The organism is Acidobacteriota bacterium (assembly GCA_030949985.1).
In the GTDB taxonomy this organism is placed as follows: domain Bacteria; phylum Acidobacteriota; class Polarisedimenticolia; order J045; family J045; genus JALTMS01.
Genome location: JAUZRX010000004.1, coordinates 1 through 57,671 on the forward strand (window position 1 = coordinate 1; position 57,671 = coordinate 57,671).

Annotated in this window: 45 protein-coding genes and 2 tRNA genes (1 of these 47 running past the window's edge); 32 read left to right on the top strand and 15 right to left on the bottom strand. The window is 68.3% G+C overall.

Going from position 1 to position 57,671, the window contains the following annotated elements; all coding sequences use genetic code 11:
* The first annotated feature begins 227 nt into the window (after nt 1-227).
* From Q9Q40_00400 to Q9Q40_00425, 6 genes are all read left to right on the top strand, one after another.
* Nucleotides 228-821, top strand: coding sequence for a helix-turn-helix domain-containing protein (locus tag Q9Q40_00400; protein ID MDQ7005671.1), 594 nt, complete (start codon nt 228-230; stop codon nt 819-821).
* A gap of 1 nt (nt 822) precedes the next feature.
* The gene (locus Q9Q40_00405; GenBank protein ID MDQ7005672.1) at nt 823-2,169 is read left to right on the top strand and encodes a TolC family protein; all 1,347 of its coding nucleotides are present in this window, start codon (nt 823-825) and stop codon (nt 2,167-2,169) included.
* Entirely contained in the window at nt 2,166-3,311 is a 1,146-nt protein-coding gene (locus Q9Q40_00410) for an HlyD family secretion protein (GenBank protein ID MDQ7005673.1), read from the top strand. Before Q9Q40_00405 ends, Q9Q40_00410 begins: the two co-directional genes overlap by 4 nt.
* Nucleotides 3,308-4,906 (top strand): DHA2 family efflux MFS transporter permease subunit, encoded by a 1,599-nt coding sequence (locus tag Q9Q40_00415; GenBank protein MDQ7005674.1) that lies wholly within the window; start codon nt 3,308-3,310, stop codon nt 4,904-4,906. The genes Q9Q40_00410 and Q9Q40_00415 overlap by 4 nt, the downstream gene beginning before the upstream one ends.
* 272 nt (nt 4,907-5,178) lie before the next feature.
* Complete coding sequence (locus Q9Q40_00420; GenBank protein MDQ7005675.1) at nt 5,179-5,991, top strand: hypothetical protein; 813 nt, start codon at nt 5,179-5,181, stop codon at nt 5,989-5,991.
* A gap of 402 nt (nt 5,992-6,393) precedes the next feature.
* Nucleotides 6,394-7,449 (top strand): hypothetical protein, encoded by a 1,056-nt coding sequence (locus tag Q9Q40_00425; protein ID MDQ7005676.1) that lies wholly within the window; start codon nt 6,394-6,396, stop codon nt 7,447-7,449.
* Nucleotides 7,450-7,590: 141 nt separating this feature from the next.
* Here the strand turns inward: Q9Q40_00425 and Q9Q40_00430 are convergent, their stop codons facing one another.
* Nucleotides 7,591-8,895, bottom strand: a complete 1,305-nt coding sequence (locus Q9Q40_00430; GenBank protein MDQ7005677.1) for a replication-associated recombination protein A — start codon at nt 8,893-8,895, stop codon at nt 7,591-7,593.
* Between the two features lie 84 nt (nt 8,896-8,979).
* Between Q9Q40_00430 and Q9Q40_00435 the strand changes: the two genes are divergently transcribed.
* The 3 genes from Q9Q40_00435 to Q9Q40_00445 all read left to right on the top strand — a co-directional run bounded on the left by Q9Q40_00435 (nt 8,980) and on the right by Q9Q40_00445 (nt 13,500).
* Complete coding sequence (locus tag Q9Q40_00435) at nt 8,980-9,672, top strand: SDR family oxidoreductase (protein ID MDQ7005678.1); 693 nt, start codon at nt 8,980-8,982, stop codon at nt 9,670-9,672.
* Between the two features lie 92 nt (nt 9,673-9,764).
* On the top strand, nt 9,765-11,573 hold the full coding sequence (locus Q9Q40_00440; protein MDQ7005679.1) for a DNA topoisomerase IV subunit B: 1,809 nt from the start codon (nt 9,765-9,767) through the stop codon (nt 11,571-11,573).
* Nucleotides 11,574-11,595: 22 nt separating this feature from the next.
* Nucleotides 11,596-13,500, top strand: coding sequence for a DNA topoisomerase IV subunit A (locus tag Q9Q40_00445; protein MDQ7005680.1), 1,905 nt, complete (start codon nt 11,596-11,598; stop codon nt 13,498-13,500).
* 17 nt (nt 13,501-13,517) lie between these two features.
* Here Q9Q40_00445 and Q9Q40_00450 read toward each other — a convergent pair whose 3' ends face one another.
* Genes Q9Q40_00450 through Q9Q40_00465 form a run of 4 tightly spaced genes read right to left on the bottom strand, consistent with a single transcriptional unit; the run spans nt 13,518 to nt 17,928 of the window.
* Nucleotides 13,518-15,449 (bottom strand): response regulator, encoded by a 1,932-nt coding sequence (locus Q9Q40_00450; GenBank protein ID MDQ7005681.1) that lies wholly within the window; start codon nt 15,447-15,449, stop codon nt 13,518-13,520.
* 43 nt (nt 15,450-15,492) lie between these two features.
* The gene (locus Q9Q40_00455; GenBank protein MDQ7005682.1) at nt 15,493-16,314 is read right to left on the bottom strand and encodes a methyltransferase domain-containing protein; all 822 of its coding nucleotides are present in this window, start codon (nt 16,312-16,314) and stop codon (nt 15,493-15,495) included.
* A complete protein-coding gene (locus Q9Q40_00460; GenBank protein ID MDQ7005683.1) occupies nt 16,304-17,461 on the bottom strand; it encodes a M28 family peptidase in 1,158 nt (385 codons plus the stop codon). Before Q9Q40_00460 ends, Q9Q40_00455 begins: the two co-directional genes overlap by 11 nt.
* The gene (locus Q9Q40_00465) at nt 17,458-17,928 is read right to left on the bottom strand and encodes a hypothetical protein (protein ID MDQ7005684.1); all 471 of its coding nucleotides are present in this window, start codon (nt 17,926-17,928) and stop codon (nt 17,458-17,460) included. Before Q9Q40_00465 ends, Q9Q40_00460 begins: the two co-directional genes overlap by 4 nt.
* 180 nt (nt 17,929-18,108) lie before the next feature.
* Between Q9Q40_00465 and Q9Q40_00470 the strand changes: the two genes are divergently transcribed.
* The 5 genes from Q9Q40_00470 to Q9Q40_00490 all read left to right on the top strand — a co-directional run bounded on the left by Q9Q40_00470 (nt 18,109) and on the right by Q9Q40_00490 (nt 20,518).
* The gene (locus Q9Q40_00470; protein MDQ7005685.1) at nt 18,109-18,969 is read left to right on the top strand and encodes an HDOD domain-containing protein; all 861 of its coding nucleotides are present in this window, start codon (nt 18,109-18,111) and stop codon (nt 18,967-18,969) included.
* Between the two features lie 165 nt (nt 18,970-19,134).
* Nucleotides 19,135-19,686 carry a prepilin-type N-terminal cleavage/methylation domain-containing protein gene (locus tag Q9Q40_00475; protein ID MDQ7005686.1) on the top strand — a complete coding sequence of 184 codons (552 nt, stop codon included), beginning with the start codon at nt 19,135-19,137 and terminating at the stop codon, nt 19,684-19,686.
* Nucleotides 19,687-19,801: 115 nt separating this feature from the next.
* The gene (locus Q9Q40_00480; protein MDQ7005687.1) at nt 19,802-20,308 is read left to right on the top strand and encodes a Mut7-C RNAse domain-containing protein; all 507 of its coding nucleotides are present in this window, start codon (nt 19,802-19,804) and stop codon (nt 20,306-20,308) included.
* A 36-nt stretch (nt 20,309-20,344) separates the two neighbouring features.
* A tRNA-Val gene (locus Q9Q40_00485) sits at nt 20,345-20,420 on the top strand.
* A 21-nt stretch (nt 20,421-20,441) separates the two neighbouring features.
* Nucleotides 20,442-20,518: transfer RNA gene (locus Q9Q40_00490), tRNA-Asp, on the top strand.
* Between the two features lie 60 nt (nt 20,519-20,578).
* Here Q9Q40_00490 and Q9Q40_00495 read toward each other — a convergent pair.
* Nucleotides 20,579-21,364, bottom strand: a complete 786-nt coding sequence (locus Q9Q40_00495; protein ID MDQ7005688.1) for an SDR family NAD(P)-dependent oxidoreductase — start codon at nt 21,362-21,364, stop codon at nt 20,579-20,581.
* A gap of 79 nt (nt 21,365-21,443) precedes the next feature.
* Here Q9Q40_00495 and Q9Q40_00500 point away from each other — a divergent pair, with 79 nt between their 5' ends.
* On the top strand, nt 21,444-22,508 hold the full coding sequence (locus tag Q9Q40_00500) for an HDOD domain-containing protein (GenBank protein MDQ7005689.1): 1,065 nt from the start codon (nt 21,444-21,446) through the stop codon (nt 22,506-22,508).
* Here the strand turns inward: Q9Q40_00500 and Q9Q40_00505 are convergent.
* Nucleotides 22,505-23,641, bottom strand: a complete 1,137-nt coding sequence (locus tag Q9Q40_00505; protein MDQ7005690.1) for an MFS transporter — start codon at nt 23,639-23,641, stop codon at nt 22,505-22,507. The genes Q9Q40_00500 and Q9Q40_00505 overlap by 4 nt on opposite strands.
* A 166-nt stretch (nt 23,642-23,807) precedes the next feature.
* On the opposite strand from Q9Q40_00505, the gene Q9Q40_00510 reads away from it, so the two are divergent.
* The 7 genes from Q9Q40_00510 to Q9Q40_00540 all read left to right on the top strand — a co-directional run bounded on the left by Q9Q40_00510 (nt 23,808) and on the right by Q9Q40_00540 (nt 30,953).
* Nucleotides 23,808-24,632, top strand: a complete 825-nt coding sequence (locus Q9Q40_00510; protein MDQ7005691.1) for a tetratricopeptide repeat protein — start codon at nt 23,808-23,810, stop codon at nt 24,630-24,632.
* The gene (locus Q9Q40_00515; GenBank protein MDQ7005692.1) at nt 24,629-25,255 is read left to right on the top strand and encodes a flavin reductase family protein; all 627 of its coding nucleotides are present in this window, start codon (nt 24,629-24,631) and stop codon (nt 25,253-25,255) included. Before Q9Q40_00510 ends, Q9Q40_00515 begins: the two co-directional genes overlap by 4 nt.
* Nucleotides 25,256-25,394: 139 nt before the next feature.
* Entirely contained in the window at nt 25,395-26,189 is a 795-nt protein-coding gene (locus Q9Q40_00520; GenBank protein ID MDQ7005693.1) for an electron transfer flavoprotein subunit beta/FixA family protein, read from the top strand.
* 13 nt (nt 26,190-26,202) lie between these two features.
* Nucleotides 26,203-27,195 (top strand): electron transfer flavoprotein subunit alpha/FixB family protein, encoded by a 993-nt coding sequence (locus Q9Q40_00525; GenBank protein MDQ7005694.1) that lies wholly within the window; start codon nt 26,203-26,205, stop codon nt 27,193-27,195.
* Nucleotides 27,192-27,671, top strand: a complete 480-nt coding sequence (locus Q9Q40_00530; GenBank protein MDQ7005695.1) for a rhodanese-like domain-containing protein — start codon at nt 27,192-27,194, stop codon at nt 27,669-27,671. The genes Q9Q40_00525 and Q9Q40_00530 overlap by 4 nt, the downstream gene beginning before the upstream one ends.
* Nucleotides 27,672-27,708: 37 nt before the next feature.
* Nucleotides 27,709-29,940 (top strand): M1 family metallopeptidase, encoded by a 2,232-nt coding sequence (locus Q9Q40_00535; GenBank protein MDQ7005696.1) that lies wholly within the window; start codon nt 27,709-27,711, stop codon nt 29,938-29,940.
* A complete protein-coding gene (locus Q9Q40_00540) occupies nt 29,931-30,953 on the top strand; it encodes a hypothetical protein (GenBank protein ID MDQ7005697.1) in 1,023 nt (340 codons plus the stop codon). The genes Q9Q40_00535 and Q9Q40_00540 overlap by 10 nt, the downstream gene beginning before the upstream one ends.
* Before the next feature lie 33 nt (nt 30,954-30,986).
* On the opposite strand, the gene Q9Q40_00545 is transcribed toward Q9Q40_00540, so the two are convergent.
* The 5 genes from Q9Q40_00545 to Q9Q40_00565 all read right to left on the bottom strand — a co-directional run bounded on the left by Q9Q40_00545 (nt 30,987) and on the right by Q9Q40_00565 (nt 35,191).
* Nucleotides 30,987-31,850 carry a TIGR02452 family protein gene (locus tag Q9Q40_00545; protein MDQ7005698.1) on the bottom strand — a complete coding sequence of 288 codons (864 nt, stop codon included), beginning with the start codon at nt 31,848-31,850 and terminating at the stop codon, nt 30,987-30,989.
* 100 nt (nt 31,851-31,950) lie between these two features.
* Nucleotides 31,951-32,193: a hypothetical protein gene (locus Q9Q40_00550; GenBank protein MDQ7005699.1), complete on the bottom strand. Its 243-nt coding sequence runs from the start codon at nt 32,191-32,193 to the stop codon at nt 31,951-31,953.
* Nucleotides 32,194-32,299: 106 nt separating this feature from the next.
* Entirely contained in the window at nt 32,300-33,307 is a 1,008-nt protein-coding gene (locus Q9Q40_00555) for an ATP-binding cassette domain-containing protein (protein MDQ7005700.1), read from the bottom strand.
* 4 nt (nt 33,308-33,311) lie between these two features.
* Entirely contained in the window at nt 33,312-34,007 is a 696-nt protein-coding gene (locus Q9Q40_00560; protein MDQ7005701.1) for a GTP-binding protein, read from the bottom strand.
* Nucleotides 34,004-35,191 carry an ABC transporter substrate-binding protein gene (locus Q9Q40_00565; protein MDQ7005702.1) on the bottom strand — a complete coding sequence of 396 codons (1,188 nt, stop codon included), beginning with the start codon at nt 35,189-35,191 and terminating at the stop codon, nt 34,004-34,006. Before Q9Q40_00565 ends, Q9Q40_00560 begins: the two co-directional genes overlap by 4 nt.
* Nucleotides 35,192-35,451: 260 nt before the next feature.
* Here Q9Q40_00565 and amrB point away from each other — a divergent pair, with 260 nt between their 5' ends.
* The gene (amrB, locus tag Q9Q40_00570) at nt 35,452-37,020 is read left to right on the top strand and encodes an AmmeMemoRadiSam system protein B (GenBank protein MDQ7005703.1); all 1,569 of its coding nucleotides are present in this window, start codon (nt 35,452-35,454) and stop codon (nt 37,018-37,020) included.
* An 85-nt stretch (nt 37,021-37,105) separates the two neighbouring features.
* Here amrB and Q9Q40_00575 read toward each other — a convergent pair whose 3' ends face one another.
* Nucleotides 37,106-37,546, bottom strand: a complete 441-nt coding sequence (locus Q9Q40_00575; GenBank protein MDQ7005704.1) for a hypothetical protein — start codon at nt 37,544-37,546, stop codon at nt 37,106-37,108.
* Nucleotides 37,547-37,742: 196 nt separating this feature from the next.
* On the opposite strand from Q9Q40_00575, the gene Q9Q40_00580 reads away from it, so the two are divergent.
* Genes Q9Q40_00580 through Q9Q40_00595 form a run of 4 tightly spaced genes read left to right on the top strand, consistent with a single transcriptional unit; the run spans nt 37,743 to nt 42,697 of the window.
* The gene (locus Q9Q40_00580) at nt 37,743-39,329 is read left to right on the top strand and encodes an FAD-dependent thymidylate synthase (GenBank protein MDQ7005705.1); all 1,587 of its coding nucleotides are present in this window, start codon (nt 37,743-37,745) and stop codon (nt 39,327-39,329) included.
* Nucleotides 39,329-40,270: an ABC transporter ATP-binding protein gene (locus tag Q9Q40_00585; GenBank protein ID MDQ7005706.1), complete on the top strand. Its 942-nt coding sequence runs from the start codon at nt 39,329-39,331 to the stop codon at nt 40,268-40,270. Before Q9Q40_00580 ends, Q9Q40_00585 begins: the two co-directional genes overlap by 1 nt.
* Nucleotides 40,271-40,292: 22 nt before the next feature.
* Nucleotides 40,293-41,555, top strand: coding sequence for an ABC transporter permease (locus tag Q9Q40_00590; GenBank protein ID MDQ7005707.1), 1,263 nt, complete (start codon nt 40,293-40,295; stop codon nt 41,553-41,555).
* Nucleotides 41,556-41,557: 2 nt separating this feature from the next.
* Nucleotides 41,558-42,697 (top strand): ABC transporter permease, encoded by a 1,140-nt coding sequence (locus Q9Q40_00595; GenBank protein ID MDQ7005708.1) that lies wholly within the window; start codon nt 41,558-41,560, stop codon nt 42,695-42,697.
* Nucleotides 42,698-42,715: 18 nt separating this feature from the next.
* On the opposite strand, the gene Q9Q40_00600 is transcribed toward Q9Q40_00595, so the two are convergent.
* Both Q9Q40_00600 and Q9Q40_00605 read right to left on the bottom strand, forming a co-directional pair.
* A complete protein-coding gene (locus tag Q9Q40_00600; GenBank protein ID MDQ7005709.1) occupies nt 42,716-43,831 on the bottom strand; it encodes a hypothetical protein in 1,116 nt (371 codons plus the stop codon).
* A 129-nt stretch (nt 43,832-43,960) separates the two neighbouring features.
* Nucleotides 43,961-44,638, bottom strand: coding sequence for a DsbA family protein (locus Q9Q40_00605; GenBank protein ID MDQ7005710.1), 678 nt, complete (start codon nt 44,636-44,638; stop codon nt 43,961-43,963).
* 144 nt (nt 44,639-44,782) lie between these two features.
* On the opposite strand from Q9Q40_00605, the gene Q9Q40_00610 reads away from it, so the two are divergent.
* The 5 genes from Q9Q40_00610 to Q9Q40_00630 all read left to right on the top strand — a co-directional run.
* The gene (locus Q9Q40_00610; protein MDQ7005711.1) at nt 44,783-45,460 is read left to right on the top strand and encodes a lysophospholipid acyltransferase family protein; all 678 of its coding nucleotides are present in this window, start codon (nt 44,783-44,785) and stop codon (nt 45,458-45,460) included.
* A 299-nt stretch (nt 45,461-45,759) separates the two neighbouring features.
* The gene (locus Q9Q40_00615) at nt 45,760-53,925 is read left to right on the top strand and encodes a MopE-related protein (protein ID MDQ7005712.1); all 8,166 of its coding nucleotides are present in this window, start codon (nt 45,760-45,762) and stop codon (nt 53,923-53,925) included.
* Between the two features lie 197 nt (nt 53,926-54,122).
* On the top strand, nt 54,123-54,737 hold the full coding sequence (locus Q9Q40_00620; GenBank protein ID MDQ7005713.1) for a hypothetical protein: 615 nt from the start codon (nt 54,123-54,125) through the stop codon (nt 54,735-54,737).
* Nucleotides 54,738-54,820: 83 nt separating this feature from the next.
* The gene (locus tag Q9Q40_00625) at nt 54,821-56,041 is read left to right on the top strand and encodes a tetratricopeptide repeat protein (GenBank protein ID MDQ7005714.1); all 1,221 of its coding nucleotides are present in this window, start codon (nt 54,821-54,823) and stop codon (nt 56,039-56,041) included.
* 150 nt (nt 56,042-56,191) lie between these two features.
* Nucleotides 56,192-57,671, top strand: the 5' portion of a protein-coding gene (locus tag Q9Q40_00630; GenBank protein ID MDQ7005715.1) for a VWA domain-containing protein. 641 nt of this gene lie beyond the right edge of the window; the window shows 1,480 of its 2,121 coding nt (coding positions 1-1,480); it begins with the start codon at nt 56,192-56,194; the stop codon falls past the right edge of the window.

A 57,671-nucleotide genomic window follows, 5' to 3' on the forward strand; every position in this document is an offset into this window, starting at 1 on the left:
CCCCGTGGGAGAGCAAGAGCGGGGCCAGTTTGAACCCGCGCTCGGGCGCGGAGTTTGGGGACGAGGCGTCCGCATGCGGACAGGTGCCGCGGACAGGGTCCGGACACCCCCGGCGGCTTGCGCCCCCCCCCGGCCCCCGGGGCCACGGGGTACATTCTTCGCTCCACGGTGGGGGGGATGCCTTCGGGCTTGACCGGCTGGAGTTTCGATTTTAAACTTTGACCATCATGGTCAAAGAGTCAAAGCAGAGACTATCCCGCCAGCGCATCCTCCGCGTCGCCCGCCGGCACTTCGGCCGCTACGGCTACCGGCGCACCAGCCTCGCCGGCATCGCCCGGGAGCTGGGAGTGGTCAAGGGGGCCCTCTACTACTACGTCCCGGGAGGCAAGGAAGAACTTTTCGACGCGGTGCTGGCCGCCGAGGAGCAACGGCTGCTCACCGCGATGACCCGCGCGGTCGAAACCCAGGAAGATCCCCGGGCCGCCCTGCGGGCCGCCGTGGAGGCCAAGCTCGCCGCCTTGTCCCAACTGCGTGAAACCCTGGACATCCCCCGGGAGGTGGGCGAGGAGATCTCGGCTCTCGTCCAATCCCGACAAAGGGCCTTCGCCCAGGCCGAGCGGCGGCTTTTCGAGAGTCTGCTGCGGCGGGGGGAAGATGCCGGAATCTTCCGGCGGATCCGTCCCCGCCGCCGGGCTGCCGAGGCCCTGCAGGCCATGGTCCGCGCCCTGGAACTACCCATGGTGTTCGGCACCGAAGACGGCCCGGTCTCGGCGATCCACATCCTCTTTGAAATCATCTTTCGCGGTCTCGAGGAACGATGAAATGCGCACTCTCCCGCTGACTCGAACCCTGTTCCTGCTCGTCACCGTCACCTTCTCCGCCGCGGCCGGCAGCCCGGCGCAGACCCTTCCGCTCGACGAGCTGATCGCGCAGGCCATGGAGGGGCCCGCCCTGCGGGCCGCCCGGGCGAGGATCGAGCGGGCCCGGGCCGGCGAGGCCCTCGCCGTCGCACCCCGCCGGCTGCAGGCAGGCCTCGAGGCGCGGGCGTGGCAATACGCCTCGACCGTCGGCTTCGTCCTCCCGGCGACGCTGGCGGGCCCTCTCGGCGGAGCTTCGATGGGGGTGCCCATCGCCGATCGGCGTGCGGAAAGCATCGCCCTGGTCGCCGACCAGTTGCTGTGGGACGCCGGCCGCAGCGCCGCCGCCCTGCGGGCCGCACGCCGGGAGAGCCGGGCCGCCAGGCTCGAACAAGCCGCCGTGCGGCGCGCGGTGCGCTGGCAGGTGCTCGCCGCCGCCACGGCCTGGCAGCAGGCCCTCGCAACCCGCCAGGCCGCCGAGGCCACGGTCCGCAGCCGCCAGGCCCTGGTCGAACAAGTCGAGGCCTTCGTCCGTCATCAACAGGTGCCACGGGCGGATCGGCTCCAGGCCCAGGCCGCCGCCGCCGAGGCCCGGCACCGCCTGGCCGGCGCCCGGGCCCAGGTGGCGGCGGCCCGCGCGCGGCTCGCCGCCCTGGTCGGCCGGCCGATCCCCGAGGGGGCCCGCCCCGGCTGGCCCGAGCTGCCGGCCCTGCCCGAGGGCGACGCCACGGCCCTGGCCGCCGAGGCCCTCGAGCGACGCCCGGTGGCCCGTGCTTTTCAGGCCCGGGCGCGCGCCGCCGCCGATTCGGCCCAGGTGGCGCGGCGCAGCCGCCGCCCCGAACTTCATGCCCAGTTCACGGCCTCCCGCAACGACGACGCCCTGCTGCTCCATCAGGCCAACGCCCAAGTGACCGTTGCTCTGCGCTGGCCGCTGCTGACCGGAGGCCGTGCCGCGGCGGCGGCGCGCCAAGCCGAGGCCGTGCGCACCGAGATGGAAGCGCTCGCCGAGCAGGCCCGACGCCGCATCGTGCAGGAGGTACAGCAGACCCTGGCCGAAGATGCGGCCGCCGCCGCGCGTCTCGAAGCGGCCCGGGCGGCGCTCCGGGCCGCCGAGCAGGCCCTCGAAGTGGCGCGCAGCCGCTACCGGGAAGGTCTGATCAGCGGCCGGGAGTTGCTCGACGCCGAAGCCGACGCCACCCGGGCCCGAGAGATGGATGCCGTGGCCGGCAGCACGCGCATCGCCGCGCGCATCGCCGCACGCCTGGCCCTGGGCCTGCCCACCACCGACAGCGAAGGGAGGATCACCCCATGAATGATCGTCCGCAGAAATCGTCTCCCGCTCCCGCTCTTCCCCGCCCCCCCCGCCGCTGGTGGCGCTGGCTGCTGGTCATCGTGTCCGTAGTCGCGGTCATCGCCCTCGGAGGACCCTGGCTGGCCTGGCGACTGACCCACGTGGTCACCAACGCCGGTTTCGTCAAGGCCGAGATGACTCTCGTCGCGCCCGAGTTGCCGGGAAGGATCGAGCAGATCCACGTCGAGGAAGGCCAGTGGGTCCACCAGGGGGACGTGCTGCTGGAGATCGACCCGAGCAGCCTCGACGATCGCGTCAAGATGGCCGAGGCCGAGGTGGCGCACCTGCAAGGCAAGGCGGCCCGCTATCGGGCCAAGCTCGAGCTGGCCCGCCGGGAAGTGCCCGCCCACATCGAAGCCGCCGAGCAGGCCCTGGCCGCCGCCCGGCAGGCGGCGGTCCGAGCTCGGGCCCGGGAGAGCTTCCTCGCCCGCCAGAAAGAGCGCTTTGCCGGGCTGCTGGCCGACCAGGCCATCGGCCGGGCACGCTACGAGGAAATCGAAGCCCAGTGGATCGCCGCTCAGGCGGAGGTACGCGCGGCGGAGGCCGGCGTAGGGGCCGCCGAAGCCCGGCTCGACAGCGCCCGGGCCTCCCGATCGCGCATCGACGAGGCCTACGCCGGCTGGCAGGAGGCTCTCGGTGGCCTGGAAGCCGCACGCCGCGGACTCGACCTCGCCCGCCTGACCCGCGACAAGAGCGTGATCCGCGCACCCGGCGATGGCATCGTGGCAAGGGTCTTCCCCGAGCCGGGCGACATGGCCACGCCGGGACGCAGCGTGGTGGCCCTCTTCGACCCCGACAGCATTTACGTCGAAGCGCGTTTCGAAGAGACCAAGTTGCGCCACCTCCGGCCCGGCCAGCGGGTCACCCTCCAGCTCGACGCGCTCGGGGGCCGCACTCTCCACGGCCGGATACGCGTAATCCACCGGGCCGCAGCAGGGGAGTTCGCGCTGATCCCCCGGGACGTCACCGCCGGAGAATTCACCAAGCTGACCCAGCGCGTGCCGGTGGAAATCGACGTGGAAGACGATGCCCGGGAACTGGAGCTGATTCCCGGTACCTCCGTCAGGGTCGCCGCCCGCAAGGGGGGCGAGGACGACCGGTGAACACCTCGGCCTACAAGTGGGTCGCCGGCGCCCTGGTCTCGGTCGGTATCTTCGTCGCGCTGCTCGACACCACCATCGTCGACATCGTGCTGCCGAAGATGATGGCCAGTCTCGACGCCGACCTGCGTGGCATCCAGTGGGTGGTGATCGTCTATTTCATCGGTTCCGCCATCGCCATGACCGCCGCCTCGTGGCTCGCCGACCGCGTCGGCCCGCGCCGACTGTACCTGGCGGGCCTGTTGCTCTTCCTCGTCGCCTCGGTCTTCTGCGGGCTGGCCTGGAACCTGCCCGCCATGCTGGTCGGCAGGCTGATCCAGGGCCTGGGTGAAGGGATCCTGGTACCCGTGGGCCTGATCATCCTCTACACCGTGTTTCCCGAACGGGAGCACGGCACGGCCATGGGTCTCTACGGGCTCTCCGCGTCCTTCGCGCCGGCCCTGGGGCCGACCCTCGGCGGGCTCATCACCGAGCACCTGGAATGGCGCTGGGTGTTCTACATCAACCTGCCGGTGGGCCTGGTCACCGCCGTGCTGATCCTCGCGCTGATGCGGCCCCTGGGACGGCGGCGCCGGCGCAGCTTCGACTTCATCGGCTTCGCCCTGCTGAGCGTGGCCCTGTCGGCGCTGATCGTGCTGTTGGGCAAGGGGCAGGAGTTGGGCTGGAGCACATCGGACACCATCGTGATCCTCGGCGTGGTGACGCTCGTGTCGACCGTGGCCACCGTGGCGTGGCTGGCCTGGTCCCGCGTGCCCCTCTTCCCCCGCGCAATCTTCGGTCGTCGCGCCTTTCGAGTGGGCATGGCGGCGATGGTCCTGCTGTCGATCAACGCCTACGGTTTCTTCCTGCTGCTGCCGGTCTTCCTTCAGCGTCTGCGGGGCCTGACCACCTTGCAGGCGGGGCTGGTGCTGCTGCCCGGAGCCCTGCTCTCCGCGCTGACCACCCTCGCCTCGGGAATCGTCTCGGATCGAATCGACCCGCGGAAGGTGGGAGTGCTCTTCCTGCTGCTGACCGGCTGGGCCTCGTGGCATTTCGGCACCGATCCGGACACCCCGCTCTTCCGCCTGGTGCTGGACTACATGTTCTGGGGCGCCGCGGTGGGCGGCACCTTCGCGCCGGTCACCCTGGTGGCCCTCGGGCCCCTCGGTCGCGACGAGATCAACGATGGCTCGACCCTGGTCAACGTGGCCCGGCTGGCGGCCGGATCGGTGGGTACCGCCCTGGCCACCGCCACCCTCGCCGCCCGCTCCGACGCGTTCGCCCAGGTCACCCGCCACTTCCTCGAACCCGACCGCCCCGCCCTGGCCGCCACCGTCTTCGCGTTGACCGGGGCCGATCCCGCCGGGGGCAACCCCGATGCCATGCTGCGTGCGCTGACCATGGGTGAAGGCTTGCTCCGCCGCGCCACGACGGCCTGGGCTTTCGACGCGGTCTTCGACGTGCTGGCGGTGTTCATGGTCGCCGCGGCCGTGGCGCTGGCCCTGGCGTGGTGGCATCCCGAAGACGACGACACAACGCAACAGCCAAGTGCGCGAAATCCGAAATCCAGTACTCTAACGACAGCTGCCAGATTGGAACCAGGGCCGCCCCGCCCCTGAGTAGGAGTCTCCACAACACCTCAACGCCGAAGACGAGCACCGTTCGGAGCCGGGAGTTCCCAACAACCGAGGGTTTGGGGCCGGAACGCCACTGCTCGAGCCCCGCATCGTCCTCCACTCAGAACCCCGGTCCAAGTGGGTACCGCAAGCGGTCCACTGCAACTTTTACCGACACGAAAGGGAGCGAGATCGAGGCGAGCGCCGAATCAATCCCGCTCCGGATCCGCCCATTCGATGTCCGACTCCTCCGCGGCATGGAGCCTGGCGATGCGTTGGATCAACTCTTCCAGCGTCATCGTCGAGTCGATGGTCGGTCGACCACTCTTGGGCGGATTCGTTCCGACGTCGAAGTAGCGGACGACACTACGCGGCAGGACGTCCCCTGGGTCGCCCGGAACGTCGAGCGCGACTGCCGCCGCATCACACCGGCGAACCTGACTCGGCAACGACCGATCGAGCCGACCGGTCCGCGCGCGAAGATGGGCCACGGTCTTGGCAAAGTCGCCGCGCTCGAAGGGGATCCTCGTGAAGTTCTCTTCGCCGATGACGTGGGTCCCCAGCCGGACCCGCCGAAGGAGTACTGGCGGGAAGCTGCCTGTGGGTTCTACTGGACGGAGGGGCCTCGTGGACTCGGCTGGACCCCCGACGCCGTGCCTACCCTCAAAGGTGGCTCGTCTGTGGGAATCCCGTCACCACCTGCAATCGTGATGCCGGACGGCTGCATCGTCACACCCGACATCCGGGACGCGGAGCGGCTGCAAGGCTTCGAAGCGGGCTGGACGCAACCCGCGGAGGAGATCAAGAAACCGGGTTTTCGCTGGCGACTCGTCGGTAACGCGGTAACTGTCGATGCCGCCGCGTGGATCGGCGAGAGGTTGATTCGGCCCGGAGCCGACAACGACGTTCTCGACCTCCCGCTGCGCAAAGCGGGATCCTGGCCGACCGCAGCCTGGAACATGGGGGAGGGACGAATGATCCCGGTCGGCCTTTCGGAGTGGCCACTGGCAAGACCGCGGGCCCCGCTTGCCGAGTTTCTACCCCCCAGGGAGTCTGCTCTTGGGCGCAGCATGTCGTCTAGCCTCTGATCTCGCTGGAACAAAAAAGAGGTGTTGACAACTTGGGGGGGGTATATTTCGATCGCGATTGGTTGACGCCCCGACAAAGCTCAGCAATTCATTCTTGGAGCAACGGGCCACGCCGGGGGTCTCGAAATGACCTATCATAATGGGGAGAATTCCGAAGCGTCACCGGATCTGGACTGCGGTAGCCATCACCATCGTTCTGATGTTCACAACGGGTATGGCTTGGGGAGGCTGCTGCTCTCCCACCAGCAAGGGGGCAGTCTACAGCAAGGGACAGACCGACAAGAAGGCATGCGAGAATACCTACGGCAAACTCACGAGTAGAGACGAGTGCGAGGCGTCGATCGGCAAGGGTAAGGTCATAGTGACCGATTGAGAGACTGCACGATGCGAAGGAGAAAGGACATGAACATGCGACCGATCGTCGTCGTCGTCGCTCTGGCAGCCCTGTCCATGGCCAGCGCTGCGACGCTGGAAGCCGAGCTACAAGTTCCGCTGCACAACGCGCTCTCGTGGGCCCAGGATCTCGCCGTCGACGCGACGGGGAATATGTACGTCCTCGGTCGAAATGGTGACGATACCGGGTACGCAGTCTGGAAATACGCCCCCAGTGGGTCGCTCACGGCAACCCTTGCAGTAGAAACGCTCTCGACACCCGGTACTGCGCCGGGCCGAATCACCGTGACGGCATCGGGTCGAATCGTGATCTCGGAGATCTGCTGGACAGCCGAGTGCCGGGCCGCCCTGCTGGTGTTCTCGCCGGCGGGAAGCCTCGAGCGCGAGATCGTCACCCCGCGCGGAACGATCATCCAACTCGTGGGCCTCGGTGGCGAGCGCATCGCCGCGGCCACACACGAACTCGACGACACGTTTCACTTCGACCTGCACACGGTCGATGTGGGATCCGGTGTGATCGAGTCCTCGGCAACCGGTTTTGTCTCTTCGTTGGGCGTCAACAAGCTCTATACCCAGCGCGCCCTCGACGAAGACAACTGCCTGCGGGATCTCTACGTGACGCAGGCCCATGCGACGGAGCACGTCGTCGCCGGCTACTCCGGCCGCAACGCCTTCGGCATCTACGATCTCGAAGGCAATCTGGCCGGTACCTTCGCTCTGACGGCGTTTTCACCGCGGTCGCTATCGCTCGAGGCACAGTCCGAAGAGCAACAGGCGCAGGACATCGCCGTCACCCAGGGGCGTATCTACAACCAGGACACCACCTGCGGGTTTTTCTCTGGGCTGAGTATCGACGAAGAGGGCCGGACGGTCGTCACCGGACGGGGGATCGTAGAAGGACGCTACCAGAATGAACTGTACGACACTGGCGGCACGCTGGTGGAGATCCTCGAATCGCCCTTCGAACTCAACCACACCCTGGCATTCGTCGGCGGCAAGGCGTTCGGCATCTGTAATGTCGGCTCGAATACCTGGGCTCTGCTTCGGTTCCGGATCGTTCCTTGAGCAGTGGCGGCACGCGAGGGCTGTTGGGGCTGCCCCCGCTTCCAGATCGGGTAGCCACAAACAACTTCACGCGCCGACCTTCTGCCAGGCGACCCGGGCAGCCGTTTCAATGGGCAGGCGTGTCAGCGCCCGTCGCCCCTTTCAGCGACCTTTCTCACCCTGGCGACGCCACCACTCGAGGTAGGCGCGGATCCGGGACTCGTAACCGTGTTCCGAGGGCTCGTAGTACCGGCGCGGACCGATGGCTTCGGGGAAGTGGGACTGGCGGGCCGCCGCCTCCGGGTCGTCGTGGGCGTAAGCGTAATCCCTGCCATAGCCCAGTTCCTTCATCAGCCGGGTGGGAGCGTTGCGCAGGTGCAGGGGCACCGGTGCGTCGGGCAGCGACTCCACGTCCCGACGGGCCGCGCCCATGGCCTTGTAGACCCGGTTGCTCTTGGAAGCCGTGGCCAGGTAGACCACCGCCTGGGCGATGGCCGTATCCCCCTCGGGCATGCCGAGAAAGTGCACCGCCTGCATGGCGGCCACGGTCACCTGCAGGGCCCGGGGATCGGCGTTGCCCACGTCCTCGCTGGCGAAGCGCACCAGCCGCCGCACCAGGTAGAGCGGATCCTCCCCCGAGTCGAGCATCCGCGCCGCCCAGTACAGCGCCGCGTCGGGGTCGGAATCCCGCAGGGACTTGTGCAGGGCGGAGATCAGGTTGTAGTGCTCCTCGCCGGCCTTGTCGTAGCGGTGAGCGCGACGGGCCATCAGCTCGCCCAGGTCCCGCGCCCGCAGCGCGCCCTTCTCCGCGCTGGCGGCCAGCATCTCCAGCAGGTTCAGCGCCACCCGGGCGTCCCCGTCGGCCGCCGCGGCGATCGCCTCGACGACACCGTCTTCCACCTCGAGGGCGCGATCCCCCAACCCCCGCTCCCCGTCCTCGAGGGCCCGCCGGAGGAGTTGCTCGATCGCCGCCCCGGACAGGGGGCGCAGATCGAAGACCCGGCTGCGGCTGAGCAGGGCGCTGTTGATTTCGAAGCTGGGGTTCTCGGTGGTGGCGCCCACCAGCAGAATCGTGCCGTCCTCCACGTGGGGCAGAAAGGCGTCCTGCTGGGCCTTGTTGAAGCGGTGGATCTCGTCGACGAAGAGCAGGGTGCGGCGGCCCTCGACGGCCTGCCGCCGTCGGGCGCTCTCGACCAGGGCGCGAACCTCCTTGACCCCGCTGGTCACAGCGCTGAAGTCGACGAACTCAGCGTCCACCGTGGTGGCGAGCAAGCGCGCCAGGGTGGTCTTCCCCGTACCCGGGGGACCCCAGAAAATCAGCGACGAGCCCAGCCGCCCACTCTCGAGCAGCCGGCGCAGGGCCCGGCCCTCCCCGAGCAGGTGCTCCTGGCCGACGATTTCACCCAGGCTCCTCGGCCGCATGCGCTCGGCCAGAGGCGCGGGGGCCGGTGACTCGAACAGGCTCATGACCGCAGGATACGCTTTCGGCCCGCGGATCGCCCGGCGCCACCGGAGCCCTGCCTGTATAGTCTCCAAGCAGGGAGTCAGAACATGCCTACAGTGCTCGTGACCGGCGCCAGCCGGGGTCTCGGCTTCGAATTCGTCCGCCAGTACGCCGCGGAGGGCTGGCGGGTCGTGGCGACCTGCCGCCGACCGGAAGCCGCCGAACGACTCGGGGCCCTGGCCTCGCGCTCCCCGGGAAGCGTCAGCCTGCACTCCCTCGATGTCGCTTCTCCGGCGGCGATCACCGATCTCGCGGCGGAACTCGGCGAGACGGCCATCGACCTGCTGATCAACAACGCCGGCGTCTATCCCCCCGCCCTCCCGCTGGGGCAGATCGACTACCCCGCCTGGGAACAGGCCTTCCGCGTCAACACCCTCGCGCCGGTGAGAATGGTCGAGGCCTTCCTCCCGGCGCTGGCCCGCGCCCGGGCCCCCCGGGTCGCCAACATCACGAGCAAAATGGGCAGCATCGCGGACAACACCAGCGGAGGCTCGTACGCCTACCGGGCGAGCAAGACCGCGTTGAACATGGTCACCGCGAACCTGGCCCACGATCTGCGCGAGCGTGGCATCACCGTCCTGGGCCTCCATCCGGGGTGGGTCGCCACGGCCATGGGCGGCGCCGGGGCGCCTCTCGACGTCGAGACGAGTGTCGCCGGGATGCGCCGCGTGATCGCCGCCGCCAAGTCCGCACACTCGGGACGCTTTCTCGCATACGACGGCTCCGAGATCCCCTGGTAGGACGCCGATCGCCGCCCTTGACGAGGGCGAAGAGATTGAGCAAAGTGCGCGATGGAGCGGGCGCTCCCGCCGACAACTGGAGACGAACATCCGTGGCGAAGAACAACGTCGTCTACGATGAAAAGGCCATCAAGACCCTCGACGCCCTCGAACACATCCGCCTGCGTTCGGGAATGTACATCGGTCGCGTCGGGGACGGCTCCCACCCGGACGACGGTATCTACATCCTGCTCAAGGAGGTGATCGACAACGCCGTCGACGAGTTCATCATGGGCGAGGGGCGCAAGATCGACATCGTCCGCGACGGCGACACCGTGACAGTCCGCGACTATGGCCGCGGCATCCCCCTCGGTAAGGTCGTCGATTGCGTCTCGCGCATCAACACCGGCGGCAAGTACAACGACGACGTGTTCCAGTTCTCCGTCGGTCTCAACGGCATCGGCACCAAGGCGGTCAACGCCCTGTCGATGCGCTTCGAGGTCTGTAGCTGGCGCGACGGTCGCTTCAAGCGCGCCATCTTCGAGCGGGGCAAGCTGGGCGGCGAGAAATCCGGCCGCGAAAAAGAAAAAAACGGCACCCTCGTCCGCTTCACACCCGACCCGGAGATCTTCGGCGGATACCAGTGGAACGAGGAGTTCATCGCCCGCCGGCTGCGCTACTACGCCTACCTCAACCCCGGACTGACCCTCCGGTACAACGGAAAAACCTTCAAGAGCAAGGAGGGGCTCAAAGACCTGCTCGTCGAGGAACTGGGAGAGGTCGATCCCCTCTACGAAATCGCCAGAATCCGGCAAGACCGTTGCGAATTCGCCTTCACCCACACCAACAACTACGGCGAGAACTACTTCTCTTTCGTCAACGGCCAGTACACCAACGACGGAGGAACGCACCTGAGCGCCTTCCGCGAAGGACTGCTCAAGGCCGTCAATGAATTCGCCGGCAAGTCCTACACCGGGCCGGACGTGCGCGACGGCATCGTCGGCGCCATCGCCATCAAGCTGCAAGACCCCGTCTTCGAGAGCCAGACCAAGAACAAGCTGGGCTCCACCGAGATTCGCTCGTGGCTGGTCGGCCGGGTGCGGGAGGCGGCGCTGATTTGGCTGCACAAGAACAAGCCCGCGGCCAAGCGTTTGCTCGAGAAAGTGCAGGCCAACGAACGACTGCGCAAGGAACTGGCTTCGATCAAGAAGCAGGCCCGGGAGCGGGCGCGCAAGACCGCGATCCGCATTCCCAAGCTGATCGACTGCAAGTTTCACCGCGGAGACAAGGACCCTCGCGGTGAAGCATCGACGATTTTCCTCACCGAAGGAGATTCGGCGGGAGGGTCGCTGATCCAGGCGCGCAACGTCGACACCCAGGCGATCTTCACTCTCAAGGGCAAACCGCTCAACTGCCACGGGCTCAAGCGCGATGCGATCTACAAGAACGAAGAGCTGTACAACATCATGCGCGCCCTGGGCATCGAGGACAGCGTCGACGACCTGCGTTACAGCATGGTCGTCATCGCCACCGACGCCGACGTGGACGGGATGCACATCCGCAACCTGCTGATGACCTTTTTCCTCCGTTTCTTCGAGGAACTGGTGCTGCGAGGCCATCTCTACCTGCTGGAGACACCCCTGTTCCGCGTGCGCAACAAGAAGGAGCAGCGCTACTGCTACTCCGAAGCCGAACGAGATCGCGCCGCTCGAGAACTCAAGGGAGCCGAAGTGACCCGCTTCAAGGGCCTGGGTGAGATCTCTCCTTCCGAGTTCAAGCAGTTCATCGGCTCCGATGTCCGCCTCGTGCGGATCGACATCAAGTCGATGAGCGAAGTCGGCAAGGCCCTCGATTTCTTCATGGGGCGCAACACGCCCGAGCGACGCCGCTTCATCGAACGAAACCTCGTCGAGGTCGAATGACCTGCCACTCAAGAGGCCGCCCATGAATTACGTCGAGCCCGTGATGAGGAACAACTTCCTCGAATACGCGAGCTACGTCATCATCGACCGTGCCATTCCCGACCTGCGGGACGGCTGCAAGCCCGTCCAACGCCGTATTCTTCAAACCCTCTACGAAATGGACGACGGCCGCTTCCACAAGGTGGCCAATGTCATCGGCGAAACGATGAAGCTCCACCCCCACGGCGACGCCTCGATCGGTGACGCCCTGGTGGTGCTGGCCAACAAGGACTACTTCATCGAAAAGCAGGGAAATTTCGGCAACATTCTCACCGGGCATCCCGCAGCGGCGGCCCGCTACATCGAATGCCGCCTGACGCCCCTGGCCCGGGAAACGCTCTTCAACCCCGACCTGACCGACTGGAAGCCCTCCTACGACGGGCGCAAGCAGGAGCCGGTCTTCCTGCCCACCAAGATCCCCGTCCTGCTGCTGCTCGGCACAGAGGGCATCGCCGTGGGTATGTCCACGCGGATCCTGCCCCACAACCTGGGTGAACTGCTCGAGGCCCAGGTGGCGATCCTCGAAAAACGCGACTTCCAGGTGCTGCCCGACTTCCCCCAGGGCGGTCTGGCCGACTTCAGCGAATACGACGACGGAGTGGGCAAGGTACGGGTACGCGCACGCCTGCGGGCCACCCGGGACAGAAAAAAGATCATCATCGAAGAGGTCCCCTTCTCCACCACCACCGAGTCGCTGATCGCTTCCATCGAGGCCGCCGCCCAGAAAAACAAGGTGGCCGTCGCCTCGATCGAGGACCGCACCGCCGAACAGGTGGAAATCGTCCTCCATCTCCGGCGGGGCGCGTACAGCGACGAGGTGATCCCTCAACTCTGGGCCTACACCCACTGCGAGGTGGCGATCACCTCCAACCTGGTGGTGATCGATCAGCGTCGCCCCGTCCAGCGACGGGTCTCCGAACTGCTGGTCCAACTGACCAGGAACCTCAAACAACAGATCAAGGCCGAACTGGAACTGGAGATCGAGCGCCTGCTGGACCGGCAACATGCCCTGACCCTCGAACAGATCTTCGTCGAAAAGCGGGTCTACAAGCGCATCGAGAAGGCACGCACCCAGAAAGCGGTACGCGACCAGGTGATCGAAGGAATGAACGAGTACCGCGACCTGTTCATCCGCGACCTGGACGACGACGATGTGGGCCGCCTGCTGGCGATCCCGATTCGACGCATCTCGCTGTTCGACATCAACAAGAACCGCGCGGACATCGAGGAGGTCCTCGCCGGCCTGCGCTCGGCCCGTCGACGCCTGAAGAACCTGACCCGCACGACCATCGACTACCTCCACAGCCTGCACGAGAAGTTCGCGGCGGACCACCCCCGGCGCACCGAGATCACATCCTTCGCCACGGTGGACAAGCGGGAAGTCGCGGCCCAGAACCTCAAGCTGGCCTACAACCCGGACAGCGGCTTTTTCGGCAGCGAGGTGCGCGGCAAGAAGTGGCAATTCACCGTCAGCGAGTTCGACCGCATTCTGGCCGTCTCGGCCGACGGCTCCTATCGCATCTTCGCCCCGCCCCAGAAAAAGCTGCTGCCCGGCCGGGTGCTTTTGATCTGCACCTTCGACAACGAGCAGGGACAGGTACTGACGCTGGTCTACCGGGACAAGAAGAAAATCCCCTACGCCAAGAAGGTGCACATCAAGAGCTACATCAAGGACAAGGAGTACGAACTGATCCGCGGCCGCGAGGGGCGCATCGACAAGCTCTTCGTCGGCGAGCCCGACGTCAAGTTGCGCCTGGAATTCGTCCCGGCCAAGCGCCAGCGGATCCACGAGGCCACTTTCGACCTCGGCACACTCGACTTCTGCGGTCCCACCGCCCGCGGCACGCGCCTGGCCCCCAAACCCACGGCGCGCATCCGGCTGCTCTAGTTGCCCGGCGGACCGGCTCAAGCCACCGGCGCGGTGCGCGACGCGAGGACCTCGACCATGGCGTGGTAGAGCTTGGCCGGATGGATCGGCTTGGTCACGAAGCCGTCCATCCCGGCGGCCAGGCAGGCCTCGCGGTGCTGTTCCATGGCATGGGCCGTCAGGGCGATGATCGGCAGGTGCCCCCCTCGGACCTGCTCCTTTTCCCGGATCTTGCGGGTCGCCGTCAGCCCATCCATCGTCGGCATCTGAATATCCATCAGCACCAGGTCGAAAGGCTTCCGCGCGATCCGCCGCAGGGCGATCTCGCCGTTCTCGGCGATTTCGACCCGGTGCCCCTTGCGTTCGAGCAGCCGCTGAGCGAGCTGGCGATTGACGGGGTTGTCCTCCACGAGCAGAACCTCCAGCGGCCCCAACGCGTCCATCGCCGCTTCCAGTTCCGCCGTGGTGGACTGACCGTGGCGGAAGCCCCTGCGCTCCTCGGCGGGCACACGGGAGAGATTCACCGTGAAGTGGAAGCGGCTGCCCTCCCCGGGGGCGCTTTCGAGCCAGATCCGCCCCCCCATCACGTGTACGAGACGGGCGGCGAGGCTCAGGCCGAGGCCGGTGCCCCCATGAGCCCGCGTCATGTAGTCTTCCGCCTGCACGAAAGCCTCGAAAATGACTTCCTGCTCGTCGGGAGCGATGCCGACGCCCGTGTCCCGCACCTCGAAGTGCAGGCAGACCACCTCGGGTCCGCTCTCCTCGACGAAGACGTTGACCACGATTCCGCCTTCGCTGGTGAACTTCACGGCGTTGCCCAGGAGGTTGGCCAGGACCTGGGAAAGTCGGCTCGTGTCCCCGATGAGATGCTCCGGTACATCGGGTGCCACGTGCCGGCGGAAATCGAGCCCCTTTTCCTGGGCCGAGTAGGCCAGGGCCGAGATGCTCTCCTCGAACCAGCGCCGGAAAAAGAAGGGCTTCGAGTTGAGCTCGATACGCCCCGACTCGATACGCGAGAAGTCCAGGACGTCGTCGATGATCGACAGGAGCGAACGGGCGCAGTTCTTGACGATGCCGAGGTGGGCTCGCTGCTCGGAGCTCAGTTCGCTGCCCAGGGCCAGATCCGTCATGCCGATGATGCCGTTCATCGGCGTGCGGATCTCGTGACTCATGCTGGCCAGGAAATCGCTCTTGGCCTGGCTGGCCGCCTCGGCGGCTTCCTTGGCCCGTTGCAGTTCCGCCTGGGCCCGGCGGCGCTCTTCGTTCTCCCGGCGCAGGGCCGCCTCCCGCCCCTCGAGCCGGCTGAGCAGGATGAACAGCAGGGTCAGCGGCACCACCGCCATGGCCAGCATGGCGGGATGAAGCGCCCAGGACAGTGCCATCAGCGCCGAGAAGCAGGCCAGGACAGTCTCGTTGGTGAAGGCCGCGAAGGAGATCACACCGCTTTCGGCGGCCGTGCGCCCGGTCGCCAGCCGAATCACCACCAAGGTCATCACGACGCTCAGCGCCGCGCTCGCGGCGGCGCCCGCCAGAGCCGCCACCGCCACCCCCGGCGGCCCGTCGATCCGCGCGAGCACCAACCGGGCCACGCGCACCGCCAGCGCGATGCCGATGGTGATCTGGCCCAGGTTGTAGAGCCCGACCCCGAATTTCCGCCGGTGGGAAATCCAGTCCGAAACCGAGATGATCACCGCGACCGCCAGGACCAGGGGTGCCGGCACCAGGGGCACGAGGGCCTGGTAGGCCGCGGGAGCGAGGAAGATCGCCACCCGCCCGCCCGCCCGGCGGTCGACCTTGAAGGTCAGGGCGTTCCAGGCCAGGCCGAGAGCGAGAAAAACCAGGGAGGCCAACAGGTGGAAGGACTCGACAGCGGTGAGGTCGGACACCAGGTCCGCTGTGCAAACCACCGCCAGCGCCGCGCAGAATGCGACATACGCCTGCGTGGGCCGATTGAAGCCCTCCTTCCCCAAAGCCTTCTCCAGCACCGAGTTGCGCCGAGCGAGGCGCAACCCGTCAAAGGGGTGCAGGGGGGAATATAGGGTCCGCCACGAAGGTTGCGCACCACCAGCGAATCTCGGCGGCCTCGGCGGGATCCACCGCGGCCCGGACCCGCTCGAGCCACTGTCCTCGCCGCTCCGGATCGGCCTCCGGGTAGAGCCGGGCCCCCAGGGCGGGAACCTCCAGCAGGTCCAGCAGTTCTCCCTGGGGGACGACCAGGTCCACGTGGCGCTCGCAGCCGAGGGTGAAGCCGCGCTCGCGGCCCCTGGCGATCAGCTCGCGGCGCGCGAGCACCGGCCCCGCCGGGGAGGGATCTCGACCGAAGAGCTGCCGACCCACACGAGCCAGGGCCAACTGGAGCGGAGCGGGAGGCGGCGTCGCCTCGTCCCGCAACTGGCTGCAGGGAATGCTGAAGGCGAAGCGTCCCTCCGCCTTCAGGCAGCGGCGCAACTCTCCGAGAGCGGCGCCGAGCTGGGGGAAATGCCACAGCGCAGCGGAACAGGTGGCGGCGGCGAAGACGGCGCCGGGGAGAGGCAGGGCCCGGGGGTCCGCGGCGAGGGCGGCGAAGAGGGGCTCGGGCAACGCCCGCCGGGCCAGGCCGGCCATGGCCGGCGCCAGGTCCAGCCCGACCACCGGCACGGACTCCCAGCGGCGCCGCAGGGCCTCGGCCACGATCCCGGTTCCGCAAGCCAGGTCGAGCACGGGGCCCGGAGGTTCCGCTCCCAGGGCATCGACCAGGTGTTCGGCCAGGACCGGGTAGACATGCCCCCAGCGAGCGGTCTCGGCGTAGATCTCCGCCCCCAGCAGGTCGTTCCAGTCGTCCGGCTCACGACCCATCCCCGCCCTCCAGGAAGTCCCGGGCGAGGGCCTCGAGCAACCCTCGGGCCTGGGCCAGCGCCGCCGGATCGAGGTTTTCCGGGAGATCCCGGGGCGTGTGGATCGCCCGCACCGCCCGGTTCGGCCGGCTGCTGCTGAGGGTCAACACCTCGCGCCCTTCCCGGCCGAGAACCAGCGCATCGGTGGCCGCTCCCGGCAGGGCCGGCAGGGCCCGCACGGGGATGCCCCGCGCCCGGGCGACGTCCTCCGCCCAGCGCCTGAGCCTCCGCGGCCCGAGCAGTCCGACCGGCCCCCCGGCGCCGACCCCGTCGAGGTTGAGAATCCGGCAGGGCGCCGCGGGGAGTGGCCCGAGACGTCGCAGCAGCACCCGTGCCCCTACCAGCAGGTCCTCCTCCGCCCCGGTGAAGACCGCGATGACTTCCGTACCCCGCGGCAAAGAATCGGCCAGTGCCTTGACCGTCTCCAGCACCACCGCCACCGAGCCCCCGTTGTCCAGCGCCCCCGGAGAACGGTTGCCGAAAGTCAGGCCCGCCAGCAACACCGCCCCCACCGCCCCCACCGCGCAGGCCAGCCTGGCCGCGAGGAAGGCCGGGTTCTGCCCCAGCCCGCCGGCGAGCAGCGCCGTCACCGCCCCCTGGCCGAGGAAACCGAGGGCCAGGAAGGCCGCCGCCAGGCCGCGAACGAGGAAGGGCAGGTTCTGCGACTTGGAATCGTGGTGCGCGACGAGCACCAGCCGGCGGCGGGGCCGGGGGTCGCCCGTCCGCACCATCGAGTTCGCGGTGGTCTTCCGGCCGGGATGGCCCGGCGCGGCCAGGCCGAAGAGCCCGTCCCAGCGGGCCACCAGAACCAGCAAGGCCCCACCGACCGCCAGCAACCCCACCGCGGCGAGCAGCGCCGCCACCCGACCGCCCAGCGCCACCAGGAGGTTGGCCAGGGCGACGAGCAGGAAGGCTGCGCGGAATACCATCAACGCCGGACCGCTGGTAAAGGAGAAGCCGTCTTCTTCGGCGTCCAGCCCGGCGGCGGCCAGGGCGGCGGCCAACTCGCGGCGCACGCTGCGATCTCCGTCGCTTCCGGCCCGGCGCGGCCAGGCCAGTCGCCGGACGATCGCGACGAGAGCCTCGCCGGCGGCGGAAGAGGCGCTCACTCCACCTCGAGCCGCAGCTCGACCTGCCGGATCAGCGGCACCACGTAGTTGAGCGTCAGCCGCCGCAGCGAAAAGGCCCGCACCCGGGCCCGTGCGACCCGCGAAGAGAGGGTGAACTCGTCGATCACGGCGCCCTGGGCATCGAGCAAGCGCAGGTGCACCCGTACCCGCGCGGCACGCGCCCCGGAGTTTTCGACGTGGATCTCGTAGCGTTTCCAGGAGTAGCGCTGCTGCCCGCCCCGAGGCGGCAGCAGGGAATCGGACAACCGCTGGGAGTCAGCCGTGATCTTCAAGGCGGTCAGACGCACACTGCCCGCGCTCAGGCCGACTTTGAGTGCCTCGCCCTCGACAAAATCCAGCCGTGCGGAAGGCGGCGCAGCCTGCAACGACGACCACCCGGGGGCGAGCAGCGCAAGCAGCACCACCGCCATCGTTCCCACGCGGCCTGCAACCGGGGCATGGTTCATCGCTGGCCCTTTCCTCGCGGCATGCCGCATCCGTCAGACGGCCTCAGCTTAGCCCGGATCGAGCAGGCGGGCAGCCCCGGCCGCGCCCGGGAGGGGAGTCCGATCCCTTCCCGGGGACCAGTGGACGACCTCGCCGCGGCCACCTAGCTTGGACTGTGAAAGATTCGACCGAGGACGCCCATGACGACCACCGATCCTTGCGTCACCGACTCCCAGGCACTCGCCGAAATCCTCGAAGAGGCCATCGACGACGGACACCTGACCCTCCCGCTGATGCCCGACGTCGCCGCCCGGGTCAAGGTGGAGGCCGCCAATCCCCATTCCAGCGCCCACAAGCTGGCCGGCATCATCACCACGGACGCGGCCCTGGCCGCACGGGTGCTGCGCATGGCCAATTCGGCGATCTACGCGGGCATGTCGGAAATCCGGGAACTGGACCTGGCCATCGGCCGCCTGGGCGCGGCGATGGTCGTGGCGCTGGCGGTGGGCGCGGCGGGCAAGGAGACCTTCCACTCGGACGACCCCGAGTTCGCCGAGGTGCTCCAGGAGGGCTGGGAGGAGTCCCTGCGTTCGGCCGCGTTCTGCCGCCAGGCGGCTCCCCTGATCGAGCGTTCCGCGGAGGAAGCCTTTCTCGCGGGCCTGATGCGTCGCTCGGGAGAGCCGATCCTCTTCAGCGTGCTGGCCGACAGGATCCAGCGGGGCAAACTGGCCCGCCCCGACACGGAGACGGCCCGGCGGGTCATCGCCCGCCTCGCCCCGCGGGCGGGAGCCCGCCTGCTGGGCGCCTGGGGGCTGCCCCGCGGCATCGTCAACGCCGTCGCCTGGCAGAACGACTTCGAGCAGGCCGACGAGGACGATCGCCTGCTCGCCGCGATCACCGGCCTGTCGGGCCTGGCCGCCGCCAACTGGTCCTCGCCGACCATGGCCCAGGATCTGGCCTCCCAGCCCGCGGCCGTGGCCGCCGGCCTGGACGCGGGCGGCCTTTCCTCGCTGGCCAACAGGGCCCGGGAGGACTGGCGCGAACTCGCCCCCAGCCTCTGACGCCCCCTCCACCCCCCAGGCTTCGCTCCACGGCGCTCCACGGCGGCGGACAGCCGCGGGGTCAAGAAGCGGCCGATCGGTCCGAAGAGTGTGGGGGGGGACGTTCCCCTCGAGGGAAAGGGCCACGGGCTCCCGGATGAGGGGAGCATCCGGGGAGGACTCGCCGTGAGACGCAGGACCAGGGGCTACACGCTGACCGAGATCATCCTGTCCATCGCTGTGATCGGCCTGCTCGCCGGATCCCTCTCGCCCCTGCTTCTGCGACACATCCAGGCATCGAGAGCCTCGACCGCGACCGGGGACCTCGACGAACTCGTCACCGCCTTCCAGAGCTACCGGAACGACACCGGCCACTGGCCCTGCCTGTGGAAGCCGGAGTCGAGCCCCGAGTTCCACAGCGACCTGGTCTCCATGACCTGCCTCTACGACGACAACGGCCTGGAGGGCTGGGCGGGCCCCTACCTCTCCCGCTCCGCCGGCCGCACCCCGGAGCGGGAGGTGATGGCCGTCGAGGCGGGCGATCACTGGGAAGGTTTCGTGGACCCGTGGGGAAGACCCTACCGGGCCTGGTTCGCCACGTCGGCGACCGGGGGAGGCGGAATCGTCGTCTACTCCCTGGGCTCCAACGGCCTGCTGGACACCGGCGAACAGGCCCTGCTGGCCGGCCGGTGGCAGGGTGACGACCAGGGCCGGCGGGTCACCCCCCCGGCCCGCTGAACCTCGTCCCGCCTCCCCGCGGAAAAACGCGGCCCGGAGGGCCGGGCGGCCCCGGGCGAAACGCTGATAGAGTCGACGCGGGAGGCTTGTTCGACGGGCCGCCGGGACGGACCAGATGTCCGAGACGCCTCGATTCATCGCTGACGTGATGCTGGGCCGGCTGACCCGCTGGCTGCGCATGCTGGGCTGTGACGTGAGCTGGAACAGCCGCTGGGACGACCTCACCATCGCATCCCTCGCCGCCCGGGAAGGTCGCTGGATCCTGACCCGGGACCACGGCCTGCTGGCCCGGCGCACCGTACGCCGGGGCCTGCTGATCGAATCGGATCGGGTGGAAGAACAGCTCCGACAGGTCGCGGAGCACTTCGATCTCGATTTCAGCGCCGGCCCGCGCTTCACCCGCTGCACCTTCTGCAATCTCCGCCTCGAACCGCTGGAGCGCGCGGCCGTCCGCGGCCGCGTCCCCCCCTACGTCCTGCGGCGCCACACACGCTTTTCCACCTGCCGGGGATGTGGGCGGATCTTCTGGAAGGGCAGCCACGCGGCCCACGCCGCCGCCCACCTGGCCGGAGGGCGTCCCCGCGGCGGCGGCCCGGACGAGGAAATCGAATCTCCGCCTTGACGCAGGGGGAGTCGGCCCGTAATCTCTGTCCTTCGCGGGCGGCTAGCTCAGCTGGAAGAGCGCCTGCCTTACACGCAGGAAGTCACTGGTTCGAGCCCGGTGCCGCCCACCAGATGGAAGCAATCGCCCTAGCGGGGGCGTGGTGCAGTTGGTTAGCACGCAGGCCTGTCAAGCCTGAGGTCGCGGGTTCAAGTCCCGTCGCTCCCGCCAATCCACCAAAAGCCGGATCTCACCGATCGCCCCCGTCGGTCACCCCGTCCGACGCCCCCCTCACGACTGGGGCGTGCGATGGACGACCGCGGTGGAAGCCTGGTCGCTGGGCATGATGAGGATCTCCTCGATGTTGACGTGGGGCGGCCGGTCCAGGGCCCAGATCACCGCCTCGGCCACATCGTCGGCGCCGAGGGGGGTCAGGCCCCGGTAGACGGCCTTGGCCTTGTCGGCATCTCCGTGGAAGCGAACCAGGCTGAACTCGGTGTCCACCATCCCCGGATCCACCGAGGTGACCCGGATGCCCTTCCCCACGGTGTCCAGCCGCAGGCCCCGGTTCAGGGCGCGAACGAAGGACTTGGTCCCGCAGTAGACGGCTCCCCGGGGATAGACCTCACGCCCCGAGATCGACCCGATGTTGACGATGTGACCGCCGCCCCGGGCCACCATCCCCGGGATCAGCATGCGCGTGACGTTCAGCAGACCCTTGATGTTGGTGTCGACCATCCGGTCCCAGTCGTCGAAATCGCCTTCCGGGAAATCACTGAGCCCCGACGCCAGGCCCGCGTTGTTGACCAGGATATCCACCTCGCCCCACCCGGCTTCGGCAATCTGGCCGAGGGACGTGCGCACGTCTTCACGATCCCGCACATCCACCTGGAGCGCCCCACAGCTTTCGGGGCCGTGCCGGAGGACGATTTGGTCCCGCAGCGCGATCAACCGTTCTTCCCGGCGGGCAGCGACGATCACCCGCGCACCGGCCTCGGCCAGATGGACCGCGCACGCCGCCCCAATGCCCGAACTGGCGCCCGTGACCAGGGCGATCTTGCCTTTCAGACGACTCATGGTGTCTCCTCCCACTCGAAGGGACATATTACCGGAGAACCCCGGGGCAGGCTCCGGGGACGCACCCGGAGGGGAAACAGTGTTCTGGAGTCGCTGGACGAAGAAAAGGCGGGCCAAGGCGGTCGAAAGAGAAAAAAGCCGGACCGCCACCGCCGTCGCAACGCCACCGAACCCCGCGCCGCCGAACCCCGCGCCGCACCCGCCCGCCGCGACCGGCGGCTGGTTCAGCAAGGCCGAGATCGCGGCGCTCAAGGACGTGCAGGACGACCGGCAACTGGCCCAGATCATCTCCCGCCAGGTCCCCGGGGCCGACCGGGAGGAGGTGCTCTTCCGCCACAGCCTCTCGCGGGCGATCTATCTCGGTGAATACGACCTGCCCATCCTGCCCCAGGCGGCGGCCCAGGTCATGGAACTCTCGACCAATCCCCGGGCGGAGGTGGGCGACTACGTCACGGTGATCGAGTCGGATCACTCCCTGGTCCGAGCCATCGTCGACACCGCCAACTCCTCCTTCTTCGCCTCTCTCTCCGGATCGGCGACCCTCGAACAGGCCATCGTCCGCATCGGTCTGCGCCAGGTGGACCAGATCACGATGATCCACGCCCTGCGCTCGAAGGTCTTCCGGGTCGCCGGTTTCGAGGAGATGACCCAGCGGGTGGTCAAGCATTCGCTGGCCTCCGCGGTGGCGGCCCGGGTGGTCGCCGAGGCCCTGGGAGAGCCCCACAGCCAGGCGTTTCTCGGCGGGCTGTTCCACGACGTGGGCAAGCTGGTGATCCTGGGCCTGGTGGGCCAGGTCCAGCGAAAGCTCGACTGGGCGGCGCCCCATGAGCTGGTGGAATCGGCCTTCGACGCCTACCACGTCTTCACCGGCTCGAGCCTGTGCACCCACTGGAACTTTCCCGAGGCCCTGTCCCGGGGAATCGCCAACCATCACGACCCGGACCAGGCGGCGGCCCAACGCCTGGACCAGGCGATCTACCTGGGCAACCTCCTGGCCCACTCCCTGGCCGCCGGCGACGGCAGTTCGGTCTGCGCGCCGGAAGACCCGGTACTCGTCGCAGCGGCCTGGACTCCCGCGCGACTCGAGGAGATCCGCGCCGACGTGCTCAAACACCTCGAGGCCTACAAGGCCCTCGGTTTCTAGTCCCGCTCCCGCCGCGGCGCCCGGCTCGCCAGCGCCACCAGGGCTCCGAGGAGACTGGCCGCCGCGGCGACGGCGAACAGCCCCCGGTATCCCAGCGCGAGCTGCCCACGACCGGCGAGAAAGCTGCCCAGGCCGATGGCCGCCCCGTAAGAGCAGGCCGAGACCAGGGACTGGCCGAGGGCCTTGCGCCCCGGGGGCGAGAGCCGGTCCACCAGGCGAATCGTCGAGACGTGCAGCAGGCCGAAGGAAATCCCGTGGAGGGTCTGCCCCGCCGCCAGCCAGCCCAGCGGCGGCCCGCCCGCATAGAGGCCCCAGCGCAGGGAACCCGCCAGCAGCGAGAGGACGAAAGCGCCCTTCAGGCCGATCCGCCTGATCAAGAACCCCGAGACGGCCATCATCGCCACCTCGGCCGCCACTCCCCAGCCCCAGAGCAGGCCCGTGACGGTGCCGCTGACGCCGGCTTCCTGGAGTTGCAGGGTGAAAAAGGCGTAGTAGGGCCCGTGGGCTCCCTGGCCGAGACCGGCGGCCACGATCACCACGGCGAGGGCCGCCCGGGGCAGACCCGCACTCTCCACCGCCGATCGCCGGCCCGGCGCCCGTGGCGCGGGCAGGACCAGCGCCACCACCGCTCCCAGGGCCAGGGGAAGGCCCATCAGACTCACCATCGAGGTCTCGGACAAGCCCTCCAGGTCGACCCCCATGCCCAGGCAGAAGCTGGCGACGATGAAGCCCACCGAGCCCCACAAGCGAATCCGACCGTACCCCTGGGGGCGGTCCCCGAGGGCAGCCATGGTCAGAGTCTCGGCGAGGGGAAACAGGGGCACGAGAAAGAACCCGTGGAGCGCCAGGCAGGCGAAAATCGCCGCGGGATGCACCGCCCAGGCCAGGGCCACCAGGCTGCTCCCCGCCAGCAGCGAGGCCAGCGCCAACAATCGCCGGGGATGGTTCAACCGGTCGGCGACCAGCCCCCACAGGGGCGGCAGGAGGAAGCGGGAGACCTGCACGGTCGCCAGCGCCAGCCCGATTCCCGCGGCATCCAGCCCCCGCGAGCGCAGCAGGGGCGGCAACCAGGGCAGAAAGACCCCCAGGTAGGCGAAGAGCAGAAAGTAGAAACAGGCCAGACGCCAAGCCACCTGCCGTCGTCTCCCGCGGGCGTCACGGGCCGTGCGCCCTGGCAGCCCTCCCCCGGCGCGCCTTGCGCGGAGGCCATGCCGGATCCCAGCATGTACCGGGAAGGCTCTTGTGGCACCCTTGGACCCCCGCACCCCCGAGCCGGGGTGGCGCGGACAGGACACAGCGATGGCGAAGATCCGTGCAAACAGGGCCCTCGAGGCCCTGCTGGCCCAACCCGACGGCTCGTGGAGCCTGGCCGAGGGGGCCCTCGCCGTCGCGCGGATCGGGGGGCGCGAAGTGGACGAGGCCGCCTGCCTGGCGGAGCTGGATCGCCTGGGAAGGCGGGCGCGTCGCGCGATGGGCACGGCCCGTCATCCACGCTTTCTCGCCGGCGGCCTGGCGCGCCTGCTCTTCACCGAGGAAGGCTTCGCAGGGCCCGAAGATCCCGCCCCGGAGCACTGGCTGATCGACGTCGCCCTGGCCGGCAGGCAGGCGGGCCCCTCCCTGCTCGGGGTGATCCTGATCGAAGTGGGCCGCCGCTCAGGGGTCCGCCTGGCCCCGGTGGGCCTGCCGGACCGACTCCTTCTCCGCCTGGGACGGGAAGAACAGGCCCGCTTCTTCGACCCGGAGAGCGGCCTCGAGGAGTGGAGCCGGGAGGCGATCGGCCGGTGGATCGAAACCCGCAGTGGGGGGCACGACACCTTCCGCGAGGGCCATCTGCGGGAGATCACCGCCACCCAGGCCCTCGCGCGCCTGGTGTGGGACATCAAGATCCACGCCTGGACCCACCGGGAACTGGACCTGGCCCTCGAGGCCGCCGAAATGATGCTCACGATCCGTCCCGACGACCCCCGCGAGATCGCCGACCGGGGACGCATCCTCTTCGCGCTGGGCCGCTACGAGGAGGCGATCGGCCAGTTCGAGGCCTTCCTCTCCTGCTGTCCCCGCGGCGAGGAGGCCGAGGGGATGCGGGAGCTGATCCTCGACGCCCGGCGGAGGCTCCAGCGATGACGGACACCAGCCGCGTCAAGATCGATCCCGCCCGACTGACCCCGGCGCAGAACTATTTCTTCCTGATCTCCGCCATCGTTCCCCGGCCCATCGCCTGGATCTCCACCCGCTCGCCCGAGGGCAGCACCAACCTGGCGCCGTTCTCCTTCTTCCAGGGCGTGGCGGCGGACCCGCCGACCCTGATGGTCTCCATCGCCCGCACCAAGAAGAGCGGCGAGACCAAGGACACCCTGGCCAACATCCAGGCGACCGGCGAGTTCGTAGTCAACATGGTCCCGGGAGAGCTGGCCGGGCCCATGGAAGCCAGCGCCGACGAACTCCCCGCCGGCGAGAGCGAGATCGACCGCGCCGGCCTGGCCACTTTCTCCGCCGAGCGCGTCTCGGCGCCCTGCCTGGCCGATTCTCCGGTGAACCTCGAATGCCGGCTGAGCCGAGAGGTGGCCATCGGCTCCTGCGTGGCGGTCTTCGGAGAGGTCCTGCTGGCCCACGTGCGAGAAGATCTGCTCGACGAACGCGGCACCATCGACCCCGATCGCCTGGCCCCCCTGGCCCGGCTGGGAGGCTCCCTCTACCTGCCCTATGGGAAGGCGATCCGGCTGCGCCCCGCGTCAGGCTCCCGCTGATCGCCCCCCGGCCTTGCCGGACATGCTAACCAAACGGTATCCTTCGCGCCTCATCCGTGCTCTCCGCCCGCCCTCCGGGGCGGGGGCCCTCTCTGGCCGGCGAGGCGGAAACGCCCTCATCTCCTGAAGGACAACGAACATGAAGATCCTCGTTTGCATCAAGCAGGTGCCTGACAAGGACGCCCGCCTCGTGCTCGACGATGCCGGGCGGGGCATCGTGCAGGCCGACCTCGACTGGGAAGTCAACGAATCGGACCGCTACGCCGTGGAAACCGGCCTGCGCATCCGGGAAGCCCAGGGCGGGGGCGAGGTGGTGGTCTGCACGCTGGGGCCCGACCGTGCCCGCAAGGCCCTCAACACCGCCCTGGCCATGGGCGCCGACCGGGGGATCCACCTCTCCGACCCGGACTACCGGGGCGGTGATCCGATGACCGTAGCCCGGGTGCTGGCCGCGGTGGCCCGTCACGAAGAGGCCGAGCTGGTGCTCTGCGGCACCCGGTCGGACGACGAGGGCTATGGCCAGACGCCGATCCTGCTGGCCGGCCTGCTCGACCGCCCGGCGGTGTTCCTGACCATGGGCGTGGAGGTCCAGGACGGCTCGCTGAAGGTGGTCCGCGAGCTGGAAGCCGGACGCCAGGAAGAATCGATCGTGCCCCTGCCGGCGGTGCTGGCCATCCAGAGCGGCATCTACGAGGTGCGGTACACGTCGCTGAAGGGAATCATGGCCGCCAAGCGCAAAAAGGTCACCCAGCCCACGCCCACCGAGCTGGGCCTGTCCAGCGATCAGATCGGCGGCACCGGCCAGCGGCTCGAGGTGCTGAGCATGGCGCCTCCGGAGGCCGGCGGGCAGTGCGAGTTCATCGAAGCCGACAAGCCCGACGTCGCCGCCCGGGAACTGGTGGAAAAGCTGCGTCGCGAAGCGAAGGTCATCTGAAGGGGGCGTGACGATGTCGAAGAAGATCCTGGTTATCGCAGAACACGAAGAGGGCAGGATTCGCCGGGGCTCGCTGGAAGCCCTGGCCGCCGCACGAAAACTGGCCCAGGCCTGGGGCGGACAGGTCATCGGCGCCGTGCTGGCCGAGCAGGCCGGCGACCTGGCCGAGGATTTCGCCCGCAAGGGGGCCGACGAGGTGGTCGCCCTCGAGCATCCTGCGCTGGCCCGGTACACCCCCGACGGATACCGCCAGGCCATCGCCGGGCTGATCGCGGAGATCGGCCCGGAGTGGGTGTTGATGGCCCACACCTACCTGGCCCAGGACATGTTGCCCCTGGTCTCGTCGGCCACCGGCGCGCCGGTGCTCAGTGATTGCGTGGGCGTGGAACTCGATGGCGAGCGGGCCATCTTCCTCCGCCAGCCCTACGACGCGAAGTTCGTCGCCCGCACCGTGGACAACGGCCCGGCCCCCCACTTCGCCACCCTCCAGTCCGGCGCCTTCCCCGCCGACGAGCTGCCCGAAAGCCCGGACACCACGGTCACCACCCGCACCGCCGCCATCGACGAGGCCGCCCTCAGGCGGAAGGTGCTCGCAGTGCGCGAAGTCGGCGACCGCACCGTGGACCTGAGCGCCTCGGAAGTGGTGGTCGCCGGTGGCCGCGGCCTGGGCTCGAAGGAGAAGTTCGAAGAGCTGGTGGGCTCTCTGGCCTCGGCCCTGGGAGCGGCCATCGGCGCCTCGCGACCGGTGGTGGACAGCGAATGGCTGCCCCACGCCCACCAGATCGGCTCCTCCGGCCAGGCGATCACCCCCAAGCTCTACGTGGCTCTCGGCATTTCGGGAGCGATCCAGCACGTGGTGGGGATCCGCGGCGCCCAGTGCATCGTCGCCATCAACCGGGACAAGGAGGCACCGATCTTCAACGAGGCGACTTACGGTATCGTGGGGGATGTCGCCGAGGTGGTTCCCGCCCTGGTGACGGCCATCGAGGAGGCCAAGGCCCAATGATCCAACCCCTGAATCCTGCGGAACTCTCCTCCCTGCTCGAGAAAGGCGACGACTCGGTGGAGTCCCCTTCGGGCAAGGTGCATGTCTTCGACCTGCGCGAAGCCGAAGCCTTCGCCGCCGGGCATGTCCCCGGGGCCCGCCACACCCCCCACTCCCAGGCCCTGCGCTGGATTCCCCAGCGCGCGCTGACCCAGGAGCTGGTGGTGCTGGTCGACGACGACGGCCGCACGGGAGGGCCGGCGCGGCACGTGGCTCACGAGCTGGCGCACCACTGGTTCCGGCGGCTGCGCTACCTGGAAGGGGGCTACGCCGGATGGCGGCAGGCCGGCCTGCAGGAAGAGAAGGGCGGCCCCACCGGTGCGGCGGCCGGCTCCTACGACGGTACGACCCGGGCCTTCCAGACCTCCGGCGCGGTGCCCTGGCGCACCTCTGAAAAACCGGGGTCCCCCGACCCGACCCGGGCCGATCCAGCGTGACACCGGGACGCCGCCCGGGGAGCCAGAGTTCCTCTTCGTGAGCGTCGCCCGACGGAGTCTGCTGCTCGTCCTGGGCCTGGCCGTCGTCGTGCCGGCCCCGGCCGACCCGGCGCCGTCCTCCACGGGACTCGAATATCGCATCGAAGTGCGGGTCGACCCGGCCGACCGTCGTTTCGAGGGCCGGCAGACCCTGCGTTGGCGCAATCCCTCCGCGACAGCGGTGGAGACCGCGCCCCTCCACCTCTACCTCAACGCCTTTGCCAACCGCTCGAGTACCTGGCTGCAGGAGTCCGCATACAGCGGCTTCCGGCGCTTCGACTTCAAGGACTTCTATCGACGGTTTCCCGACCCCTGGGGCTGGATCGAGGTCGAGCGGGTGCTCCAGAAGACGCCCGGCGAGCCGGCGCTGGAGGTGCCGTGGAAAGCGGTCCAGCCCGATGACGGCAACCCCCTCGACCGCACGCTGATCGAGCTGCAACTCGCCCGGCCGGTGGCGGCGGGCCGGTGGATGGAACTCGAGATCACCTTTTCCGGGCGATTGCCCAACCCCTTCGCCCGCACCGGCTGCGCGGGTGAATACTGCCTGGTGGGCCAGTGGTTCCCCAAGCTGGCGGCCTTCGAGACCCGGGGCGTGCGGGGCGCCCGCGAGGACCACTGGGCCGCGCGGCAGTTCCACGCCACCGCCGAGTTCTACGCGAACTTCGCCGACTACGACGTGACCATCGAGGCTCCCGCCGGCTGGACCGTGGGCGCCACCGGTCGGCGTGTTTCCGGGTCGGAACGAGCGGCGGAAGCCGGCACCCGCTCCCATCGCTTCGTCCAGCAGGCGGTCCACGATTTCGCTTTCGTGCTCGGTCGGGACTTCATCGACGCGGTGCAGACCCTCGATGCGCCGGGTCGGGCGGGGACGGTGGAGATCCACCTCGTCGCTCCCCGGGAAGAGACCCGCCGGGTGGAGCGCTGGATGCGCGTTTGCCGCGCCACCCTCGCGACCCTGGCCCGCGCCGTGGGCCCCTACCCCTACCCGACCCTGACCATCGTCGTTCCCACCGCCCTCGGCGACCGGACCGAGGGCATGGAGTACCCCACCCTCGTCGTCTCCTCGGTGGCCGGCGACGCGCTCGAGTCCTGGCCGCGCAGCGCGTCGGCGATGGCCGACAACACGCTGATTCACGAACTGGTCCACCAGTACTTCTACGGTCTGCTGGCCAGCAACGAGCAGGAAAACGCCTTTCTCGACGAAGGGCTGACGAGCTACTGGCAGATCCGGGTGGCCGAGGACCTCTTCGGCCCCGGGCATAGCGGTGGGACGCTCTTCGGCCGGGAGGCGCCGATCGCCGAGTTCTTCCGCCTCGGCCTGGGCGCCCTCGGGGAAAAGATCGACGAGCCCCTGCGTCACCAGCCGACCTTCCTCTTCAAGCCCACGACGCACGCCATGCAGTTCTATGCCCGCGGAGCGCTGACGATCATGACCGCCGAGAGACTTTTCGGCCGCGAGCGAATCGACGCGGGCTTCGCCACCTACTACCGGCAATGGCGCATGAGGCATCCGGCGCCGGAGGACTTTCTCGCCGCCATGGCGGAAGGCGCCGGCCGGGAGCCGGCGGCCTTCCTGCGGGAGGCCTTCGACCGGCCCCGCCTGCCCGACTACCGGGTCGAGACCCTGCGCTGTGAACGTCTCGGAGTCCCTCCCGGCAGCTACCCTTCGCCGGACGGCCGGATCGAGGTCCCCCTCGAGGGCGCCGGGGAGGACGCCCAGTGGCGGCTGATGGACCTGCCTCACACCCGGGACGCGGAGGGCCGGGTGTGGGTTGAAATCAGCGATCCGGGACGACACCGGCCCGGCGCCGCGGTGGAGGGCACGGTGTCCTGGCAGGGCTTCGTCCCGGAACAGGCCGACGCGGCGGCGGCCGAGGCGGCAAGCGGGCCGGAGGAGGAAGACGACAGGCCGACCCTCCAGGCCTGCCGGGCCCAGGTCGCGGGACCGGCGTGGGACCACCTCCCGGTGGATGTGCAGCTCGTCTTCGACGATGGGCTCGTGATCACCGACCACTGGGACGGCCGTGCTCCCTGGAGGGCCTATCGCACGCAGCGCCGGGGGCGGCTGGTGGAGGTACGGATCGACCCCACGCACCGCATCCTGCTCGACGGCTCGCCGGCCGACAACGGGCGCCGCCTGGAGGCCGACCCCCGTTTCACCGCCGAGTGGAGCGGCTGGATGACCGCGCTGGCCCAGTTGCTGGCGGCAGGGCTTTCCCTGTGGCTGTGAGCGGGCAGCGGAGCGCACTGCTGCGGGGCCTGCGCCCCGTGCGCGGGTCGCTGCGCCTGATCGGCCTGCGTTGGATCCTGCTGGTGCTGGCGGGAGCGCCGGCGATGCTGGTGATGCGGGCCGCCCTGGCCTCCGGGGCGGGGCGCAGCACCTGGCTGACCGCAAGCAGCTCCCGCCTGGACCTGCCCCGCCTGATCACGCTGTTCATGGAGATCGGGCCCGCCGCGGGCGCCGCCATCGCGATCACCGCGGCCCTGGCCCTGCTCGGCCAGCAGGTACTGACCGCCGGCGCCATCGTCTGGCTGGACCGGGTGCGCCTCGGCGAACGTCCCCACGGGGCGTTCCACAGCGTGGTGGCGGAAGGTACGCCGTGGCTGTGGACCCTGCTGCGGGTGGCGCTGCTGGCCGTCCTGCTCGACCTGCTGGGCCTGGGCGTGATCACCCTGGCGGCCGGGAAGATCGCCCTGCACGGCCTGGTGGCCGGCTGGTCTTCCGTCACCCTCGATGTACGGCTCCCCCGCCTGCACGCCCTGGCGATGGCCGGCTGGATCGCCCTGGTCGGCGCCGGCGCCTTCTGGTGTCGCCTGGTCATGGTCGCCGACGGCCGGCGGCGGGTGCGCTCGGCCTTCTTCGTCGTGCTGCGGGCCTGGCGCCGTGCGCCCCTGGCAGGCCCGCTGGTCTTCATCGCTTCCACCTGGCTGCTCCAGGCGGGGCTCGGCGCCGGCCTCTACGCCTGGCGCCAGCATCCTTCCGCGACCGCGGCGGCGGCGATGCTGCGCCTGGTGGCCTGGCTCGTGCTGCTGCTGCTCCCCGCCGCCCTCTGGCACTGGCTTTTGCGCTCGGCCCTGCTGACCTACACCGCCATGGCTCTTTTCGACATCCGCTCGACCCCGGACCGCCCCTGGTACCTGCTGCGGCGCCTGCTCCGCCGGCCGCTCCCCGAACCCGGGGAGAGCGCCCCGGAGGGCCCCGTCGTGGTGGACTCCAACCTCCACCGCGGCAGCTCCGCCTGACCCCCCTCGAACCGGCCGGGGGCTGTCTTCGCCTCAAACGAAAACGTCACGGAAAGGCCCCAGAATGCGCCTCACCCGGGACCAGTCGGCGACCGCGAAGACCACGTCGGAAAAGGCGCCGTCGAACTCCGTTTCGAGGGCCGTGCGAAAATCCCGGGCCGTCCGCTGAGGATCGTTGCCGAAAGCGCCGCAACCCCACGCCCCGAGCACCAGTGTCGCGTGTCCGTAAGCCCGTGCGACGGCCAGCACTCTCCCGATACGCCGCTGCAACAGGTCCCCCGACTCCGGCTGGCCGATTTCGGGCTCATAAGGCGCGGCGCAGGTGATGAAACTCAGCAGCCAGGGTTTCCCGAGGGCCGTGCCGTCATCGACACGAAACACGGGGACATCCGGGGAATAGATCACCCAGTCACTCGCTTCGAACGGCGCGTCCCGACCGTGGACCCGATACATCGGATCGTCCACCAGCGTCGCATACAAGGCGCTGGAACGACACAGCGCTTCCTCCTGCGCCGTGGCGCCACGGAGAAAGCCCCCGCCCGGCTCCGTCCCGTTGGCAAAGTTCAGGGCCACCACCTTCCGGCCCCCGGCCGCGAGCCGTCGCGCCGCACCGAGGGTCGTCTCGTTGGTCACCTGGACCCGTGTCTCCGGAAACGGGGGGGCGTCACCCGCCGGCAGAGCCGCTTCGGGAGGGATGCTCACCTTGGCGGCACACGCCGCGGCCACGGACCGGCTCACATCGACCCGCCGGCCGCCTTCGCAGACATAGTAGCCCTTCCCGGTGATCTCGACGGCCGATCGGCCCAGCTCGACCGCGACATCCCGGGAAAGATCCAGCTCGCGCCTCCGCGCCGCGGCCATGCCATCCGAATCCAGGCAGGGCAAGACTTTCAACATCGCACACCCCGAGTCCGCGGAACGGCGGAAAAACAGCAGACAGCGCGCAGCGGCGGGAAGAGCCGAACGCCTCCCGGCCGGTCTCCCAGAATACGGCAGATCAGTAGCGAACACCGGCCGCCATCACATTGGCGGGATCGAAGGCGTGGCAGGGAGTGACCGCGTAGACCATCTCGCAGTGGGGACAGGAGGCGAGAAAGGTCTGCATGGTGAAGGTCTTGTCGCAGTTCTCGCAATGGATCTCGAGGGGCATCGGCATCGGCTGAATATCGAATCCCATCATCCGTACCTTGTCGGCCACCTGCCTGCCGTTGTCGAACTGTCCGGAACATCCGTCGTGCATCGGTCATCTCCTGGGTCGGGGACGCTTCGGGCTCCCCTGGTCATGTTCAGTGGCGCCTGTCGGCGGGAGGGGCGCGCAGCGTCCGCGGCCGTCTCCGCGGGTGCCGTCAGACCAGCCGTTCACCGGTTCTCAGCTTGTGGCGGAGAGTCATCAGCCGGCGGTCGATGGCCTCCAGTTCGGAAAGAATCTCCCGCTCCTTCTCACTGGTCTCGATCACCTCGGCGATGCCGCCATTGCGAATCACGAGGCGCCGCGATCCCATCAGCGCGAGCACGGGATCGTGGGTCGCCATCAGCACGATCTTCTCCTCCGAGACCAGCAGCTCGAGGGCTTTTTTGCGATCGATTCCGGCATTCTCGATCTCGTCGATCAGGACGATGGGCGAACGAGAGAGAATGGCCGTATCGGCGATCATCAGCGCGCGCGATTGCCCGCCGCTGAGGGAAGTGATGGGCGTCGTGGCGCTGAAACTCTCCCCTGCCAGGCGGTTGGCCTCCTCGTGGATCCGGGCGATCAGCGGTTCGGGGTTCGCCACCACGCGGCTTTCCGCGTGCATCCGCAGGAACTCCTCCACCGACAGGTCCATCACGAAGTTCATGTTCTGGGAAAGCTGGGCGACCAGCTTGTGGGTGGGCGAGAAGCGCCACTGCCGTGACGGCGCTTCCCCGTTGAGCAACACGCTCCTGCGGGTCGGCGTATCCCGTTGGGCCACCCACTCGATATCCGCCAGCAAACGGCTCTTGCCCGATCCGGTGGGCCCGACGATGCAGACGGTCTCGCCGGCCTTGAAATCGATCCGCTCGAACCCTTCCGGCTCACCGCACTTGTCGGTACCGGGAAGCAGCGTCAGGGTGCGCACCCGCTCGCGGTCGTCCTCGAGAAAGAGCAACATCTGTTCGATGTGCTCGGAGAGACGGGCCGCCACTTCTTCCGCGGAAAGAACGGCGTCGTCGTCGTCGTGGCGGGCGGCGGCCTGCTCGAGGAAGGCGCCCAGTGTCAATGCTCCCGCGGCCGAAACGTCGAGCTGCTGGGAGTCGAAGAAGGAGTCGACGAAAGGGTACTCCCGGCGCAGGTCGTCGATTCGGGTCTGTAGCAGGTCTCTTGCGACGAGCATCGTCTCAGCGCTCCTCGATCTGGATCTTGCGAACGTTACCCAGTTGGTAGGTCTCGCCGATGCGGGTCTCGCCCAGGCAGTAGGAGCAGAGTGCCGCAGGCATCGAGAACCGCAGCTTGCGACCGATCAGGGTCTCCACCGCACGATCGTCCTCGTCGAGCAGGGTGCTCAGTTCCCAGGCCCCCTGGCCGGTCAGGCCGTTGACGTTGAGCACCATCGCTCCGGGATTGACCAGGCTGACCCGGGAGGCGAAGACCTCCCGCTCGGCCTGGGACACGATGTCGCCCTTGGTGATCACCACGATGTCCGCCAGCTTGAGCATCGGGCCGATCTTCTTCGGCGTACCCACTCCGCTGAGATTGTCTATGACGCATATCGCCATCACGTCCTTGATGTAGGGCGAGCAGCGGTTGCACAGGCCGGCGCTCTCGGAGATCAACAAGTCGAAGTCGTTCTTGCGGCCCCAGCCCACCACCTCTTCGACGTTGCTGACGAAGTAGTGATCGGGGCAGAGAGGGCCGGAAAGGCCCTTCTGCACCGGGATACCCGCTTTCTCGTAGAGCAAGTCGTCTTCCGTGGAAAGGCAGTCGAACTTCACCACGCCCACCTTCCGCCCACGATCCGAGAGAGCCTCGACGGTCTTGAGAATCACCGCCGTCTTGCCCGATGAGGGGGGGCCGCAAACCGTGACCAGTTTCATGACTCTCTCCCCTCCTCGAAGAGCTGCTGGCAACGCTCGATCAGCCCGGCGATATCCTGCTGCCGGATGAACTCCCAACCGGGCCAGCCGAAGCGACTGCCGGGAGCGAGACGGTTGTCCACGTCCGGCCGGGTGCTGGGGAACAGCCCCTTGTGCGCCAGGATTTCGGCGATCTCCCGCGAGGCGAAGAAATCGATCAGCGGCTGAACCTGCCGCGCAGCGGACTTGCGGGCGAGGAGGAAGATCGGGCTGATGATCGCCCCGTCGCGGGGCCACACCGCCTTCATCGGCCCCCCTTCCTTGGCCATCCGGGTGAAGAAGTAGGGCATGATCGTCACGATCGGGGCCGAGCTCTTGCGCCCGAGCTTGATCATCTGGGAAGGATGCATCGAGGCGGCCAGGCTGCGGCCGAGCCGGCGGACGGCGTCCTCTCCATAGCGTCGATGGATTTCGATCAGGATCGCCGAGAAAAGATCGAAATCACCCACGGGCAGCGAAACCCGCTGCTCGAAACGCGGATCGAGCAGGTCTTCCCAGCTCTGGGGCACCGGCTGGTCTCCCAGCTCGTTCATGTTCACCATGAACACTGCGGGAACCACGGAGATCACCGAGTAGCGCCCCTCCGGGTCACGCAGGTCGACGCCATCGAAGCTTTCGTTGAACTCCTCGTAGGGCAGGCCGTCGTAGAAGACATCCCGGAACCGGCCGAGGCCCTTGGGATCGAAAAAGGTCTCGAATCCGGCGGAGATGAACAATTCCGGAAGATCCTCCTCCCGGCTGACGCCCTTGAGGTTCTCGTCGATCCAGGCCGCACCCATGGAGGCCGCCTGCAGCTCGTACTCCACCTTCCGGCCGGTGCGCTGCTGGTAGGCCTCGATGAAGGGCTCGAAGGCTTCGAGCAGCGGGATGCGCACGGGGCAGGGCAGCAGCCCCACCACCCGGGTCGGAGCCGTATCCGCCGCCACCGGCGCCTCGGATCCGATGGTGGCCTCGAGCTGCTCGACAAAGCCGTCGAGATCGAGCTTCTTGAGCGCCAGGGCCTGGCGCAGGGAAATGCGCGAGCCGAAGCTGCGCCGCAACTCCTCCCGGGCCATCTGGGGAAAGCCCTGGCGGGTGAAGACGGCGACGGTCTCGGGCCAGCTCTCGGTGATCTCGTAGAGGGTGGCGTCGGGGTCGATCCTCATGGCTTGAGCCTCCTGGCGGCAACCCGGCCGGGCCGGGAACACGGTGGAGTATGGAACCAACGCCCCGCCCGGTCGTTGACTCAAGTCAACGGCGGTCGACTTTTCGACAGGAACCCGGCACACGGCTTATCATCCTGTCAGCCCGCCCTCCGGGAGGACCCGCGGATTCGCTCCCGGGCCGGACGGGCGCCCTGTATGGCTTCGGCTTCGAAAAACCCCTCGAGCGAGGCCATCGCCCCTGCGCAGGATGGAGACCGCCGGTGCCCGCATTCACCAAAGGCCGGCCCGGATCCTTCGGCCTTCTCCTGGCCCTCATCCTCGGCACGACCGGAGCCGCCATGGGTGATACCGACCGGATCCGGCCCCCCGCGGTGGCCGGCAAGTTCTACAGCGACGAGGCCCCGGCCCTCGAAGCCGGCATCCGGGCTTACCTCGATGACGCGGTGCCCGGGGGGGAGACGGCCCCCGCAGTCCTCGTCGCACCCCACGCGGGCTACATCTACTCGGGACAGATCGCCGCCGACGCCTGGGCCCAGGCCCGGGGGCACGACTACGACGTGATCGTGCTCCTGGGAACCCACCACACGGCTCCCGGTTTTTCCGGCATCTCCGTCTTCCAGGGCGCCGGCTATCGCACGCCCCTGGGCATCGCCCGCCTCGACACGTCCCTGGCTGCCCACCTGCTCGAAGTCGGCGGCGACGCAGTGACGTTCCGTCCGGAGGTGCACCGGCGGGAGCACTCCGTCGAGGTCCAGGTGCCTTTCGCGCAGATCCTCTTCCCCGATGTTCCACTGCTGCCAGCCGTGGTGGGAGCGGTCGACCCGGGCCGGGCCGGGCGCTTGGGTACTCTTCTCGCCCGTTCCCTTGCCCACCGCAAGGCCCTGGTCGTGGCGAGTTCGGACCTCTCCCACTACCCGACGGCCGAAGCGGCGCGGGAGATCGACGCCCAGACGCTGCTCGCCCTGGTCTCGGGCGATCCCGTCGATCTGCACCGCCGCATCCGTGAGCGGATGCAACGGGGTGAGCCGGGACTGGTGACCTGCGCCTGCGGGCGGGGCCCGCTTCTCGTGGCCCTGGCCGCCGCCCGGGAAATGGGGGCCCGAAAGGCCCGGGTGCTCAGTTACGCCCACAGCGGCTGGACGGCGATGGGGAAGCCGTCCCGGGTCGTGGGTTACGGCGCCGCGGCCTTCTATCCGGGCCCGGGCGAGGCCTCCAGCGAGGCCCTGGATCTGCCCCGCCCGGGTGACGACGCCGGTGTGCTGGGCGCGGACGAGCGCCGGATTCTGCTGAACCTGGCCCGTGAAACCCTCCACCGCGTGATGGAAAGCGCGACGGCTCCACTGGCTCGAAACCTGCCCACACGACTGTGGACACGGCAGGGCGCCTTCGTCACGCTTCACCGGAACCGTCGACTCCGGGGCTGTATCGGCCACATGGCGGAGGACCGCCCCCTCTTTCAGGTCGTCCAGGCGATGGCGATCCAGGCGGCGTTCGACGACCCGCGTTTTTCTCCCGTCACCCTCGAGGAGTTGAAAGACATCACCATCGAGATCTCCGTGCTGACACCTTTCAAGACCGTCGACAGCCCCGAGGCCATCCGCGTCGGACGCGACGGCGTCAGGCTCGACAAGGAAGGCCGCCGGGCCGTCTTCCTGCCGCAGGTGGCCCCCGAACAGGGCTGGGACCGGGTGCAGACCCTCGATCACCTGTGCCGGAAGGCGGGGCTTCCCGTCGGCTGCTGGCGCCAAGGCGCGCGCCTGTCGACCTTCCAGGCCCAGGTCTTCTCGGAAGACGGGGACAGCGACTCGCCGGCTGCGGCTCCGGGCTGATCCAACAGCCCGCTCCCATGGCTTTCTTGCGCGCGAGGCGCCGAGCTTCCCGCAACGGCCTGGAGGCGGCGTCCTGTGCGCCGGATCACTCCCAACCCGCCCCGACCGTGCGCCACAGGCGAGCGCCGCCCACGAACAGGGCGGTGGCCAGCGCCACGTAGAGCAGCCCCAGCACGGGGCGCGGCAGCGGACTGCGCCGCAGGAGCATGCCGGCGCTCATCATCACCGCGACCATCGACCAGCTCTTCCACGAAAACGCGCCCCCCAGGCAGCTGCCATCTTTTCGCCGGGCGATACGGCCGGCCACCCGGCCGGCCGCCGGAGCCAGGACGAACAGGCCCTTGGCCGCACCCAGCAGGAGACCCCCGATCACGAGAATCGGCGGCCAGGGCCAGGGGGCCGAGGCGGCCCAGACCGTGCCGGCAGCGCCCAGACCGACGCCCACCACGGACCACATCAGGGCTGCCGCGACGAGTTGAGTCCGGCGCGAGGCGGCGGGCTTGAGGCGCTCGATCCAGGCGTTCATGACAGCACTCCCCGGGAATCATGGGCGGCGGGGCGGACTCCCATGCTGCTCCGCTCGCGGCGCCGTGGCAAACCCGACCGTCCGGCACCCGGCAGACACCGTCCGGCACGCCGAATTCCCCGAACGGAACCCTTCACGCTACACTGTGCGCCGCCGACGACGGCACCCGGTCCCGGGTGCGAGGGAGGAGGTCCTGGTGCGGCTTGCAAGTCCCGAGCCGGAGGTTCGGCTGGTCGCCGCTTTCGACCGGCCCTTCGACGGGGCGGTAGCCGCCGCGCGGACCTGCTATGCCTCCCAGGGCATCGTGACGGTCGAGCAAGTGGCCGGCGATCTCGCCGAAGACCCCGCCCAGCGCCGGCAGGCCATCGAGCGACGGGACGCCCTGGCCACCGACATCTACCGGGCGGGGCACCATACGGTCTTCCAGCACGCCCACTTCAGCTTCACCATCGACCGGGTCTCGCGCCACGCCTTGTGGGCCTTCTTCCATGCCCATCCGTTCTACAACTCCGAGCAGGTCTCCCAGCGTTACGTCAAGGTGCGGCCCGACACGTTCCTCGTGCCGAGCCTGCCGCCGGAACAGAAGGCCCTCTACACCGGGGCCCTCGAGCACGCCCAGGAAGCCTACCGGGCCCTGCGGGAAAAGCTCGAGCCGGTCGCCGCCGCGGCCTTTTTCGACGTCTTCCCGGCCCGCGGGCGTCAGCCCCGACGCTGGCGGAAGGAAATCCGCCGCCTCGCCCAGGAGGCCGCGCGCTACGTCTTGCCGGTGGCGACCTGGGCCCGGCTCTACCACACCATCTCGGCCTTGACGCTGCTGCGCTATCGCCGGGCCGCCCGCCAGAGCGAAATTCCCGCGGAAGTCGGCATGATCGTCGAGCGCATGGTGGCTGCGGTGGTGCGATGGGATCCGAACTACGAGAAAATTCTCGAACCGGCCCTCGAGACGTCCCCCCTGCCGGCGCACCTGTCCGGCGACACCGCGGAACTGAACGACCCCCGCCGCGCAGCGGCCTTCCGCGCCGAGTTCGATGCCGACCTGGGGAACCGCGCTTCACGGCTGGTGGGTTACTCGGCGGACGCCGAAGGCGTCGTGGCACGCGCCGTACGGGAGGTGCTGGGCCGGAGCCGGGCCGACCTGAGCGACGAGGCGGCGCTCGAACTGGTCGCCGACCCGGCCGCCAATCCGGTACTGGGAGAGACCCTGAACCTGACCACCCTCGCTCCCCTGTCCCGCTGCCTGCACCACGCCCACTACACGTTTCGCAAGCGCCTGTCCCACAGCGCCGACTCCCAGGATCAGCGCCATCGCATGACTCCCGGCTCCCGCCCGCTGCTCCTCGCCCACCTGGGGGAAGAACCCGACGTGACATGTCCCTCGCTGATCGCCGGTGAACCCTCGTGCCGCACTCTCTTCGACGAGGCCATGGCGCGCACCTGGCAGGCGATCGGGCGTTTGCGCCGCTCCGGGGCCCCGACCCAAGCGCTGGCCTACCTGCTGCCCAATGCCGTCAACGTGCGCTTCACCGAGTCCGGGGACTACCTGGCCCTGCGTCACAAGCACGCCATGCGCCTGTGCTACAACGCCCAGGAAGAAATCTGGCGCGCCAGCCGGGACGAGGCCTTGCAGGTACGGGAGGTCCATCCCGTGCTGGGCCGCTTCCTGCTGCCCCCGTGCTCGATCCGTGACCGATGCGGCCAGCGCCCCGTCTGTCCCGAAGGCAAGCGTTATTGCGGTGTGCGGGTCTGGACCCAAGACGTGGCGGAGTACGACAGGAGCATCTGATGCGCGAGGCCATGATCGAGGTACAGAACCTGCGCAAGGAGTACGGGGACCTGGTGGCCGTGTCGGACATCAGCCTGGAAGTCCGCGCAGGCACTGTATTCGGTCTTCTGGGGCCCAATGGCGCGGGCAAATCCACCACCCTCTCCTGCATCTGTTCGCTGATCCCGCCGACCTCCGGAGAGATACGGATCGCGGGCCACGACATACGCCGCGACACCGTCGCCGCCCGCCGCCACCTCGGCTTCGTTCCCCAGGACCTGGCGCTCTACGAAGATCTCAGCGCCGCGGAGAATCTCCGCTACTGGGGCTCGGCCTACGGCCTGCGGGGCGGTCGCCTCGAACAACGCCTGCACCAGGTGCTCGAGCAGGTCGGCCTGACCGATCGCGCCAAAGAGCCGGTCAAGCGTTTCAGCGGCGGCATGAAGCGCCGCCTGAACTTCGCCTGCGGGCTGGTGCACGAACCGAAAGTGCTGCTGCTCGACGAGCCCACGGTTGGGGTCGATCCCCAGAGCCGTGTGCGGCTGTTGGAGCTGGTCCGCCGTCAAGCCGACATGGGCACCGCCGTGCTCTACACCACCCACTACATGGAAGAGGCCCAGGATCTGTGCGACCGGCTGGCGATCATCGATCACGGATCGATCGTCGCCGAGGGAGACCTCGCCCAGCTCCAGGCGATGCTCGGCGAAAAGGACCTGGTGCGCCTGAGCGGTCGCTTCGATCCGGCGGCCGTCGCCGCGGCCATGAAAAGCATCGACGGATTGGATTGCGTACAACTCGAAAGCGACAGCCTGGTCCTGGCGCTGCCCCGCGCGGGAAGCGCCCTGCCCCGCATTTTCGAGGCGGCCGCCCACGCCGGGGCCGAGATCAGGGAAACGACCATTTCCCGCCCCAGCCTGGAGACCCTGTTCATCAAGCTCACGGGCCGGGAACTGCGGGAGTGATCGGCCCGCGGAGAGCCCGAGCGTGAGATTCGCCTGGATCACGGCACTCAAAGAGTTGCGGCGCCGCTTGCGCGACCCTGTCACCTTTCTGCTCTGGCTGGCGATCCCCCTGCTGGTCTGCCTGCTGCTGGGCCTGGCCTTCGGATCCCGGGGGGGGACGGCCCCGGGACCCCGGGTGCATCTCCTGATCGCCGATGAAGACGCCGGTTTCGTCAGCGGCCTGCTCGTCGGCGCGTTCTCCCAAGAGCCGCTGGGTGCACTCTTTCGGGTCGAAAAAGTGGAGAGTCCGGAAGGCCGCCGCCGGCTCGACCGGGGCGCGGCCTCGGCCCTGCTGATCATCCCCCCGGGCTTTGGGCAGGCCCTGCTCGAACGCCGTCCGGCCCGCCTGCAGCTCGTCAAGAACCCGGCCCAGCACATCCTCCCCGAAATCGCCGAGCAGACCCTCGAGATCCTCGCCGACGGCACCTTCTATCTCCAGGAGATCTTCGCCGGACCTCTCGAAAGGATCCGTTCGGCCCAGGCCGTCGGCGGGGAGGACATCTCGGACCAGGAGGTGGCTGCCGTCGCCATTGCGGTCCGCCGCGCTCTCCACGGCGCCGGGCGCTATCTCTTCCCCCCGGCCCTGGAAGTGGCGGTCACCCGGCCCGTCACCGGGTCGACAGCGCAGCAGGACGATCGCTTCACCTCGATCGGCGCCCTCTTCCTGCCGGGCATGATCTTCATGGGGCTGTTTTTCACCGCCCAGTCCCTCAGCGAGGAGATCTGGCTCGAACGCAGCCAGGGCACCCTCGCACGCCTCGCCGCGTCACCCCGCAGCCTGCTCGCCGTGTTGGGCGGCAAACTCTTCGCCGCCTTCGTGGTGCTGGGCCTGCTGGCCACCGGCGCCCTGGTCGGCGGCGGACTGCTCTTCGACCTGCCGGCCTCCCGCATGCCCCTGGCCGCCGCCTGGTCGGCTCTCGGCGCGGTGGCCCTCGTCGCCGCCCTCACGCTGCTTCAACTCTATGCACCCAACGCCCGCGCCGGCTCGCTGCTCAGCACGCTGCTGGGTTTCCCCCTGCTCCTGGCTGGAGGCAGTTTCTTCCCCCTCGAAGTCATGCCCCCGTTCCTCGCCGCCGCGGGACGACTGACCCCCAACGGCTGGGCTCTCGGACGACTGGTGGAGATCCTGCACGGCAGGCAGACCCCCGGCGGCATGCTGCCGGCGGCGGGAGCGGTCGCGCTGGCCACCCTGGCGCTGCTGCTCGCCGCCTGGCGGCGAGCCCGGGTCGTGGCGGGGAGGCCGTGACGATGCTGCGCCTGGCAGTCTTCATCGCCCGCAAGGATCTGCTGCTGATGCTGCGCCGACGAGAGACGATCGTCTGGACCTTCATCATGCCGATCGTCTTCTTCTATTTCATCGGCTCGATCACCGGCGGTTTCGGCGGCAGCGACGAGGCGCGACCACCCCGGTTGGCCGTGACCATGGAAGCCGGCGCCGGTTTTCTCGCCGGGGAGATCATCACCCGCCTCGAAGAGCAGGGTTTCGAAATCACGACACCCCGGCCGGGCCAGACCCCCGCGCGGAGTCTCACGCTTCCCGGCCGCCTGACCGAGCGAGTGCTTTCCGGCGAGACCGTCCGCCTGGAAGTGATCGACCGGACGGACCGTCCCCTCGAGGGCATGGACATCCAGGTGCGGGCGATGCGCGCGGTCTACACGACCCTGGCCGACCTGGCCCTGGCCGCCGGCGGGGGGGACGGGCGGCCCACCGCCGAAGATCTCCGGCAGCGGCGACAACGACAGCGCACCATCACCCTCGAGGTGACCACAGCCGGCCGGCGCCGCGAACCGCCCAGTGGCTTCGCCCAGGCGGTCCCCGGAACCCTGGTGATGTTCACGCTGCTGGTGACCCTGACCAGCGGTGCGGTGCTGCTGGTCCTCGAAAGGGAACAGGGCCTGCTGCGCCGACTGGCCTGCGCGCCGATCTCCCGTGGCGGCGTGATCGCCGGCAAGGTGGGCGGCAAGTGGCTGCTGGCCCTGGTCCAGGTGGGCTTTGCCCTGCTGGCGGGGCGGTTCCTCTTCGGCTACCACTGGGGCGCCGCGCTGCCGGCCCTGCTCGCGGTCCTGGTGCTCTGGTCGGCGTTTTGCGCCTGCTGCGGCGTGTGCCTCGGGTGCGTGGCCCGGTCGAGGGGGCAGGCCATCGGCCTGGGAGTCCTGACGGCCAACCTGCTGGCCGCCATCGGCGGCTGCTGGTGGCCGATCGAGATCACCCCGGCCTGGATGCAGCGGCTCTCGCTGCTCCTGCCCACGGGCTGGGCGATGGACGCCTTTCACCGCCTGGTGAGTTTCGGCGATCCGCCGGCGGCGATCCTGCCCCACCTGGCGGCCCTCGCCGTGGCCACGGTGGCCGTGGGCCATCTCGCCACAAGACTGTTCCGCTACGAGTGACCGCCCGACCAGCCACCTTCAGATCACATCGTCCAGGGTTTCGAGGTCCGCGGCGCCCCGCGGTGTGACCAGCGGCAGGCGCAGCTCGACGATGGCGCGGCCCGCTTCCACCTCTTCCCTCATGGCGAACTCGCCACCGTAGGCGGAGAGTTCGGCCAGGGGCTCGAGCAGAACCCCCGGCTCCAGGTGCCAGCGATCCCGCACCGACCAGCGCGCCTGGAAGTCGAGTTCCTCCCCGCAGCGCACTTCCACCCGCAAGACGCCGTCGATCTGCCCCCGGCGCAGGATCCGGTCGATGAAACCTTCGAGCGCCGCTGCCAGGTCCAGGGGACGCACGGCCACGCGGGTCGAGGCGCCACTGGCCGCCAGGGCCGCCACCTCCACGGATCCCCGGGGAAAGCGGGCCCTCGACAGCCAGCGCAACATGGGCAGCAGATCGGCTTCGATGCGTGGTCGCACCCGTTCGGTCAGCCGGTCGGTCGCCTCGAGCAAGGCGTCGATGTGAGCCACGATCGCCCCGGCCTCGAGCACCGGCGGTCGGCCCGGCTCGCAGCTCGAGCGCTCGAGGCGCGACACCAGGGCAGCCAGTTCGACTCCCATGGGGCGGCAGATCCCGCTGTCGAGCCCCGCCTCTTCCGCGGCGGACACCAGTTCTTCGAGCCGGCAGTACGAACCCGCCAGCACCGCGGACAACGCCTCGCGCAGCCGCCGCGCCATGCGTTCGCCCAGGGGCCGGGAGACATCCGTGTTGAGGCAGACGAAGCGCAGCGCCTGCAGTTCGCCGCGACCCCACCCGGCGGGCTGGAAATCGAGGGCGACACGCCAGAAGCGCCGGAGAGCCGTCCGGCGCCGGGCGCGGCGCAGGGCGTGGAGTTCCTCGCGATCGCTCTTCCTCTGCTCGGCCCAGCGAGAGACCGGCGGGATCACGAGCAGGCCCAGGCAAAAGGCGCCGAAGGCCATCAGCCCCACCTCGGGGCCGGGCTCGCGGGAGGCGAGGGCCGCGAGCAGGACGGCCAGGGCGGGAGCCGAGACCATGGCGAACAGGCGCAGGGACAGGCCCGCCCTCAGAACGGACAGTCCCCGCCCCGCCGTGGCGGCAAGCCGCGCCGAAACGCCGCGGGTGCGGATGATCAACCTTGGGTCCCTCCCTGATTCAGGCAAGGGACGCCCTCCCCCTGGAGCCCTGGCACCCGGCTATCTACACTGAAGCCGGACAGGGTCAAGGCCGGGACGAAAAATCGAACAGGCGGGAAAGAAAAAAGATCAGCCGGAAAAGGTCCAGTCCGGCACCGCGGGATCGTCGTCGTCACCCGGGCCTTCCCGCGCCCCGCCCTTCCCCGTCGGCAGGGAGCCGCCGAGTCGAGCCACCCCGTCGAGAACGGCCTCGAAGCCCACGAACAGGCCCGCATCCAGCCGAATCGCGGGGACGGCGTCGACACCGCGATCCGCCGCCCGCCGGGTGACGCGCTCGAGCATGGCCGGCATGCGGGAGTCCGCCAGGGCCTTCTCGAGGGCAGGCTCGGGCACCGCCACCGAGCGCCCGGCGCGGATCGCCGTCTGTCGGGACTCGGGATCCTCCCCCAAAACCCAGATCGCCTCCCAGAGGCTGTCGGTCACCGCCGCCATCGCCTCCTGCCCGGAGCGGTCCTTGATGAACAGGCAGGTCTCGAGCAGTCGCGCACTGTCGAAGGGATAACGCCGGGGAACCCGCACTTCCATGCCCAGCCGCGCCGCCGCAGCCTCGACCGCCGGCCAGGGTTTCGGCGGCACTCCGCCCGCGGCGCCCAGACGCCGGGCATGAACGGGCTCGAGGGTCAGGGCCGCTTCGGCCTCGCGGCAGGCTCGCGGCACGAGCTTCGAGACCAGGTAGGCGAAGGGATCCGCGAAATCGAAAGTGAAGGTCACGTGCAGCGGCGCGGTGGTGCGGCTGGGGAGATTCACCGAGACAGCTCCTGCGACCTGCACCCGGCCACGACGGCAGCGGGTCGATTGCGGCGCGGGTCTACGATATAACTCTGACCAGCCGGCGGCGAGCAGAGGCGAAACGGGTCGCCGGCCCGTCCCCCCGGAACGGACCCTTCTCCGATGTGGCTTTACAACCTCAACCGCTGGCTGCTCCCCGCCGGGCGCCTGGTCTTCGCCCTCGAGAAGCGCGGGGAGGATCTGCCGGCCAGGGACCAGCCGGTGCTCATCGCCGCCAACCACTCGTCGTTTCTCGATCCCTGGGTTGTCGGCTCGGTGGATCCGCAGCGCGAGATCCACTTTCTGATCAACGAACGCTGGTATCGGCGCTCGCGGCTCTGGACGGCCCTCTTCGATGCCTGGGGCGTGCTCCCCGCCTCTTCCCGCTCGCCGTGGGAGACCATCGAGCGGGTGGTCGCGGCCCTGGGTCGGGGCCAGAGCGTGGGCATCTTTCCCGAGGGCCGCATCAGCGAAGACGGGAAGATCGGCCGCGGCCGCCCGGGCATCGCCTGGATGGCGGCCCTCTCCGGCTGCCCGGTCGTGCCCTGCGGACTGCGAGGGATTTTCGAGGCGCTTCCCAAGGGCCGTCTGCTGCCCCGACGTCACCGGGTGAGCATTCACGTGGGTCGGCCGCTGTACTTCTCCGCAAAGGCCGTCAGAGACCCTGAACGGGGGCAGTTGCATGACTTCGCGGGCAAGGTCATGACCACGATCTGCACCCTGGCCGGCCAGGAGGACCGGGTGGCCGCCGCCCTGCCCCTCGACGCCCAGGCGGACGCCCCCGGCCCCCGAAAGATATGACTTCCGAAACAGCCCCAAGCTGTTCGCTATGGCCCGTTTTCTTTTCTTACCTGGCAGAAAGACTTGCTGCCGTCAAGCCGAGAGCGTAAATCCAACTCTGGACGCGTTCGCGCTGGTGACCGGGGAGGATCACACGCAACCGGGAGGCTGGGCCGGAACCCCGACGGGTTCTGCGTGGTTTTCTCCTCTTCCGAGCCAGCGGAACTGATACCCCGTCGCGTCCCACTTTCTGCCGCGGGGGTCGTTGATGTTCCGCCTTGTCCCTGTCCGTCCGGTGAGGACGGGAGGGGGAGGTTCATGTGAGCCGATCGACCCGACGCCCTCAGCCCTGCCTGGTGGCCCTCGCCATTTTCGCCACGGTCATGCCCGGCTGGGCCCTCGTCCCCCCCAGGAATCCCGACCAGCCGCTCCCCGACGCCGGCCTGGGCCGGGTGCGTGACGACCGTGCCGGCGCCTACACCGCGGCCCGTCCCCTCGCCGGTGTGGTCCCCGCGAACATCAACGCGCGCAAGACCGCCGGGACACTGAACCTGACGACGCTCTCGGGATCCTTCGACTACGTGGTGCTGCCGGGCAAGTTCCTCGATTCCGGGGTGGACCCCTGGGCTCCCTCGGAACTGGCCGACCAGCTCTTCCTTCCGGGCTACACGGGCCTCGGCCGGCCGGGTTCCCTGCGGGACTATTTCAACGAGGTTTCCTACGGCAACTACCTGATCGACGGCGTGGTGGAACCCTGGGTCACCACCGCTCAGAACGAGGCCTTCTACCTGGGCGCCGCGGGCTGCCATGGACTGTGCTCGAGCACCACGGAATCGGCGGGGGGATTCATCGACGAGGTGATCGCGCTCAACGACGCCACCGTCGATTTCGGCCAGTACGACAACGACGGCCCCGACGGTCTGCCCAACTCCGGCGACGACGACGGAGTGGTCGATCTCCTTGTCGTCGTCCAGGCCGGCACCGGCGGGGAATGCGGAAACGCGAAGCTCTGGTCTCACCTCGGCCGCTATTCCGACTGGTTTGGCGGCACCTACACCACCAACGACGCCGCCGCGGGGGGCGGCTCGATCGTCATCGAAGACTACGCCCTGGTTCCGGCCCTCGATTGCGACGGCTCGAGCCTGGTGACCATCGGCCCCTTTGCCCACCTCTTCGGACTGCACCTGGGCCTGCCGGCCCTCTGGGACCGGGACGGGACCTCTCGTGGCGTCGGCGCCTTCGACGTGATGGCCCGGGGCCTGTGGGGTGGTGACGGGAACTCCCCCGAGCGGCCGACCCATCCCAGCGCCTACACCAAGGCCCTGGCCGGCTGGATCCAACCCCAGCGGGTGACCGGTACGGAGTTGGGGGCTTCCTTTCCCGCGGTCGAGAACAGTGCCACGGCGCGGGAATTCAACCGCCCCGATACCTGTTCCCACGAAGAATACCTGCTGATCGAGAATCGCCAGAAAACGGGCTTCGACAGCCTCCTGCCCGGTGACGGCCTGCTGATCTGGCACGCGGACGAGAGCACCGCCACCGCGGATGAAGAAGCTCGCCCGAGGCTGCACCTGGTCCCCGGAGACGCGCGCTATGGCCTGAACAACGGCCGTAACGACGGGGATCCCGGCGATCCCTGGCCCGGCAGCACCGGACGGATCTCCTTCCGGGACGATACCGACCCGTCATCCCGGCGCTGGGACGATCGCCCCTCGGGGGTCTCGGTCAACAACATCTCTCTCTCCGGCGATCCGATGACCGCCGACCTCAACCAGGACACGGCCCTGCTGCTGCACCTGCGCCAGGTGAGCTTCGACGACGGCCTGCCCGGCAAGGGCGACGGGGACGGCGCCATCGATCCCTTCGAGACCGTGCGCCTGACCCTCGCGCTGTCCAACGAAGGCCAGCTCGACGCCACCGGCGTCAGCGGCACGCTCTCCCTCAATCCTCCCGTAGCCGGTGTGACGATCACCGACAACTCCCATACCTGGCCCGACCTGGCTCCCTGCGGCGACGCCTCTGACGGTATTTTCGAGATCTCCCTCGACGAGACGGTTCCCTGCGAGACGGCCCTCGACTTCCAGCTCGACCTGACCACCGACCAGGGCGCCACGACTCTCAACTTCCAGCTTCGCGTCGGCATGTTCTTCACCGCCGCTCCGATCCAGCTCAGCACTTCGGCCGAAGACACCGGAACGGTACGGGTCGCCGGTACCGGAACCAGCGCCGCAGCGGTGTACAGCGAGCCTTCCGCCGGGCGACGGATCATCCGCATGACCCGTTTCGACGACCAGGGCACGCTGCTGGGCACCACCGACGTGTCCGCCGCCACTGCGGGCGACGCCACCGCCCCCGACGTGGCGTGGAACGGCACCGAGTACGGGGTGGCCTGGGAAGACGACCGGGACGGCACCTCGGAGATCTACTTCGCCCGCGTGGACGCCGCCGGCGTGCGCATCGGCGGCGAAGTCCGCGTCACAACGCAGGCGGGCGCCTCCTCCCGTCCGCGCATCGCGTGGAGCTCTGCCGACAATCGCTGGATGATCGTCTGGGACGACGACCGTAACGGAGACTCCGACGTTTTCTTCGCCGCCCTCGACAGCGCCGGCACCAAGGTGGCGGGCGATGTGGCGATCGCTTCCGGGACCGGACGGCAGAGTCACCCCGACCTCTCCTGGAACGGGCAGCGCCTCGGCATCGTCTGGCAGGACGACGCCACCGGCGAATGGACGGTGCAGTTCGTCGCCACCGACGCCGGCGGCGTGGCCCAGAGTCCTGTCAAGAGGCTCGAAGAAGGTCCCGGCGACAGCCTCCGACCGGCCGTCGCCTGGAACGCTGCGGGCGCCACCTTCGGCGTGGTCTTCATCGATTACGCCGACGGCAAGACCCGGCCCTTCGTCCGCGCAACCCGCATGACCGCCGACGGCGGGCTGCCTGTCTCGGTCAAGCCCATCAGCGAGCTGATGTTCCGTACGGACGCCGTCGACATCGACTCGGACGGCACCCAGCACTTCATCGTCTGGACCGACCATCGCGACGGTCACCGCTCGGTACGGGTTTCGAGGACCGATGACCGCTTCAATATTCAGCTCGACGCCCTTCACGTAGCGGACGACGCCGCCCACGCCCGCCATGTGGGCATCGACTTCGACAGCGGCGGGCTCTTCGCCGTCTGGGTGCAGGAAGACGCCTCGACTCTGCGCGACAACGTCTTCGCCCGCCCCTTCAACACGACCTTCGAATGTGGCCGTGACGACGACGGGGACGGCATCACCCAGCCCGGAGACAACTGCCCTTCGACGCCCAACCCCGACCAGGCGGACGCCGACGGCGACAACTGGGGCGACGCCTGCGACTGCGACGACGTCGATCCCAACGTCAATCCCGGCCAGCCCGAAACCATCTGCGACGCCATCGACAACGACTGCGACGCGAGCACCGCCGACGCCCCCGATGGCGACAACGATGGCGTGGACCAGTGCGATGTCGGCGACGCCAACAACCCCGACGGCGTCGGCGTCGACTGCGACGACACCGACCCGCTGAACTACCCGGGCAACACCGAGGTCTGCGACGGGCAGGACAACGACTGCGACGGATCGATCGACGAGGACTTCCCGGTCTTGACCTGGTACCGTGACGCCGACCTCGACCTCTACGGCGACCCGAATGTCACGATCGATACCTGCGATGGCAACAACCAGGGCTACGTCGCCGACAACACGGACTGCGACGACACCCGCGCGGACGTCAACCCCGGCGCGCTGGAAGCCTGCTCGGACGCGGTCGACAACGATTGTGACGGCACGGTCAACGAGGTCGTCGGCACGCGCTACCTCGATCCCCTGGGCGACGACACGGGCAACACCTGCGACGACCAGCTCAGTCCCTGCCTCAGCTTCAACCACGCGATCCGCATGGCCTGCGACGGCGAGACGATTCTCGTGGCCGAAGGAGATTACACCGAAGACGTGATCGTCGATCACCCGGTGGTGATCGACAACGCCGGATCCGCCTCGGTGACCAACCTCCACGGCACCGGCGCGACCGATGTCGTGAAGATCCTCTCGTCGAGTGTCACCTGGGACGGAGTGAATACCGATGGGGCTACCAACGACGCCTGCATTCACGTCGGGGACGCCACGCACACCGGCCTGCGCAATCTCAACATCCGCAACACGTCGACCTACGATTGCGCGGTCGGCATCCACATGGAGAACACCGGTATCAGCGGCGGGTGGAACCGCATTCTGAGCATGGACATCCACTCCAACCGGGCCAACGGGAACCCGGATTCCGGCACCGGCATTCTGCTCACCGGCGGCAACGGCAAGCTCGAGATCAAGGTCGGCTTCATTCGCAACAACGAGGGCCCGGGCCTGCGGGTCAAGTCTCCGCCGGCAGGCAGCACGAACCAGACGATCGTCATCGTCGGCAACCGGATTCAGAACAACGGCACCTCCTCCGCCGCCGATGGGGTCGCGGGCATCGAAATTCACGACAGCTCCGATGTCCGTATCGAGGGCAACAGGATCTACGACAACGTTTCCGTCGGCGGCGGAGATGACGGCCGCGGCGTGATTCTCGATAACGTCAACGGCGGCAATTTCTTCTGCAACCGCGTCGAAAACAACGACACCGGTCTCGTCCTCAGCGGCGGCACCACCGGCTTCGGCCTGTTGCACAACAAGTGGATCGGCCAGGCCGGCAGCGCGCTGGCCATCCAGGCCGCCAGCGGCAGTGCAACGACCCTCAACGAAAACAACTTCTCAGGCAATGCCACCGCCGTGGACAACGCGGGCGACGGCACCCTCGACGCCCGCCACAACTGGTGGGGTGCGGCCGACGGTCCTTCCGGCGGGAGCGGGGGGAGCGGCGATCCCGTCAGCGGATCCCTCGACACATCGGGCTTCATCGCCCGTGATACGGCGCCGGTCCTGGTCAAGCGACCGGTGGACTTCGGCTGGTCCGAGTCCGTTTCGGCCTGTCGCGAGAAGATCCAGAACGGGATCAACAACGCGGTCGACGGCGACCTGCTGCTGGTGGGCGCGGGTGAGTACAAAGAACACATCACCATGAGCAACAAGATCCTCGACATCGAGGGGCTCTCGGGTGGCGCGGGATGTTCGCCGACCGAGATCAGCGGTATCCAGTCCGGCGGCTCCCACCTGCCGGCGTTCCGCATCAGCGACGTGGCCGGTATTTCCCTCAAGCAAGTGACGATCCGCTCGACCGGGGAAGGCACGGTCTGCGGCCAGAACAGCGGCGATGAGATCGGCCTCGACCTGCAGAACGTGGACAACTCCACCTTCACCGACATCTGCTTCAAGCAGAACGGCGTGACGGAGCTGCGGATCTACGGCGATTCCGACGGAAACACCTTTTCCAACCTCACCATCGACGGCATGATTCGAGACCCGGACGGGAACGACATTTGCGGCCATCGCTCCCGCGAGGGCATCCTCGTCGACGGCGGTCCGGCCTGCGAGGGCGGCCCGGGAGCCAGCGCCGACAACAACACCTTCGACAATATCGAGGTCAATTACTGCGCCCGCAGCGTGTCGGTTCGCCTGGCGAGCGGCACGGATATCGGCAACAGCCTGATCACCGCTTCTCCCGCGTCAGCCTGGGACGGCGGCACTCTCGCCTTCGGCGTCCTGGTGCAAATGGCCGACACGACCCGCATTCACGACAACGTGATCGGAGCGGGCGAAGAAACCGATGCGATTCGCATCGCGGGCAAGGAATCCGGCTCTTGCGTCACCGAGCGCAGCGACACCGGTTCGACGCGCATCGAAAACAACGACATCACCGACGCGCTCGACGCCGGCATCCGGATCTTCAAACAGACGGGCGACCTGGGTTCTCCGGTCGACACCTACCTGACTTGCAACGAGCTCAAGCTCAACGGCACGGGCGTGCTCGTCAACTACGTGGGCACGGCTCCCGAAAACCGCATGTACCAGAACGACGTTTCTTCCAACACGGAAGGGGTGCGAAATACGGCGACCCGCGCCTTCAACGCCATCGACAACTGGTGGGGTTCGGCGAGCGGCCCCTCGGGTGCGGGCCCCGGGTCGGGAGACAGCGTCTTCGGCGCGGTGTCGTTCAACCCCTGGCTCAACCACTCGGTCCGCATCGACAACGACGTGGACAACTACGCCGAGTGCGATGGTGACTGCAACGACGACGACGCCTCGATCTATCCCGGCGCGACGGAGGTCTGTGACGGCATCGACAACGACTGCGACGGCACGATCGACGACGGGCTGCCGACCAACACCTACTACCGCGATGCCGATGGTGATACGTACGGAGATCCGAACAACACCATCGAGGATTGCGCCGGCACACCGCCGGCGGGGTACGTCACCGACAGCGGCGATTGCGACGACACCGACGCCCAGATCCACCCCAATGCCGCCGAGATCGCCTGTGACAACGTCGACCAGGCCTGCGACGGCAGCGCCAACGAAGCCCCCGACAACGACGGCGACGGGTATGACCAGTGCGACCCCACCGACCCCTATGACGGCGACGGCCTGCCGTTGGACTGTGACGATGCCGACGGCCAGATCCACCCCAATGCCACCGAGATCGTCTGCGACAACGTCGACCAGGCCTGCGACGGCAGCGCCAACGAAGCCCCCGACAACGACGGCGACGGGTATGACCAGTGCGATCCCACCGACCCCTACGACGGTGACGGTCTTGCCGTGGACTGCGACGACGCCGATGGCGCGGTGAATCCGGGTGCCGCCGAGATCTGCAGCGACAACATCGACAACGAGTGCGACTCCTTCGTCGACGCGGCCGACAGTGACTGCTCGGGGCTCGACGTGACGAACCTGGTCTTCCTGGCGGGCAGCAAGACGACCCTCCAGTGGAACGCCGCCGCCAGTGCCGACTCCTACGGACTCTACCGGGGCGAGATCCCGGAGGGCGGATGGACGACCTACAACCACCAGTGCCGGGGCAGCCAGATCACGGGTACCACCGCCGAACAGGTCGGCACGCCGCCGGCCGGTGAAGCCCGGTATTACCTCGTGGCGGGCCTCGCCGAGAACGCGGGCAGCGGCGCGATCACCGGAGGCCCCCTGGGACAGGCCTCGAGCGGCAGCAGCCGCCCCGAAGCCGATGCCATGACCTGCGGCCCGCGGGTCTACGTCGATCCCGATGCCGCGGGCGCCGGCAACGGGCTGAGCTGGGCGGACGCCTATTCCACGGTCAGCCTCGCCCTGGGGCACAACCGCGCCACCGATCGGGGACTCGAGATCTGGATCAAGGGTACCGTGACCGGCGATCCGGCGACTCTCGACGGCGCCGGCCGCCCCAGCGCGACCCTGCTGGGCGGTTTCGCGGGCACCGAGACCCATGCCTGGGAGCGCGACACCGCGGCCAATCCGAGTCGCTGGGAAGGCACCGGGGCCGGCCCCTTGCTGGCAGTCACCCGGGCGTCGGTGGTACTCGACGGCCTGACCCTCGCCAACTCCGGCAGCGGCGTCGAGCTGACGGCCGCCGGTGACCGGCTGGAGCTGCTCTCGGTGGGAGCCGAGACGATCAACGGCCGGGTCGTGGACATGAACGCGGACGACCCTGCGGGAGGCGTACTCGTCGTCCGCTCGACCTCCTTCGACGGAACAAGCACCGAGGGCATTCACGCCGTGGCCACGGCGGGAACCCTCGGTGGAGTCGTCGCCGGAAATACCTTCGCCGGGTCCTCCGATGCGTCGATCCGGCTCGAAGCCCGTCCGGCGACCTCCGACGCCTCGGTCAACGTCCGGGTCGAACGGAACACGATTCAGGGCGGGGGCAGCGGCATCGTTCTCGGGGCCCACCTGAACGACGCGGCCCTCACCGCGGTGGAAAACTCCCTCGTCTCGTCGAACCTGGTCCATGGCGTGACGGTCGACGGGATTCGGGTCGAGGCCTCCGGCCAGTTCAGCACGACCGGCGGCTCCGCGGCGGCCCGGGCCATCCCCTCGCTGGTGGGCAACACGGTTTCCGACGGAGGTGACGCGGGCGTGATGTGCAGCGCCACTCGCACGGACTCCACCGCCGATCCCTCCCTCCACACGGTGGAGGCGGCCCCGCAGATCTGGGACAACCTGTTGACCTTCATGGGCGGGCCCGGAATCGAAGAGAGCGCCGACGACACCGCCACCAACCTCGTCGCCGACCCCCTGGTGGTGGGAAACCTGCTGTTCGGCAACGCCTCCCTCTATCTCGACGAGGGGGCCACGGCCCTGCCGACGATCGGCGACGTCAACGCCCTGGGCGGAGCCCGGGACAACCTGGACAGCGATCCGCTCTACGTCGACCGGGCTCTGAACGACTTCCATATCCAGGCGGCCTCGCCTGCCGTCGACCGGGGCCATCCGGACGTACCGGCCCTGTCGAAAACCGACATCGACAACCAGGCCAGGGTGCGGGACGGCGACGGCGACGGAACGGCCGCCGCGGACCTGGGTGCCGACGAACGCTGACCGCCCCGGAATCGCCGATCGTCATCGCCCGCTTCGCGGCCGCGCTTGACCTGTGTTCATGTTGACAGCCCGCGGAACCTAAGTGAGCATGGTGCGGGGACTTTTCGGGCGGTCGGCCGCCCGAGCCCGCAATCTCGCTGGTGGCCTCGTTCCACCGACAGGGCCTCCAAGGAGAGACGACGGGAAAGGAAGAAACGATGAAGGTTTCCTGCACCCCTCGAGTCCTGCTTCTCGCCCTGCCGCTGCTGATCCTGCTGGGCGCATGCGCCAGCACCGGAAGCCACCGCCCCGACAGCCATCTTTCCGCGAAGCTCACTCCCTTCACCTATTACGACGAAGGTGATTTGCTTTTCATCGGTGTCGACACCCGCGCCGCCCAGTACATCAGCGACGAGAGCATCTTCCCTCTCGGCATCGCCCTGGTGAACAAGACTCTGAAATCGATGACCATCGACCGGGAGTCATTCGTGCTCGAGGACGACAACGGCAAGCGCTATCCCCTGGTCTCCCACAAGGAATACCGGGCCTCCTACCGCCGATCCAAGACCGATGAGCAACTGGCTGACAACTTCATCGAAGCCATGCGAGGACGCTTTGCCACCTTCAGCTACCGGGAACTGCGCATGTTTCCAGCGACCAGCCGGCGCTCGACGACATCGACTTCCGCAGTCGAAGTCCGGCGCCGGCAAATGGTGGTCGGCTACGTGTACTTTCCCGTTCCGGAAAACGGCTTGCACAAGAGGGATCTCAAGCTGCTCTTCAAGGTCGAAGAGCAGCCCGAGACCTTCGTAGTGCGTTTTTCCATTCGCTGAACCCTGCCCTCCGCGGCTGCCCCTCGATCGCCCACCACTCGGCTCCATCTCACAGGGATTGGAGCTGCTGGAGATAGGAACCCATGATCCGACGCATCGTTTCGGCCATTGCGGCGCTTTTCATGCTGTGCATCCTCGCCGCCCCCGCCATGGCCGCGGGAAGAGCCGTGGGTACGATCACCGACCGGGAGGGCAAGCCGCTCAAGGGAGTCGAAGTCCATCTCGTGCCGGCCGACCGACCGGACCTCCCCACAATCAAGGTCAAGACCGACAAAAAAGGCCGATACATCATTGGGCTGATTCGCAAGTCGACTTACCGCATCACCGCCTTCAAGGAGGGTTATCGCGTCGGTGAGATCGACGGCAATATCGCAATCCCTTCGGACGAAAGCTTCTGGGCCTACAAGGGGCCGATCTCCCCCGGCGGCATCCCGCCGGTACTGGGCATCGACGGGCTGACCGAAGTCACCTATCACATGGTGATGTACCCCGATGGCGGCGACCCCGGCGAATGGGGGACGGGGCAACCGCTGCTTTCCAACAGGGAAATCATCGAGCGCATCCAAAGTGGTAATATCGACGCGGCTGTCATGGAAATCCAGCGCAGCCTCGAAATCAGTCCAGACGACGCGAACCTCAACTACCTGATGGCTTTCGCCATGCTCCAGAAGAGAGACCTCGAGGCTGCGCGCACCGCCATCGACAAGTGCCTGGCGACCAATCCGGCCTTCGAGGGAGCCAACATGATCCGCGGCAAACTGCTGGAGTCGGCGGGCCAAACTGACGAAGCTCTCGCCGCTTACCGCGCGGAAATCGAGCACTGCACCACGGAACAGGTCAAGAAGGACGCCCTGATCGCGGCCGCGCTGCTTCTGGTGCGGGCGGAGGAACTCGAACAAGCGGCTGCTTTGCTCGAGCAGGTCGTGACTCTCGACCCCGAGAACGTGGCCGCACTCAAAGAGCTGGCCAACTGTTACCTCCAAACCGACCAGAAGGAGAAGGCCGAGGAGATCCTGGCCAAGGTCGCATCTCTCGGAGGGAGCCAGGATCCCGCCGTCCTCTATAACCTTGGCGCGGATGCGTTCAACAACAAGGATTTCAAGACAGCGGCCGAATACTTCGAAAAGACCATTGCCGCTGACTCCAACTTCGCCGAGGCCTTTCTCCAGCTCGGATACTGCAAGCTCAATCTGGGCGAGATTCCCGCTGCCGTCGAGAACCTGAAGAAGTTCGTCGAAATGCGACCGGACAGCCCGGCGACTCCGGACGCCAAGGCGATCGTCCAATCCCTTTCAGGAAACTAGACATTGGACAGACTACTACGCAGGTGGGCTTTTCTTGGTAGCGCCGGCTTGCTCGCCATAGGAGCCCTGTTTCTTACCCTGACTCTAACCTGGGCTGAAACTCCGCCCCCAAGCGAGGAGAATCCAGCGACATCCACGAAGGTTGAAACCGTGGATGTCCAGCTGGCCATGCTCGAGGTCGTAGTGGTCGACCGCAAGGGCCGTCACGTGCGCGGTCTGCCCCCGTCAGCCTTTCACCTCAAGGAGGGACGACGCGAAGTCCCGATCATTACTTTTGACGAAATCACTCTGAACCAGGAACCCGGCACGGCATCACCGAACCTCCCGGAGATTTCAGGGGCTTCAGGCGAGCCGCAAACTCCCGCCAGCCAACCGGAGCGGCCGGACGGCGTACCCTCCCCGGCGGCGGCTCCGACGGGCCCGGTCTCCGCCGGCCAGGCGGCACGTGCCCGCAAGGAGGGCAAACGTTGGTTCGTGCTCCTCTTCGACGGCTATTTCAATCCGTCGGCCCTGGCTATTTCCCAGGCCCGCCGCGCCGCCAAAAAGTGGCTCAAGGAAACCCTCCGCGAAGGTGACCAGGTCGCGGTCTACCAGCTCCTCCCTCATCTATCGACGGTGCAATCCTTCACCTCCCGCCGCAAACTTCTGAACGAGGCGATCGACTCGATTCGAATCATGCCGGGATCCAGCATGGGCCAGGAGATGATCCGCCAGCGCCTGGAGCAGACCCAGGCCCTACCCCGGGACTTTCGGGAACAGCAAATTCGCAACGCGGGCAGTTTCGGCTCGCAACTCGACCGTTCAGAGAGAGACAACTTCTACGTCAGCCTGACGAGCCTCGGCCAGGCTCTCGGACCGTTGGCGGGAACCAAGGCGGTCGTTCTTTTCTCCGGCGGTTTTCCCATCACACGCTCGTGGGACACCAACTCCACCGGCGGCCTGACCCGGCGGTTCAAGCGCATGATGGAGGTCCTCGAATACTACGGGGTTCGCGTCTATTCGTTCGATGTCGGTGAAGAAAACACCTTTACAGGGGCCGAACAGGCCAGGAATATCCGCCAGATGGTGGACAACCTGGGCCTGGGCACCGAATGGCTCGACTCGCTCCAGGTCGGCGCCCAGATCGACTCCGCCATATCCCACCAGGAAGTTCTTGCCATCCTGGGCAACGAGACCGGCGGTCGCTTCATTCGCGGAAAGAACTACCTCCGTGGCCTGCAGCAGGTTACCGAAGACCTCTCGCACTACTACCTGATCGGCTACCGACCCGTCGATCTGGTACGAGCCGGACGCTATGTCAGGCTCCGCGCAAGCGTGGACGGGAAGGGCCTCAAGGTCATTGCTCGTCGAGGCCGCTTTGCGTCCGGACCGCCAGAATTCGCACCCGAGAATTCCGCCACTAAAGCCGTCGAGCTGGCAGGGCCGCCCTTCGAGATCAGTTGCCGGCCGCAGGTCTTCCCTCTGCCAGGGGACAAGTCCTTGCTGGTTCTACCCGTTCATCTGGGCGACCTGGACCCTCTGACGGTAAGCGGGGATTTCCCCGAACGACTCGAACTCCGCATGCGGACCCGAGCTCTGATTGCGGACGTCCCTATCGAGGAAAGCCGGAGGGATATCTCGATCCCCCTCT

Bases quoted from the DNA above. Each gene is read 5' to 3' on its own strand.
- Q9Q40_00430 (MDQ7005677.1), bottom strand. From the start codon at position 8,895: ATGAGCCTGTTCGAGTCACCGGCCCCCGCGCCTCTGGCCGAGCGCATG.
- Q9Q40_00435 (MDQ7005678.1), top strand. From the start codon at position 8,980: ATGCCTACAGTGCTCGTGACCGGCGCCAGCCGGGGTCTCGGCTTCGAA.
- Q9Q40_00480 (MDQ7005687.1), top strand. From the start codon at position 19,802: ATGTCCGAGACGCCTCGATTCATCGCTGACGTGATGCTGGGCCGGCTG.
- Q9Q40_00610 (MDQ7005711.1), top strand. From the start codon at position 44,783: ATGTGGCTTTACAACCTCAACCGCTGGCTGCTCCCCGCCGGGCGCCTG.
- Q9Q40_00410 (MDQ7005673.1), top strand. From the start codon at position 2,166: ATGAATGATCGTCCGCAGAAATCGTCTCCCGCTCCCGCTCTTCCCCGC.
- Q9Q40_00515 (MDQ7005692.1), top strand. From the start codon at position 24,629: ATGACGGACACCAGCCGCGTCAAGATCGATCCCGCCCGACTGACCCCG.
- Q9Q40_00425 (MDQ7005676.1), top strand. From the start codon at position 6,394: ATGAACATGCGACCGATCGTCGTCGTCGTCGCTCTGGCAGCCCTGTCC.
- Q9Q40_00400 (MDQ7005671.1), top strand. From the start codon at position 228: ATGGTCAAAGAGTCAAAGCAGAGACTATCCCGCCAGCGCATCCTCCGC.
- Q9Q40_00565 (MDQ7005702.1), bottom strand. From the start codon at position 35,191: ATGAGGATCGACCCCGACGCCACCCTCTACGAGATCACCGAGAGCTGG.
- Q9Q40_00465 (MDQ7005684.1), bottom strand. From the start codon at position 17,928: ATGAACCATGCCCCGGTTGCAGGCCGCGTGGGAACGATGGCGGTGGTG.
- Q9Q40_00405 (MDQ7005672.1), top strand. From the start codon at position 823: ATGCGCACTCTCCCGCTGACTCGAACCCTGTTCCTGCTCGTCACCGTC.
- Q9Q40_00575 (MDQ7005704.1), bottom strand. From the start codon at position 37,546: ATGAACGCCTGGATCGAGCGCCTCAAGCCCGCCGCCTCGCGCCGGACT.
- Q9Q40_00595 (MDQ7005708.1), top strand. From the start codon at position 41,558: ATGCTGCGCCTGGCAGTCTTCATCGCCCGCAAGGATCTGCTGCTGATG.
- Q9Q40_00520 (MDQ7005693.1), top strand. From the start codon at position 25,395: ATGAAGATCCTCGTTTGCATCAAGCAGGTGCCTGACAAGGACGCCCGC.
- Q9Q40_00530 (MDQ7005695.1), top strand. From the start codon at position 27,192: ATGATCCAACCCCTGAATCCTGCGGAACTCTCCTCCCTGCTCGAGAAA.
- Q9Q40_00525 (MDQ7005694.1), top strand. From the start codon at position 26,203: ATGTCGAAGAAGATCCTGGTTATCGCAGAACACGAAGAGGGCAGGATT.
- Q9Q40_00510 (MDQ7005691.1), top strand. From the start codon at position 23,808: ATGGCGAAGATCCGTGCAAACAGGGCCCTCGAGGCCCTGCTGGCCCAA.
- Q9Q40_00625 (MDQ7005714.1), top strand. From the start codon at position 54,821: ATGATCCGACGCATCGTTTCGGCCATTGCGGCGCTTTTCATGCTGTGC.
- Q9Q40_00620 (MDQ7005713.1), top strand. From the start codon at position 54,123: ATGAAGGTTTCCTGCACCCCTCGAGTCCTGCTTCTCGCCCTGCCGCTG.
- Q9Q40_00560 (MDQ7005701.1), bottom strand. From the start codon at position 34,007: ATGAAACTGGTCACGGTTTGCGGCCCCCCCTCATCGGGCAAGACGGCG.
- Q9Q40_00495 (MDQ7005688.1), bottom strand. From the start codon at position 21,364: ATGAGTCGTCTGAAAGGCAAGATCGCCCTGGTCACGGGCGCCAGTTCG.
- Q9Q40_00585 (MDQ7005706.1), top strand. From the start codon at position 39,329: ATGCGCGAGGCCATGATCGAGGTACAGAACCTGCGCAAGGAGTACGGG.
- Q9Q40_00470 (MDQ7005685.1), top strand. From the start codon at position 18,109: ATGACGACCACCGATCCTTGCGTCACCGACTCCCAGGCACTCGCCGAA.
- Q9Q40_00545 (MDQ7005698.1), bottom strand. From the start codon at position 31,850: ATGTTGAAAGTCTTGCCCTGCCTGGATTCGGATGGCATGGCCGCGGCG.
- Q9Q40_00455 (MDQ7005682.1), bottom strand. From the start codon at position 16,314: ATGGGTCGTGAGCCGGACGACTGGAACGACCTGCTGGGGGCGGAGATC.
- Q9Q40_00445 (MDQ7005680.1), top strand. From the start codon at position 11,596: ATGAATTACGTCGAGCCCGTGATGAGGAACAACTTCCTCGAATACGCG.
- Q9Q40_00555 (MDQ7005700.1), bottom strand. From the start codon at position 33,307: ATGCTCGTCGCAAGAGACCTGCTACAGACCCGAATCGACGACCTGCGC.
- Q9Q40_00550 (MDQ7005699.1), bottom strand. From the start codon at position 32,193: ATGCACGACGGATGTTCCGGACAGTTCGACAACGGCAGGCAGGTGGCC.